We start from the raw sequence: 57,317 nt of genomic DNA, 5'->3' as shown, positions 1-57,317 counted from the left end.
GGCGCACCGGGAATCTGGACGCCGTGAGTGCTGCCAAAGCTATATACAAACCCCTGTCGATGGTCAGCAGCGTCGTGGGCGGGCTCATCGCCGGCAAGATCTTCACCGAGATCTGGCAGCGGATGCACCCCGACGACGAGGAGCCGGATCCAGAGGACCTCAGCCGCGCGACGCGGGAGGTCTTCATCGCCGCCGCGATTCAGGGTCTGCTGATCGGTGTGGTGCGGGCGGCGCTGGCGCGTGGCCAGGCCAAGAGCTTCCAGGCGCTGACGAACGAAGACCCCGAGTAGCACGAGGCGACAGTGACCGGGCTCGTCGCCGACGCGATGGTGGCGCGGCTCCGCGCGTGGGGGACGAAGCGGGTCTTCGGTTACGCCGGTGACGGCGTCAACACCATCCTCGGTGCGCTCGCTCGGGCCGGTGACCCGGAGTTCGTTTCGACGCGCCACGAGGAACTCGCCGCTTTCGCCGCCTGCGGCCACGCCAAGTACACCGGTGGGGTCGGCGTCTGTCTGGCCACGCAGGGCCCCGGCGCGATTCATCTGCTCGCGGGCCTCTACGACGCGAAGCTGGATCGCCGTCCGGTGGTGGCGATCGTCGGTCAGGTGGTGTCGACGGCGCTGGGCAGTGGCTATCTCCAAGAGGTCGACCTGCACGCGTTGTTCAAGGATGTGTGCGCACAGTACGTCCAAACCGTCTTCGCGCCGGAGCAGATGCCGATGGCGGTGGACAACGCCATGCGCACCGCGTTGGCGACATCCACCCCGACATGCTTGATCGTGCCGCACGACGTGCAGAAGGCCGAGATGCCCGACGAACCGCAACACAGCCACGGTGTCGTGTTATCGGCCGCGGTGTACACCAGCGCGCACGTCGTGGCGCGCGATTCCGATCTGGGCCGTGCCGCAGAGCTTTTGAACGAGGGCGAGAAGATCGCCGTACTGGTGGGGCGTGGCGCCATGGGCGCCGCGGCCGAGGTCGACCGGATCGTCGACGTGCTCGGGGCGGGCGTGACGACGTCGCTACTGGGCAAGCCCGTTCTCGACGAGTCGGCGCCGGGGCATACCGGTGTGATGGGGCATCTGGGTACGACGGCGAGCGTCGAACTGATGGCCAATTGCGACACGTTGCTGATCGTCGGCAGCAACGACCCGTGGACGGAGTTCTATCCGGCGCCCGGTCAGGCCCGTGCGGTGCAGATCGACATCGAACCACGGGTCGTGGGTGCGAAATATCCCGTGGAGGTTGCGCTGACCGGCGATGCGGCGGACACGTTGTCGCGACTGGCTTCCCTGATCCGCCGCAAGAACGACCGTCAGTGGCAGCAGCAGGTAGAGAAGTGGACACGCGAGTGGCATCGCGAGGCCGCGCAACGTGCCGAGGTCCAATCGGATTCGGCGAACCCGGAATTCGTCGTGCGGGAGCTGTCCGAGCACCTACCGGGCGATGCCCGCGTCGCCGTCGACGTCGGGTCGGCGACATACTGGTACGCCCGTCACCTCCGGTTGCCGCGAGGTGTCCCTGCCCACGTGTCCGGCTATTTGGCGTCGATGGGATGCGCGTTGCCGTACGGCATCGCCGCCAAGCTGGATGCACCGGAGCACCCGGTTGTCGCGTTGATCGGTGATGGCGCCATGCAGATGAGCGGGCTGCTCGAACTCGTCACGATCGCCGACCGGTGGCGCGATTGGGCCGATCCGCGGTTCGTGATCCTGGTCCTGCACAACCGGGATCTGAACGAGGTCTCGTGGGAGCAGCGGGAAATGGAGGGGGACGCGCGGTTTTCGGCGTCCCAGGACGTCCCGTCGTTCCCCTATGCCAACTACGCCGAACTGCTCGGGCTGAAGGGGTTGCGGGTGGTCGAGTCCGGGCAGGCGTCGGGGGCTTGGCAGGAGGCGTTCGAAGCCGACCGGCCGACCCTGATCGAGGCGGTCGTCGCTCCGAAGACCCCGTTGCTCCCGCCGCTGATGCCGGAAGCCAAGGCGGACAAGGTTTATGCCGCGCTCGGCGGTGAGCCCGACGGTGATGCGGCGCGCGAACGCGTCGAGGCGCAGCGCGAATCGGAGAGCTAGCACTCCAGGGGGTACGGCGGGGCGCCGACGCCCGCCACGCAGTGCGTGCCCCACGGCGTCACCTCGGTCAGCTGGCCCTCGGCCGTGCGGTCGCCGATCGAGATGTGCACGGTCTGGGGCAGTCGCATATCGGAGGCCAGATCGAAAACCATTCCGCGCCAGTGGTATCGGCCGTCGATCGGGTCGAAGTGACCGGTCAGGCGCACCCGTACGCCATGATCCTCCTCGTGCATCCGTACGGCCGCGACGCCGTCGTACACCTCGCTCATCGAGATAGGAACCCGCTGCGCCGCCACATCCGGCGGCCGATCGGTCCCATCAGCCCGACCTCTTCGAAGAAGGCTGCCAGCGGTGCGAAACCGGCAACTTTGACATCGCGATGGTGCTTGTTGGCCCGTGCGATCCGCCGCGCCGCACGGGGGTCGAGCCCGATGCGCTGGTACGGGACGGGAATGGTCAGCAGGTAGCGGTAGAAGGGCCCACCGACCCCGTGCAGGTTGCTCAGCACGAACCGCTGGACACGACCCATGTGTGGCCTCGTCCGGCGCAATCCGTCGCGCGCGTACTGGATGTGGCGTGCCTCCTCCGTCACATGGATGCGCATGAGACGCAACACGATCGGCTGCAGGTCGGGATCCTCCAGAATCTGGCGCTGCAGCGCATCGAAGATCTCCTCGCCGACCAGCGCCGCGCCCCACAGGATCGGTCCGCGAAACAGCAGCGGCAGCGCGTTGATGATCATCCGCTGGTAGCGGCGGGGCTGCACCGGATCTGCGCCGATCCGCTCGATGACCTTGCCGAACATGACCATGTGGCGCGTCTCGTCGCCGAGTTCGGTCAGCGAGTAGTGCGTCGAGGCCGCGGTCACATCCCTGTGCATCAGATCGCGCAACAGCGCCTGATTCAGGATGTTCTCGAACCAGATGCCCGCCGACAGAATGTTCACCAATTCCTGACGGGACAGCTCGATCTGCTGTTCGCGGGTCATGGCGTCCCAGATCGGCGTGCCGTAGAGGGTCACGGTGCGCGGCGGCAGAAAGAACTTGTCGGGGTCCAGCGGCGCATCCCAGTCGATGTCGACGGTGGGTGCATACGACTTCTTGGCCGAGCCCTTGAGCAGGCGGTCGGCGAAGTTTTCGCGCGTCGGACGGGAGCTGCTGACCGGCGTCCTCATGGCTTCAAGGTAAGTAGGCCGCGGAGGTATGTCAATACCGGCGGTACCGCATACTCTCGGTAACGGTTGCGTTTGCCGGACACGGTCCCGGGTATCGGGTGGTATGCGAACCGACGAGGACGACAGGACCGCTGCGGCTCCTGACCCGGATGATCCCCGCAAACCCGAGTCGCCGACCGATCTCACCCGACCGTCCCTGCTGTATTCGATGCGCAAGGCGGTGCGCGAATTCCAGAAGGACGAGTGCACGGACCTGGCCGCGGCGCTGACCTACTACGCGGTGTTGTCGATCTTCCCCGCGCTGGTTGTCATGGTGTCGCTGTTGGGCGTGTTCGGGCAGGGCAGGCGCACGGTCGATGCGCTGCTCGACATCGCCTCGGATGTGGCGCCCGCGTCGGCGCTGGACACCCTGCGGCCGACGATCGAACAACTCGTCAACGCGCCGACAGCCGGATTCGCGCTGGTGGCGGGCATCGTGGGTGCGTTGTGGACAGCGTCGGGTTACATCGGCGCATTCGGCCGCGCGATGAACCGCATCTACGAGATCGACGAGGGCCGACCGGTGTGGAAACTGCGTCCGGTGCAGCTGGTGCTGACGCTGATCGGTCTGGTGATGGCGGCCGCGGTGGTGTTCATGCTGGCGGTCAGCGGACCGGTGGCCCAGGCGCTCGGCGATGCGATCGGGTTGGGCGATGCGGCGGTCACGGCGTGGAACGTGGTTCGGTGGCCGCTGATCCTGCTCTTCGTCGTGATTGCGGTCGCGATCCTGTACTACGTCACACCCAACGTCCAGCAGCCGAAATTCCGATGGATCAGCGGCGGCGCGGCGCTTGCGATCGTCGTGTGGCTGCTCGCGTCGCTGGCATTCGGGCTCTACGTGGCCAACTTCGGCAGCTACAACAAGACGTACGGCGCGTTGGCCGGCGTCATCGTGTTCCTGCTGTGGTTGTGGATCACGAACCTGGCCCTGCTGTTCGGCGCGGAGGTGGACGCCGAGGTCGAGCGAGGCCGCCAACTGCAGGCCGGTCTGCCCGCCGAGCACGAGTTGCAGTTGCCGCCCAAGGACGACCACAACATCCGCAAGGAAGAGGCCGCCGAGAAGAAGGACGCCAAGCGGGCCAGGCGGCTCCGACTTTCGCGCGGCCGCAAATACTGAAGGCATACTCGCGGGCGTGACCCGTCGAATTCACGTCATCGGCATCGGCGCGGGCGACCCCGACCACGTCACGGCCCAAGCGGTGACCGCGCTCAACGACACGCAGGTGTTCTTCGTCATGGACAAGGGGTCCGCGAAAGACGACCTGGTGGCGCTGCGACGGCACATCTGCCATCGCTTCATCCGCGAGCCCGGATACCGGTTCGTCGAACTGCGCGACCCGCCGCGGGTCAGGGAGGCTGCCGACGGGCCGGCGTACCGGAAGGCGGTGGCCGACTGGCACGCCGCTCGGGCGCGGCTGTGGGCCGACGCGATCGAGGCCGAACTCGCACCCGACGGCGTTGGCGGCTTCCTGGCGTGGGGCGATCCGTCGCTGTACGACAGCACACTGCGCATTCTCGACACCGTCGCGACTCACGTCGACATCGACTACGACGTCATCCCCGGCATCACCGCGATCCAGGCGCTCACCGCGCGACATCGCATCCCGCTCAACGACGTCGGCGAACCGGTGCTGATCACCACCGGCAGACAACTGCGCGACCGCGGCCTGACCGGAAGCGCGGTCGTGATGCTCGACGCCGACTGCTCGTTCCTGACGTGTCCGCCCGACACCCGCATCTGGTGGGGGGCGTATCTCGGCACTCCCGACGAGTTGCTGGTGTCGGGCGCCGTCGGTGACGTCGGCGACGAGATCGCCCGGGTGCGCGCCGACGCGCGGGCCCGTCACGGCTGGATCATGGACACCTATCTGCTGCGGTCGGCGACCGGAGGTGCTTAATTGGTTGATCGCACGCATCGGGTGCGTGCAAGAAACCACTTAAGAGCGCTACTGGGCCGAACCAGGGGCGTCCGGCATCGTTGCGCTGCATCCACAACCGGCAGCCGTCGCTGCGCCCAGTTCTTGGCGAACTCGTCGTAGAACGTGTTGAGCTCGAAGTACTTTCGATCGTTCACGTAGTAGCGCGCATAGTCGTCGCGGGTGGTCGGCACATCGGGCAGGGACGGGCGAGAACGAAGATCGTCGCGCCGACCAGATGTCCACCCTGATGAAATTCACGGCTGCGCCTCCGGTGCGTCGGCTGGTTTAGGCTGATGCGATGGCGTTTCTCCTGCGGGCCGCGTTGACCGGTCTGGCGCTGTGGGTGGTGACACTGGTTGTTCCCGGAATCAGGTTCGTGGGGGCCGACTCGCGACTGCAGGAAGTCGGCATCATCTTTGTCGTCGCGGTGATCTTCGGTCTGGTCAACGCGTTCATCAAACCGATCGTGCAGATCATCTCGATCCCGCTCTACATACTCACTCTCGGATTGATCCACGTCGTCATCAACGCGTTGATGTTGTGGATCACGTCATGGATCACCGAGCACACCACGCACTGGGGGCTCTACATAGACGACTTCTGGTGGACGGCGATCTGGGCCGCGATCGTGCTGTCCGTCGTGAGCTGGCTGCTGTCGGTGCTCACCGGCGGTGCCGCGCGACGCGAATGACCGGCACACTGGAACCATGCCCGAACTACCGGAAGTCGAAGCACTCGCCGACCACCTGCGCCGCCATGCCGTCGGCCACACGGTGGCTCGCATCGACGTTTCGGCGTTCTCGGTGCTCAAGACGTTCGACCCGCCGATCTCAGCGCTGCACGGTCGAACCGTCACAGACGCCAATCGGTGGGGCAAATACCTAGGGCTGCAAGCCGGCGATCTGCACCTGATCACCCACCTGTCGCGGGCCGGCTGGCTGCGCTGGTCGGACAAGCTGGCCGCCGCGCCACTGAAGCCGGGCAAGGGGCCGATCGCCTTGCGCGTGCACCTCGGGACTCCGGGCGCCGGGGCAGGCTTCGACCTCACCGAGGCCGGCACCCAGAAGCGGCTCGCGGTGTGGGTCGTCGACGATCCGACCAAGGTGCCCGGCATCGCCACGCTGGGTCCCGACGCGCTGTCGCTCGGACCCGACGACCTCGCAAGCCTGCTCGCGGGCAACAGCGGCCGGATCAAGACGGTGATCACCGACCAGAAGGTGATCGCGGGGATCGGCAATGCCTACAGCGACGAGATCCTGCACGTCGCGCGGATCTCGCCGTTCGCGACGGCGGCCAAGTTGACCGACGCACAACTGTCAGCGCTGCACGACGCGATGGTCGGTGTGCTCTCCGATGCGGTGACCCGCTCGGTCGGGCAGCAGGCCGCGACGCTCAAGGGCGAGAAGCGCTCCGGGCTGCGAGTGCACGCCAGAACCGGCCTGCCGTGCCCGGTGTGCGGGGACACCGTGCGCGAAGTGTCGTTCGCCGACAAGTCTTTCCAGTACTGCCCGACCTGTCAGACAGGCGGCAAGGTGCTCGCCGACCGGCGACTGTCGCGACTGCTGAAGTAAATGTGAGCAGCCGCGCGTCGGTGCAGGCAGACCGGCCCGCTAACGCGAGTTGTCAGCCGATGATCGTCGGCTGACGCTAATAGCCATGGAATACGCCAGATACGCATCGTTCATCCCGGCGCGCCACCGCGCCGATCCGCCGATCGACCCGACGTCGACCTGGTGGACCTGGCGTGGCCGCAGAATCCATGTCGCGCGTGCCAGCGCGCCGGACGCCGCCATGCGGCTGATGGTCATCCATGGCGGTGGCGGTTACTCGGGTGCGCTGTGGCCGATCGCGGCGGCCGCCGCACGTGAGGGGGTCGAAGTGCTCGCCCCGGACATGCCGCTCTACGGCGATACCGTCGAGCCGGATCCAGGATCGGTCCGCTATCCGGACTGGCTGGACATGCTCACCGATCTCGTCACCGCCGAACGCGCCGACGACCGGCGACCGCTCGTCCTGTTGGGCGCCAGCATGGGCGGGATGATGGCCTACGAGGTGGCCTCGCGCACAGGCGAAGTCGCGCACGTCGTGGTGACCTGTCTGCTCGATCCCGCCGATCCCGACGCCCGACGGGCGGCCGCGCGCACGTCGGCAACAGGGTCCATCGCGCCGGCGTTGACGAAGGCGGTCGACCCGTTGTTCGGCGGCATCCGGGTGCCGATCCGATGGCTGGTCGACATGAACCACATGAGCCTCGACCCGGAGTTGACCCGGCTGTGTGCCACCGATCCCAAAGGCGGCGGCGTGCGGGTCCCGCTCGGATTCCTCAGTAGCTGGTTGAACTTCCGGCATGCGGCACCCGAAGCGTTCCGCGCGGCACCCGTCACCCTGGTGCACCCGGCGGCGGACCGCTGGACCCCGCCGCAACTGAGCATCCGGTTCCTGGATCGCATCACCGGGCCGACATCGCTTGTGCTGCTGGAGAACTGCGGACACTACCCGATCGAGGAACCTGGCCTGACCCAGTTGGTGGAGACGTTACGCGCGGTTCGCGACGACGTGCTGTTCGGTTCGGCGGAAAGCGGGCGCTAGGACGGCGGCGCCAGCCGGTCCACCAGCGCCACCAGCTGCTCGACGTCCATTTCGCGGCCGGTCATCACCCGGTGAAGGTGTGCGTCGACCGCGTGAACCACGGTCTGGGCGGTCAATTCGGTGTCAACGCCGCCGCGGCCACACCGGCCCAGGAGGTAGGCCACCTCGCCGGAGATGTCGTCCTCGAACGACCGCAGTGCGTCGAGGTCGGACGGTAGGCGCGGTTCGAGGCGGTGCATGAGCCGGTGCAGACCCGGACGGTCGCGGTGCAGGTCGACGACCGCCTCGAGGATCATGCGCATCGACTCCTCGAACGGCGGCTCCTCGTCACGCAGCCGCTTGAAGACCGCATCCATGCGCGCTCGCGCTTCGTTGACGTGGCGTTCGGCCAACGCGCGGATCAACGCGTGCTTGTTCGGAAAGTACTGGTAAAGGCTGCCGATCGACACGCCGGCGCGATCGGCGATGCGGTTCGTCGTTGCCTTCAGGCCTTCGCGATTGAACACCTGAGCCGCGGCCTCGAGCAGCACCTCCACGGTGTCTCGGGACCGGTTCTGGCGGGGTCGTTTCCGGGGTTCGTCGATGCGTTCATCCTACGTCGGTTCAACCGGCCCGACAGTACGATCGGGTGGCCGCCGACAACGCGTGCCGGTAGAGCGGGTCCAGCCGGCGGGCGTCGGCGACGGCAGCTGTCGCATCCGCCCGCATGGCCGAGCAGTTCGGTGCGCGCAGCGAATTCCACTGCCGCGCAACCTCGTCGACCATGACCTTGTTGAACTCGTCGATCTGCGAACGTGTCTCGGAGAGGTCCGGTGCGGTGCTGGGCGCGGTGGCGGGGTCGAATTTCCACTGGCCGAACCGGGTGTACTGGACGCCCTCGGTGGCATCGATCTGGTCGGCGAAGATCGCGCGCACATACCCTTGGTCGATGCCGCGCGCGGAGGCGTCGGCGGCCACCCCATCCAGAACCGCATCGGCGCGCCGGCGGTCCGTGATCGGCCCGCCGTTGATCCACTTGGCGGCCGCGACCGCGTCGGCCGTGGCCAGGCGCTGCGCGGCGGTATCGACCAACCGGTACAGGTCAGAACCCGGTTGGGCGGCGGCAACCGCCTGGGGAAGCGCGACGCAGAGCGCCGCGAGCAGGAATGTCGCTGTCCGCAGGAGAACCATGGGGCCATTCTGACGGCGATCGCCTCGCTTAGTCTGTCGGGGTGACTCGGCAGAAGATCCTGATCACCGGCGCGAGCTCCGGGTTGGGCGCCGGGATGGCCCGCGCGTTTGCCGCGAAGGGTCGTGACCTGGCGTTGTGCGCCCGGCGCGTCGACCGACTCGATGAGCTCAAGGCCGAGCTGCTCGAGCGGCATCGCGGGATCAACGTCGCTGTCGCCGCCCTCGACGTCAACGATCACGAGCAGGTCCCGAAGGTCTTCTCCGAGCTCTGGAACGAACTCGGCGGGATCGACCGCGTCATCGTCAATGCCGGTGTCGGCAAGGGTGCGCCGCTGGGCTCGGGCAAACTGTGGGCGAACAAGGCCACCATCGAAACGAATCTCGTTGCGGCCCTTGTTCAGATCGAGACCACACTCGAAATGTTCAAGAAGGCCGGCGGCGGACACCTGGTGCTGGTTTCGTCGGTTCTCGGTAACAAGGGCGTGCCCGGCGTCAAGGCCGCCTACGCCGCCAGCAAAGCCGGCGTGTCGTCGCTCGGGGAGTCCCTGCGCGCGGAGTACGCGCGCGGACCCATCAAGGTCACGGTGCTCGAACCGGGTTACATCGAGTCCGAGATGACGGCCAAATCCGAGTCGACGTCGTTGATGGTGGACAACGAAACCGGCGTCCGGGCGATGGTCGCGGTGATCGAACGGGAAAGCGGTCGCGCGGCTGTTCCGTGGTGGCCGTGGGCCCCGCTGGTCCGGGTGCTGCGGGTGCTGCCGCCGCGGCTGACCAAGCCGTTCGCGTAGGCCTCCGTGTAGAGGACGGCGCTTGGGGGAACCCGCAGCGCTAGTTCCTGGAGGAGGTTATCGATGAGGGTGCTGTTGACCGGGGGTACCGGTTTTGTCGGGGCGTGGACGGCGAAGGCCGTGGCCGAAGCGGGTCATCAGGTGAGGTTCCTGGTCCGCGATCCGGCACGGTTGCAGACGAGCGCCGCGCAGATCGGTGTCGCGACCGACGACTACGCCGTCGGCGACATCGCCGACGCTGAGTCGACGGCGGCGGCTATGGACGGCTGTGATGCCGTAATCCACTCCGCGGCAATGGTTTCAGTCGACCCCCGGCAGGCCGACAAGATGCTGCGGACCAACCTCGACGGTGCCCACAACGTGCTCGGTGTGGCTGCCGAGCGTGGTCTGGACCCGATCATCCACGTGTCGAGCTTCACGGCATTGTTCAACCCGAATTGCAGTGTGCTGCATGCCGATCTTCCGGTCGTGGGAGGAACCGACGGCTATGGGAAGTCCAAGGCGGAGGTGGAGAAGTACGCGCGGGGCCTACAGGATGCGGGTGCGCCGGTGAGCATCACGTATCCGGGCATGGTGCTGGGGCCGCCGGCGGGTAACCAGTTCGGTGAAGCGGCAGAAGGTGTTCAAGCAGCGGTCCAGATGCGTGGGGTGCCGGGCCGCGGCGCCGCATGGATCGTGGTCGACGTCCGAGACCTGGCCAAGTTGCATGCGGCGTTGCTCGAACCCGGTAAGGGGCCACGCCGATACATGGCCGGCGGCAAGCGCGTTCCGATCGCCGACTTGGCGTCGATGATCGGGAAGGCGGCGAACAAGTCGCTGCGGGTGTACCCGGTGCCGGACACGGTGTTGCGCAACATCGGGAGGGTGGTCGACGTAGTTGGCCCGTTGTTGCCCTTCGACGCGCCGGTCACCGCCGCTGCGATGCAGTACTACACGCAGATGCCCTCGTCTGACGATTCACCCAGCGAGACCGAGCTGGGCATCTCGTACCGCGATCCGCAGGAAACGCTGGCGGACACCGTTTCCGGGCTGAAACAGGTCGGAAGGCTGTGACCGGAGCCTCATCCGGCGGAATAGTTTGAAGGTTTCAGTAATCCGCTGACGTGGTAGCCGTTACGACATGAACGTAAAACTGACGAAGATGATGCCCCTGATGTTCTCGGGCGCCGCGGCAGTTGCGATCGCCGTCGCGCCGGTGACCGGTGCGCAGCCGGCACCCCCTCCGTGTCTGAATGCCGACGGCACTCCGTGCGCCGTAACCGGCAACATCGACGCCTCTCCCGGCGGCGGCGCGAACGTGAACGTTCCCGGTGGTCCCCAAGGCACCGCTGACGGTGGCGGCGCCTCGGGAGTGATCCCCGGTGGCCCCGGCGGTACGGCCGGACCCGGCGGCGCAAGCGGGTCGCTGGCTCCGAACGGACCCGGTGGGACTGCCGGCCCCGGCGGCGCGAGCGGTTGCCTGCCGAATGTCGGCTGCATCAACATCCCCGCCCCGTAACCACTAGTCAGCCACGCGGCGCACGCTCCTCGCCGAGCGTGCGCCGCGTCGCTTTCTGTGGGGGCACGGCCTCCACGCCGACCGTGCGGTTTACTCCGGCGTCGAGGCGTGTCACGTATGAATCCGCACTACCGCGTGGATAGAGACCAGCCCGACGCCTGAACCGCGTTGAGAAACCCTGCGTCGGTAGAGTCGTCGGCGACAGTCGTAGAAAGGATCCCGATGCTCGCCCTGACCACCTGGACCGGAGGACTGCTCGTCGCGACAGGGGTGATCGCGTACATCGCCAGCGGAGCGGTCAGCATCACCGCGCTGATTCCGGCATTCGTCGGCGTCCTGCTGCTCATCGCCGCGCTCATCGGACGTCGCTCCGACCGCGCACGCCAGCACGCGACGCACGCTGCTCTGGCGATCGCGCTGCTCGCAGCGCTCGGTGCGCTACGCAACGTGTTCGGTCTCGGCGATGTGTTCGCGGGCACGGCCGAGCGACCCGCAGCCGTCATCACCAGCACCATCATGTTCGTTCTGCTGCTGGTGTACCTGATCGTTGGTGTGCGCTCGTTCGTGAAGGCCCGCGCCGCACGCTGAGTCAGGCGGATCGGCCGCGCTCGCTGCGGTATCTGCGCACCAACGCGTCGGTCGACGAGTCCGACTGTTCGGGGGGAGAGCCGTCGGCGGTGATGACCGGAAGCAGCGCCTTGGCCTGCGTCTTGCCGAGTTCGACACCCCACTGATCGAACGAGTCGATACCCCAGATGACTCCCTCGGTGAACACCTGGTGCTCGTACAGTGCGATCAACTGTCCGAGCACCGACGGGGTCAGTTGCGTGGCGAGGATGGACGTGGTGGGCCGGTTCCCCGGCATCACCTTGTGCGGCACCACCTTAGACGGTGTGCCTTCTGCGGCGATCTCCTCGGCGGTCTTGCCGAATGCGAGCACCTGCGTCTGCGCGAAGAAGTTGCTCATCAACAGGTCATGCATGCTGCCTTTGCCATCTGCGGTCGGCAGGTCGTCGGTCGGTTGGGAGAACGCGATGAAGTCGGACGGCACCAGACGCGTGCCCTGATGCAGCAGTTGATAGAACGCGTGCTGGCCGTTCGTTCCCGGCTCGCCCCAGAAGATCTCACCGGTGCTCGTGGTGACCGGCGTACCGTCGGCGCGCACCGACTTGCCGTTGGACTCCATCGTCAGCTGCTGCAGATAAGCGGCGAAGCGGGCCAGGTCATTCGAATAGGGCAGCACCGCACGGGTTTCCGCGCCGAAGAACTCGTTGTACCAGAGCCCGATCAGACCGAGCAGTACCGGCGCATTCGATTCCAGCGGCGCCGTGCGGAAGTGCTCGTCGACGATGTGGAAGCCGGACAGGAATTCGGCGAACCGCTCGCGGCCGATCACGGCCATGACGCTCAAACCGATTGCGCTGTCGACCGAGTACCGTCCGCCGACCCAGTCCCAGAACCCGAACATGTTCTCGGTGTTGATGCCGAAATCGTCGACCAGTTTCTTGTTCGTCGAGACCGCCACGAAGTGCCGCGACACCGCGGCATCGCCGAGCGCATCGGTCAGCCACCGGCGCGCCGCAGTCGCGTTGGTCAACGTCTCGAGCGTCGAAAATGTCTTCGACGCGACGATGAAAAGTGTTGTGGCAGGGTCGAGTCCATCGAGCGTGGCCACCAGGTCCGCCGGGTCGACGTTGGAGACGAACCGCGCCGAGATGCCGGCGTCGGCGTAGTGCCGCAACGCCAGGGTGGCCATCGCCGGTCCGAGGTCCGACCCGCCGATGCCGATGTTGACGACGGTCTTGATGGCCTCGCCCGTCGCGCCGGTCCACTCGCCGCTGCGCAGCCGGTCGGTGAAGTCGCCCATCTTGTCGAGCACCTCGTGCACGTCGGCGACGACATTCTGCCCGTCGACCACCAGGTCGGCACCGCGCGGCAACCGCAAGGCCGTATGCAGGACGGCGCGGTCCTCGGAGGTGTTGATGTGCACGCCGGAGAACATCGCGTCGCGTTTCTGTTCCAGGCGAGCGGCGCGGGCCAGATCCACCAGCAGGTCCAGCGTCTCGCGCGTGACCCGGTGCTTGCTGTAGTCGATGTAGAGGTCGCCGACCGTCGTGGCCAACTCGGTGCCGCGGGCCGGATCCTCGTCGAACAACTCGCGCAGGTGTTTCGCGCCGATCTCGTCGTGATGCCGCTGCAACGCCTGCCACGCCGGAGTCGAGGTGATATCGGGTATCTGGTCGGGGTCGGCATTCATGAACATGACCCTAGTGCGGCGAAAAGACCAAAGGTGTACAGAAGAGTTATGGATACCGCGAAGCTGCTGTCGTCAGTGCCCACCGGACTGTGGATCGGCGGTGAGGAACGCGAGGACTCGTCCACCTTCGATGTGCTCGACCCATCCGACGACTCGGTGATCACCTCCGTTGCCAACGCCACCGCCGACGATGCGATTGCCGCGCTCGACGCCGCCTGCGCAGTGCAGGCCGAGTGGGCCGCCACCGCTCCGCGTGAACGCGGTGAGATTCTGCGCGCGGTGTTCGAGAAGATCACCGAACGCGCCGAGGACATCGCCACGCTGATGACCCTGGAGATGGGCAAGGTGCTGCGCGAGAGCATGGGCGAGGTCACCTACGGCGCCGAGTTCTTTCGCTGGTTCGCCGAGGAGGCGGTGCGCATCGCGGGCCGATACACGCCCAGCCCCGCGGGCAGCGGACGCGTGCTGGTCACCAAACAACCGGTCGGCCCGTGCTATGCGATCACGCCGTGGAACTTCCCGCTGGCGATGGGCACCCGCAAGATCGGGCCCGCGTTCGCCGCCGGGTGCACGATGATCGTCAAGCCCGCGCAGGAAACGCCGCTGACCATGCTGCTGCTGGCCAAGCTGATGGACGAGGCCGGCCTGCCCAAGGGCGTGCTGTCGGTGCTGCCGACGAAGAACCCCGGCGACGTCACCGCCGCGCTGATCGACGACGGCCGGCTGCGCAAGCTGACCTTCACCGGTTCCACCGGCGTCGGGAAGGCGCTGGTCAAACAGTCCGCCGACAAACTGCTGCGCACGTCGATGGAGCTGGGCGGCAACGCCCCGTTCGTGGTGTTCGACGACGCCGACGTCGACGCCGCCGTCGAGGGCGCCGTGCTGGCCAAGATGCGCAACGGCGGGGAGGCCTGCACCGCGGCCAACCGCTTCCACGTCGCGAACTCGGTGCGCGAGGAGTTCACCGAAAAGCTGGTCAAGCGGATGAGCGAGTTCACCCTCGGCAAGGGAATCGACGAGTCGGCCACGCTGGGACCGCTGATCAACGCCAAACAGGTCGCCACGGTCGAGGACCTGGTCTCCGACGCGGTTTCGCGCGGTGCGAAGGTCGCCGTCGGCGGGGTGGCGCCCGGCGGGCCGGGCAACTTCTATCCGGCCACGGTGCTGGCGGACGTGCCCGCCGACGCCCGGATCCTCAAGGAGGAAGTGTTCGGGCCCGTCGCGCCGATCACCGGATTCGACACCGAGGAGGAGGGTCTCGCCGCAGCCAACGACACCGAGTACGGGCTGGCGGCTTACATCTACACGCAGTCGCTGGACCGCGCGCTGCGCGTCGCCGAAGGCATCGAGTCCGGCATTGTCGGCATCAACCGTGGCGTCGTCTCCGACCCGGCGGCGCCGTTCGGCGGCATCAAGGAGTCCGGCTTCGGGCGCGAGGGCGGCTTCGAGGGCATCGAGGAGTACCTCGAGGTGAAATACATCGCACTGACGAAGTAGGTCGACACGCCGCCGCGCCTGCCGCGGCACGTCCGCTCGCACGGGCAAGATTTCGCAAGTGAACGCGCGTCGCTCCGTCGCGCCCGCTGATCGCCGCCCGCTGTCAGTACATCCCTCCTCGCGTGCGCGTCGGCGTGGCGAGATCCCCGCCCTCGACGGCATTCGCGCCGTCGCCGTCGCACTCGTGCTCGCCGATCACGGCGGCATCCCCGGCGTGGACGGCGGCTTCCTCGGCGTCGACGTGTTCTTCGTGCTCAGCGGCTTCCTGATCACCTCGCTGCTGCTCGACGAGCACGCCCGCACCGGGCGAATCCGGCTGCGCGACTTCTGGATACGTCGCGCCCGCAGGCTCCTGCCCGCCCTGCTGGTGATGGTGCTCGCGGTGGTGGCGGCGCGGGAGTTCTTCTCGACGGAGGCGATCGCGAACCTGCGCGACGACGCTGTCGCCTCGTTCTTCTGGGTGGCCAACTGGGCGTTCGTCGCCCAGCGCACCGACTACTTCTCCCAGGGGGCACCACCCTCGGCGCTGCAGCACACCTGGTCGCTGGGGGTCGAGGAGCAGTACTACCTGCTGTGGCCGCTGATGCTGATCGCCGTCGCGTTCGTCTTCTGTCGTCGCGACCCGACCCATCTGCGATGGGCGGTTCTGGGCGTCGCCGGCACTGGGGCGATCGCCTCGGCGGCGGCGGCGATCGTCTTCGTCGACGAGGGGACGCTGAACCGGATCTACTTCGGCACCGACACCCGCGCACAGGCGCTGCTGGTCGGCGCGGCGACGGCGGCCCTGCTGGTGCGGGACTGGACCACGGTGACGCTCGCCGGGCCGGTGATCAGGACGCGGTGGCTGCGCGGGGTCGCCCGCGCGGTGTCCGTCGTCGGTGTCGTCGTCCTGGGATTCGCGGTGCACATGGCGACCGGCAGCGCCGGCGATTTCCGCAAGGGTCTGCTGATCGTCGTCGCGCTCGCCGCCGCCTGCGTGATCGGTGCGGTGGCGATGGATCAGGAAGGGCCGGTCGCGCGCGTGCTGGCGTGGCGGCCGCTGGTCTGGCTCGGCGCGATCTCCTACGGCGTCTACCTGTGGCACTGGCCGATCTTCCTGGCGCTCAACGGCGAACGCACCGGATGGTCCGGCTGGTCGTTGTTCGCACTGCGGTGTGTGACGACGCTGGCGGTCGCGGCGCTGTCGTGGTGGTTGCTCGAGCAGCCCATACGGCGCTGGCGGCCCGTGATCGTGCCGATGCTGCCGTTGGCCGGCGCGACGGCGGCGACCGCCGCGGTGATCACGATGAGCGTGTTGCCCGTCGGCGTGCCGACAGGGCCGCCGATGGAGGACCCGAGCATCGACTCCGCGGCGCTGGTCGCACCGGAGGTGCCGATCCAGGTGCAGCGCCACACCAGCCGCGATCCGAACACCAGGACCGTGGCGGTGTTCGGCGACTCGGTGGCGTGGACGTTGATGCGCTACCTGCCGGAGACACCGGGGCTCAGATTCACCGACTACACGACGATCGGATGCGGCATCGCGCGCGGCGGGCCGTACCGCTACGTCGGTCAGACGCTGAACCAGAAGCCCGCGTGCGATTCGTGGCCGAGCAGGTGGGCGGAGCGGGTCAACCATGACCGGCCCGACGTGGTGCTGCTGATCGTGGGCCGGTGGGAAGTCGTCGACCGGATGAACGAAGGCGTGTGGACCCACATCGGCGAGCCGACGTACGACGCCTATCTGCGCGCCGAACTCAACCGCGCGCTCGACATCCTGTCCTCGACCGGCGCGCGCGTCGTCGTCACCACCGAGCCCTACAACCGCCGCGCCGAGAAGCGCGACGGCAGCCTGTATCCGGAGGACGATCCCGATCGGGTCGACGACTGGAACGCGTTGCTGCGCAGCGCCGTCAAGTACCGCTCGAACGTCACCGTGCTCGACTTGAACCGCAAGCTCGGCCCGAACGGCGGCTACACCAACTGGATCGACGGCATCCGCATCCGCAGCGACGGTGTGCACCCCACGCCCGAAGCGGTCGAGTGGTTGACGCCGTGGCTGACCGACGCGCTGCGCTGAAGCGGCGGTTTCGGTGCTCTAGCAGTCGCTCAGCGACTGTCTGGACACCGAGGTCACTGGTGGCCGAGGCGACCGCGGCCCAACCGCAGCAACAGCATCGCGAGGTCTTTGCCGTCGGGACCTAGTTCGCTGTAGCGCTCGATGACCTTCATCTCGCGGCTGTGCACCAGGCGGGTGCCACCGGAGGCCATCCGAGCCTGACCGATCATCTTGGACACCTCGGTGCGGCGCTTCACGGCCGCCAGAATCTCGGCGTCCAGCCGGTCGATCTCCCGGCGCAGGTCATCGATATCAGGCACAGTCTCGGTTCCGGTCGTCATCGGTTTCACCGCCTCGTCGTGTGTTCAGGTCTCGTCCTCGTCCGGTCCTCGGCCTCACACAGGAGACTCTCGCAGAAGCCGCTAGACCACGGGCACCGCGGATCGGCACCCATAGCTGAAGCGTTGTTTGCTGAGCACGGGACAAAGTGTGCCACCAAACGCTGTGCCGGCGCAAAGCTGTGCGGCGGTTCGACCGCGGGAGTGTCCCTGCACAGCGGTAAGTTCGATACCGACATGAGCGCACCGAACCTGATCGCACCGAACGGGGCCACCGAATCCGACCAACTGCTCGAAGGGCTCAACCCGCAGCAGCGTAAAGCCGTCCTGCACGAGGGCTCGCCGCTGCTCATCGTCGCAGGTGCCGGCTCCGGCAAGACCGCTGTGCTCACCCGCCGGATCGCCTATCTGCTCGCCGCCCGTGACGTCGGAGTCGGGCAGGTGCTGGCCATCACCTTCACCAACAAGGCGGCCGCCGAGATGCGCGAGCGGGTGGTGGGCCTGGTGGGGCCCCGCGCCCGCGCCATGTGGGTGTCGACGTTCCACTCCACCTGCGTGCGGATCCTGCGTAACCAGGCCTCGCTGCTGCCGGGGCTGAACTCGAACTTCTCGATCTACGACGCCGACGACTCGCGGCGCCTGCTGCTGATGATCGGCAAGGACATGGGACTGGACACCAAGCGGTACTCGCCGCGGCTGTTGTCCAACGCCATCTCCAACCACAAGAACGAATTGGTCGGCCCGGAGCAGGCGGCCGCCGAGGCCTCAGAGGCGGGCGAGGAGTTGCCCGGCATCATCGCCGAGGTCTACGCCGAGTACCAGCGCCGGCTGCGCGCGGCCAACGCGCTCGACTTCGACGACCTGATCGGCGAGACGGTCGCCGTCCTGCAGGCCTTCCCGCAGATCGCGCAGTACTACCGGCGTCGGTTCCGGCACATCCTCGTCGACGAGTACCAGGACACCAACCACGCCCAATACGTGCTGGTGCGTGAACTGGTCGGGACGGCGGCCTCGCAAGATGATCCAGCCGCGGTGCCGCCGGCCGAACTGTGCGTGGTGGGCGATGCCGACCAGTCGATCTATGCGTTCCGCGGCGCGACGATCCGCAACATCGAGGATTTCGAGCGCGATTATCCGAACGCGACAACCATTCTGCTGGAACAGAATTACCGTTCCACGCAGAACATACTGAACGCCGCGAACGCGGTGATCTCCCGCAACGCCGGCCGCCGCGAGAAGCGCCTGTGGACCGACGAGGGGGAGGGCGAGCTGATCGTCGGCTACGTCGCCGACAACGAGCACGACGAGGCGCGATTCGTCGCGCAGGAGATCGACGCGCTCGTCGACGGCGGTGGCAGCTATTCAGATGTCGCGGTGTTCTACCGCACAAACAACTCCTCGCGTGCGCTCGAAGAGGTGTTCATCCGCGCGGGCATCCCCTACAAAGTCGTTGGCGGCGTGCGATTCTACGAGCGCCGGGAGATCCGCGACATCGTCGCGTACCTGCGGGTGCTGGACAACCCCGGCGACTCGGTGAGCATGCGCCGGATCCTGAACACTCCGCGCCGCGGCATCGGCGACCGCGCCGAAGCCTGCGTCGCGGTGTACGCCGAGAACGCCGGGTGCAGCTTCAACGACGCCCTGCAGGCGGCCGCCGAGGGCAAGGTGCCGATGCTCAACAGCCGTGCGGAGAAATGCATCTCGGCGTTCGTGGAGATGCTCGACGAACTGCGCGGCCGCCTCGACGATGAACTCGGCGAACTGGTCGAGGCGGTACTCGACCGCACCGGCTACCGCGCCGAACTCGAGTCATCGAGCGATCCGCAGGATCTCGCGCGGCTGGACAACCTCAACGAGTTGGTCAGTGTCGCACACGAATTCAGCACCGACCTGGCCAACGCGCAGGCGCTCGCCGATGACGAGCAGCTCGACGAGGACATCCCCGACACCGGCGTGCTGGCTCAGTTCCTGGAACGGGTCTCACTGGTGGCCGACGCCGACGAGCTTCCCGAGCACGGCGCCGGTGTCGTCACGATGATGACGTTGCACACCGCCAAGGGCCTCGAGTTCCCGGTCGTCTTCGTGACCGGGTGGGAGGACGGCATGTTCCCGCACATGCGGGCGCTGGGCGACCCCGCCGAGCTGTCCGAGGAGCGCCGGCTGGCCTACGTCGGCATCACCCGTGCCCGGCAGCGGCTCTACCTCAGCCGAGCCAAGGTCCGCTCGTCATGGGGCCAACCGATGCTGAACCCGGAATCCCGGTTCCTCAAAGAGATTCCGCAACACCTGATCGACTGGCGGCGCACCGACCCGACACCGGCGTCGTTCAGCGCGCCCGTGAGCGGGGCGGGCCGGTTCGGCACCCCGAGACCGTCGCCGACGCGGTCGGGTGCGGGCAAGCGCCCACTGCTGGTGCTCGAGCCCGGCGACCGGGTCACGCACGACAAGTACGGGCTGGGCCGCGTGGAAGAGGTGAGCGGCGTGGGCGAGTCGGCGATGTCGCTGATCGACTTCGGCAGCTCCGGTCGGGTCAAGCTCATGCACAACCACGCGCCGGTCACCAAGCTCTAACCGGAGCGTTCCCAGCGTCCGGTGGCCGGCAGCGCGGCGAGTACGATGCTCGCCAGTGGCAGCACCGGGATCGCGTACACCACGGCGGGCAGCTTGGCCCCGGCGACGAACAGGCTGGAGAAGATCAGCAGCGCCACCATCGACCCCACCATGACCAGGAGCCGGCTCACCCAGCGGCGCAACAGAAGTCCGATCAGCCCGGCGATGAGAGCGGCCGCCGAGATCGCGGTCAGGAAACCGACCGCGACACAGAACAGTTGATCGGTGCGCCACCAGCCGGTGATCAGGTCGGTGGCGATGACGGCGGTGGCCCATCCGGTCAGGATGCTGGTCACCGCGGTGGCGATCGCGGTCTTCGGGTTGGCCGGCGGCGATCCGGCCGGGGACACGGCCACGGGCCTGGCCCGCGGGATATAACTCGTCTCCGGCGCGGGGCGGTCGGACATCTGTGTCGCGCCTCCGTCGGCCATCTGCGTGGGCGGGCCGGCGACCGGGATCGCGCCGGTCGGGTGGCGGCGGATGATATTCGTCTGGGGGTCCTGGCCGGTCGGAATCTCGCCGGAAGGGTGGCGCCGGATGATGCCCGTTTCCGCGCTCGACGGTGATTGACGCGTCAGATCGGAGTCGTCGTCGCCGGCCACGCAGCCAGACTAGTTGCCGAAAGACAGGCCGCGTTTGGCCAGCCAACCCACAGGGTCGACGCGGTCGGTGCCGTTCAGGTGCACCTCGAAGTGCAGGTGCGGCCCGGTCGAGTTGCCGGTGTTGCCCATCTTCGCGATCTGGTCACCGGCCCAGACCCGCTGACCGACCTCCACCGACCACGAGCTGAGGTGACCGTAGAGCGTCACGGTGCCGTCGGAATGCCGGAGCTTGACCATGTTGCCGTAACCGGCGTAGGGCCCGGCCGAGATGACCACGCCGTCGGAGGCGGCCAGCACCGGCGTGCCGATGGAGTTCGCGATGTCGATGCCACCGTGCAGGGCGCCCCACCGGTAACCGAAACCCGACGTCCATACGCCGGTGGTGGGCGTCACGAACATCGGCCGCTGCAGCCGGGCTTCGCGTTCTGCGCGCTCCTGGGCGAACGCGGCCGCCTTCTGGATCTCCTCGGTGTGCAGCGCCGAACTGGCCGCGGGCGTCACGGCGACCACCTGCATACCGCCCGACGTCTCGGAAAGCGGGTTGGCGATCGCGGACTGGTCGACGGCCAGGACGGTCTCCGAGGACTTCTCGTGCGCCGCATTGGCCATCGAGTACGCGCCCGCGGCGGTGGCGCCGACGGCCATCGCCGCGACCATCAGCCGGCCCTTGACGGGAACGTCCTGCTTGCGATGCGCGGGCGTGCGGCTGCCGATCCGGATGACGTCGGTCGCGTCCATGCCATCGCTGGTGTCGGTGTGGCTGTCGCGGTAGGCATGCGAACGGCGCGCGTGCCTCGCACCGGACTGGGGCCCGGTCTGGAACTCGGAGGGCACGGCGAGACGCAGCGGGACGAGGTTGTCGGTGTCGGTCAGGTCGTCGAGTTCAGGAGCACCGATGACCTGGGCTTCGCGGTCGAAAGCGCTGTTCTCGCGGAAGTCGACGTCATCGAGATCACCGAACTCGTTGAACGGAATGATGTCGGTGACTTCGGCGGGCGATTCGCTTGCACGGCGGCTGATTTGCCGATTCGTCGACGATCTGCGATGAGATCCGGACGAACGGTGCGAAGCCAACCTGGGGTGTCCTTACGTTTCGGATGCCTGTCGAGAAGCCTGTCGTGACCAAAGCGTTATCGAGACCAGAGGCACGTTAACCAACTCGCGACGACGGCTGCAAGCCGAGAGCCTATTCCGCGTGAGATTGTGATTTGTATCACTGGACCGGAGCGGTGAGATCTACCACATGACCGGTGGGCGGTGCCAACGCGTTCCAGGCGTGTGGATAAAGTTCCTCCGAGCCTTCGGCCCAACAACTCCGCAATTCGACGCGCTAGAGACAGGGACGTTCCACAGCCAATGGACCTCTTCGAATACCAGGCGAAAGAGCTCTTCGCCAAGCACAACGTGCCCACCACACCGGGTCGGGTGACCGACACCGCCGAGGACGCCAAGGCGATCGCCGAGGAGATCGGCAAGCCGGTGATGGTCAAGGCGCAGGTCAAGACCGGCGGCCGCGGTAAGGCGGGCGGCGTGAAGTACGCAGCCACCGCCGACGACGCGTTCACCCACGCCCAGAACATCCTCGGCCTCGACATCAAGGGCCACATCGTCAAGAAGCTGCTGGTCTCCGAGGCCAGCGACATCGCCGAGGAGTACTACATCTCCTTCCTGCTCGACCGCGCGAACCGCACCTACCTGGCGATGTGCTCGGTCGAAGGCGGTATGGAGATCGAAGAGGTCGCCGCCACCAAGCCGGACCGGCTGGCCAGGGTGTCCGTCGACGCGACCAAGGGCGTCGACGAAGCGTTCGCCCGCGAGATCGCCAAGAAGGGCCACCTGCCCGAGGAGGTGCTCGACGCCGCCGCGGTGACGATCGCCAAGCTCTGGGAGGTGTTCACCAAGGAGGACGCCACGCTGGTCGAGGTGAACCCGCTGGTGCGGACGCCCTCCCTCGGTGAAAACGACCGAGGTCAGATCCTGGCGCTCGACGGCAAGGTCACGCTCGACGGCAACGCCGACTTCCGCCATCCCGAGCACGCCGAGTTCGAGGACCGCGACGCCACTGATCCGCTGGAGCTCAAGGCCAAGGAGCACGACCTCAACTACGTCAAGCTCGATGGTTCGGTGGGCATCATCGGCAATGGCGCGGGCCTGGTGATGTCGACGCTGGACGTCACCGCCTACGCCGGCGAGAAGCACGGCGGCGTGAAGCCGGCCAACTTCCTCGACATCGGCGGCGGCGCCTCGGCGGAGGTGATGGCCGCGGGTCTGGACGTCATCCTCAATGACGAGCAGGTCAAGAGCGTGTTCGTGAACGTGTTCGGCGGGATCACCTCGTGTGACGCCGTCGCCAACGGCATCGTCAACGCGCTGAAGATCCTCGGTGACGAGGCCAACAAGCCGCTCGTGGTGCGTCTCGACGGCAACAACGTCGAAGAGGGCCGCCGCATCCTGGCCGAGGCCAACCACCCGCTGGTGATCCAGGCCGACACCATGGACGCCGGAGCCGACAAAGCCGCCGAGCTGGCGAACAAGTAAGGGACGCAACCCATGTCGATCTTTCTGAACAAGAACTCCAAGGTCATCGTCCAGGGCATCACCGGCGGCGAGGGCACCAAGCACACCGCGCTGATGCTCAAGGCGGGCACGCAGCTGGTCGGCGGCGTCAACTCCCGCAAGGCCGGAACGACGGTGTCGCACAAGGACTCTGACGGCAACGATGTCGAGCTGCCGGTGTTCGGCACTGTCGCCGAGGCGATGAAGGAAACCGGCGCCGACGTGTCGGTGGTATTCGTGCCGCCGAAGTTCGCCAAGGACGCGATCATCGAGGCCATCGACGCCGAGATTCCGCTGCTGGTCGTCATCACCGAGGGAATCCCGGTGCAGGACACTGCCTATGCGTGGGCGTACAACGTCGAGAAAGGGCAGAAGACCCGCATCATCGGCCCCAACTGCCCCGGCATCATCACCCCCGGCGAGGCACTGGCCGGCATCACCCCGGCCAACATCACCGGTCCGGGTCCGGTCGGCTTGGTGTCCAAGTCCGGGACGCTGACCTATCAGATGATGTTCGAACTGCGCGATTTCGGGTTCTCGACCGCGATCGGCATCGGTGGCGACCCCGTCATCGGCACCACGCACATCGACGCGATCGAGGCGTTCGAGAAGGATCCCGACACCAAGGTCATCGTGATGATCGGTGAGATCGGCGGTGACGCCGAGGAGCGCGCCGCCGATTACATCAAGGAGAACGTCAGCAAGCCGGTCGTCGGCTACGTCGCGGGGTTCACCGCGCCGGAGGGTAAGACGATGGGCCACGCCGGCGCCATCGTGTCGGGTTCCTCGGGCACCGCCGCCGCGAAAAAGGAGGCGCTGGAGGCCGCGGGCGTGAAGGTCGGCAAGACCCCGTCGGAGACCGCGAACCTGGCCCGGGAGATCCTGCAGAGCCTCTAGAGAGCCACTAGGGGAGAGCCTCTCGGGGCCCTTCCCCGTTGCGCGAGCGACCGCGTCTGCACGCCGACACGCCGCTGTTCGCCGTGCAAAAGCGGTCGCTCGCGGCTTGTGGGTGGGCCCACGCGGGACTTGTGGGTGGGCGCTCGCGGGGTGTGAAGCATGCCGCAGGATTAGGAACGCGTTCCAGTCCTCGATTAGCCTGACGAATTAACAGTCGTCAGGAGGTCTGTAATGGTCGATTCCCGGACCCCGGTCATCGTCGGCGTCGGACAATTCACCGAGCGCATCGACGATCCCGGCTATCGGGGCATGTCGGCGGTCGAACTCGCGACCGAGGCGGTGCGGGCCGCGCTTGCCGACACCGGGCTCGACCCCGCTACGGCCGCCAAGGCCATCGAGACCGTCTACGCCCTGCGCCAGTTCGAGATCTCCGGACCGATGCCCGCGACACTGGGCAAGTCCAACAACTACCCGCGCTCGGTGATGGGGCGCGTCGGTGGCGATCCCGCACGGGTCGTGCTCGAACCGGTCGGCGGGCAGGGGCCACAGAAGCTCGTCACCGAGGCGGGCAACGCCATCGCGGCGGGTGAGTTCGACGTGGCGATGGTGATCGGTTCGGAACCGGGTTCGACGGCGCGCTACTGGCGCCGTGCCGCCGAACAGGGACAGCCCACGCCCGACTTCACCGAACACGTCGAGGGCCAGCTCGAGGACCGCGGACACCAGATCCACAGATACTTCACCGAGTACACGGCATCGCACGGACTGACCGGCGCCGCAGTGCAGTACGGACTGCTGGACAATGCGCGCCGCAGCCGGTCGGGACTCGGCGTTGCCGAATATCGCAGGCAGATGGCCGAGCTGTTCGCACCGCTGTCCAAAGTCGCTGCAAAGAACCCGTTTTCGTCATCACCGGTCGAACGGTCGGTGCAGGATATCCTCACCGTCACCGACGACAACCGGATGATCTGTGACCCCTACCCTCGCCTGCTGGTGGCGCGCGATCAGGTCAACCAGGGCGCCGCCGCGATCATGATGTCAGTGGCGGCCGCACGCCGACTCGGTGTTCCCGAGGAGAAATGGGTGTACCAGCACGGGCATTCGGACATCACCGAGCAGGATCTGCTGGACCGCGTCGACCTCGGCGCCAGCCCCGCGACCGTGCACGCCGTGAACGAAGCCCTGCGGGTGGCGCAGATCGGTGTCGACGACATCGCCACCTTCGACCTGTACAGCTGCTTCCCCTTCCCGGTGTTCGTCGCCTGTGAGGCGCTGGGCATCGACGGCGACGACCCGCGGGGCCTGACGGTGACCGGCGGCCTTCCGTATTTCGGCGGCCCCGGTAACAGCTACTCGCTGCACGCCATCGCCGAGACCGTCACCCAAATGCGCGACCAGCCCGGATGTTTCGGCTTCGTGGGCGCCAACGGCGGCACGATGAGCAAATACTCCGTCGGCATCTATTCGACGCTGCCTACCGACTGGCGGACGAACAACAGCGAGAACCTCGACGCGGACGTCGCGGCATTGCCGACGGTCCCGGTGACCGAGCGGCCGGAAGGTCGCGCGACTATCGAGACCTACTCTGTGCGCTACGACTGGCCGGTCCGCACCGGGATCATCGTCGGCAGACTCGATTCAGACAACTCGCGGTTCCTGGCCATCTCCGAGGAGGAGGATCTCGTCGCGTTGATGTCGGACGGCGATCCGCTGGGCGCGGCGATCACAGTGCGTCCGACGGAGAAGATCAACCGCGCCGGCCTGGCCTGACCACAGGGAGGAGCAGTCGTGAGGCCTCTCTCGCTTCTGGCCGCACTGCTGCTGATCCTGGCCACCGGATGCGGACAAGGGCCGCAGCGCGATTCGCTCATGGTGTTCGCCGCGGCGTCATTGAACAGGGTATTCACCGAGATTGGTACGCAGTTCGAGAAAGACCACCCCGGCACTCGGGTGGAGTTCTCCTTCGCCGGTTCTGCCGACCTCGCCACGCAGTTGATGCAGGGGGCGCGGGCCGATGTGTTCGCCTCTGCCGACACGGTGAACATGGACAAGGTCGCAGACGCCGGACTGCTCGCCGGTGACCCGGTGGACTTCGCGTCCAACACCTTGGTCATCGTGGTATCGCCGGGAAATCCCAAGGAGGTCAAGACGATAGGCGATCTCGCCCGACCCGGGATCACCGTCGTGGTGTGTGCCCCTGCGGTCCCGTGCGGGGCGGCGTCACGGAAGGTGGAGCAGGCCGCGGGCGTCGCTCTCAACCCGGTCAGCGAGGAGTCGTCGGTCACCGATGTGCTGAACAAGGTGACCAGCGGTCAGGCCGACGCCGGAATCGTCTATGTGACCGACGCCCGCGACGCCGGGATGCGCGTCACCACGGTGCCCCTAGCTGAAGCCGCCGACGTGGTCAACGTCTATCCGATTGCGACGCTGTCCGATTCGTCGCAGCAGGACCTCGCCCGAGCCTTCGTCGATGCGGTGACCGGCGACGCGGGACAACGGGTGCTCGGCGCCGCGGGCTTCGGTGAACCCTGATCAGACCAGGGCGGCCAGCTTGCCTGCCAGCCGTTCGACGTACGCGGCGACATCGCCGGGGGACTTGTCGGGAAGCCCGAAAAGCACTTCGGTGACACCGAGATCGGCCCAGCGGGCGAGCTTTTCGGGGTCGGGCTTGAAGTCGAGGGCGACGATCTGCGGTGCTCCGTCGCGGCCGGCGGCCGCCCACGTGTCCTGCAGCAGCCTGACCGGTTCGTCGATGTCGAAGTCGCGCGGTGTGGTGATCCAGCCGTCGGCGGACCGGGCGATCCACTTGAAGTTCTTCTCGGTTCCTGCCGCCCCGACGAGGACGGGGATGTGCGGTTGGATCGGTTTGGGCCACGCCCAGCTGGGGCCGAAGTTGACGAACTCGCCCTCGTACGAGGCTTCCTCCTGCGTCCACAACGCCCGCATCGCCTCGAGGTATTCGCGCAGCATCGTGCGTCGCCGACCGGGCGGCACATTGTGGTCGGCGAGCTCGTCGGTGTTCCAGCCGAACCCGACCCCGAGGCTCACTCGCCCACCGGAGAGGTGGTCGAGCGTGGCAATCGACTTCGCCAGCGTGATCGGGTCGTGTTCCACCGGCAGCGCGACGGCCGTAGACAACCGAACCCGCGAAGTCACCGCGGCCGCGGTGCCGAGGCTGACCCAGGGATCGAGCGTGCGCATGTAGCGGTCGTCGGGCAGCGACTCGTCGCCCGTCGTCGGATGGGCCGCTTGGCGCTTGATCGGGATGTGGGTGTGTTCGGGCACGTAGAACGTGGTGAAGTCGTGGTCGTCGGCGAGCTTGGCGGCCGCTGCCGGGGTGATCCCACGATCGCTGGTGAACAGTACGAGCCCGTAATCCATGCCCAGAATTAGAACGTGTTTCAGTCTGGGGGGCAAGCACGGGGATTTCCCTCACCGCGAGCGATACCGGCGACGTGCAAGCCGGTCACTGTTGTCATGTCAGACCATGACGACCGAACGCATCGCCGACCATGTGAAGTTCGCCTACTGGGTGCCCAACGTCAGTGGTGGCTTGGTGACCAGCGACATCGAGCAGCGCACCGACTGGAACTACGACTACAACGCCAAGCTGGCCAGGACCGCCGAGAACAACGGGTTCGAGTACGCGCTGAGCCAGGTGCGCTATGAGGCCAGCTACGGCGCCGAGTATCAGCACGAATCCACCAGCTTCAGCCTGGCGCTGCTGCTGGCCACCCAGAAACTGAAGGTGATCGCCGCGGTGCATCCGGGGCTGTGGCAGCCCGCGGTGCTGGCCAAGCTCGGCGCGACCGCCGACCAGCTGTCCAACGGCCGGTTCGCGGTCAACGTGGTGTCGGGCTGGTTCAAAGACGAGTTCACCCATCTCGGTGAGCCGTGGCTCGAACACGACGAACGCTACCGGCGCAGCGCGGAGTTCCTGCAGGTGCTGCGCAAGATCTGGACCGAGGACGACGTCGATTTCCGGGGCGACTTCTACCGCATCCACGACTTCACGCTCAAACCCAAACCGCTCAACACCCCCGAGCGGCCCAATCCGGAACTGTTCCAGGGCGGTAACTCCACGGCCGCGAGGCGCAACGGCGGCCTCTTTGCGGACTGGTACTTCTCCAACGGCAAGGACTTCGACGGCGTGACCGAGCAGATCGTCGACGTCCGCGAGCACGCCCGCACGGTCGGCCGCGAGGTGCGGTTCGGGCTCAACGGTTTCATCATCGCCCGGGACACCGAGAAGGAAGCGAAGGAGACGCTGCGGGAAATCGTCGCCAAGGCCAACAAACCCGCCGTGGAGGGATTTCGCGCCGCGGTCCAACAGGCCGGCAACTCGACCGCGGACAAGCGTGGCATGTGGGCAGATTCCACGTTCGAGGACCTGGTGCAGTACAACGACGGCTTCCGCACTCAGCTGATCGGCACACCCGAGCAGATCGCCGAACGCATTGCGGCCTATCGCAAACGCGGAGTCGATCTGATCCTCGGAGGCTTTTTGCACTTCCAGGAGGAAATCGAATACTTCGGCGCGAAGGTGTTGCCGCTGGTCCGCGAGATCGAACAGGCCGAACAGGACACTGTGGGCGAACCGGTGCTGGTCTCTGCCTGAGCCGCCGTGCGCTAGCGTGGTTTTTCAAAGCCCGCCCGAGCACAGGAGAGGCCATGTCGTACCCCCAAGGACCACCCGGTAGCCCGGGATACCCGCAAGCGCAGCAGCCGACCACCCAGTTCTCCGCGCCGACGCAGCAGTTCGGCAGGTCGCAGGAGAGCTCATCGTCGGCGTCCGACGTCGCGAGCAAGCTGCCGATGTACCTGGCCGTCGCCGTGGCGCTGCTGGGGCTGGCGGTGTACCTGGCGAGCTTTGCGCCGTTGTTCACCATCTCCGCGTCGGATTTCCCGGGGCTGGGCAGCATCAGCGGAAGCTCGTTCGGTTTGGTGCTCGCCGTCGCGGCGTCACTCGTCGCGGGACTGCTCGCCGCAACGGCGCTCCTGCCCCGGCAGGGCGTCCACACCTCGGTGTACGCGGTGCTGGCGGTCGCGGCGTTCCTCCTCGTCATCGCCGAGGTGATCAACCGGCCCAGCGGGGCCGCGATCGATTGGGGCCTGTACCTGATCATCGCGTTCTCGCTGTTCCAGGCGATCGTCGCGGTGGCGGCGCTGTTGTTCGAGTCGGGCATCATCACACCGCCGGCGCCGCGTCCGAAGTACGACCAGTCCTACGGACATCAGCAGTACGGCGCACCGAGCCCGTACTACGGACAGCAGGGCCAGCCGCAGCACGGCGGACCGCAGCAGCGGCCGGGATATCCGTCGACGTACCCGGGTGGCTATCCGGGCGGCCCGTCGACCGGCGGCTACCCCGGAGCCCCGCAGCAGGGCCACCCACAGGGGCAACACAGTCAGCAGGGTCAACAGGGTCAGCAGGGTCCGCCGACACCGCCGACCGGGTTCCCCGCGTACGGTCAGCCGCCGTCGTCGTCTTCGCAGGCGTCGGAGGCGACGACTCAGGCTCCCCAACAACCGTCGTCTTCCTCGCAGTCGGGTCCGCCGCCTTCCTGAGGTGAGCCAGTAGTCTGAGCCGCGCGTGCGTCACCGCCGCACGGCAGCCTGACACAGGAGCGGCTCAACCAGTGGATCAACGGCCAGTCGGCGCACGCCAGGCGCGTGAGCTGCTTCGGGTCGCGTTCGGGCCGTCGTTGGTGGCGCTTGTCGTCATCGCGGCGATCGTGTTGCTGCAACTGTTGATCGCCAACAGCGACATGACCGGCGCGCTCGGGGCCATCGCGAGCATGTGGCTCGGCGTGCACCTGGTGCCCGTGTCCATCGGCGGCGCCGAGCTCGGTGTGATGCCGCTGATGCCCGCACTGGCGATGGTGTGGGGCACGGCCCGCACGACCGCCGCGGCGACCGGCCCGAACGCCTCGTGGTTCGTGACGCGCTGGGTGGTGGCCTCGGCGTTGGGCGGGCCGCTGCTGATCGCAGCGATCGCGCTGGCCGTCGTGCACGACGCCGCTTCGGTGCTCACCGAACTGCAGACACCGCACGCGTTGCGCGCCTTCGGCGGGGTGCTGGCCGTGCACGCGATCGGTGCGGCGGCGGGCGTCGGGTCCCGGGTCGGCACGCGGCTGATGGCTCCGACCTCGCTGCGGACTTCGCTGCCCGCCTGGCTGCCGGATGCGTTGCGCGCCGCGGTCGCGGGTGTGCTCGCGCTCGTCGGCCTGTCGGGTGTGGTGATGGCCGGTTCGCTGATCGTGCACTGGTCGACGATGGACGAGCTCTACTCGATCACCGACTCGATGTTCGGACAGTTCAGCCTGACCGTGCTGTCGGTGCTGTACATCCCGAACGTGCTGGTCGGGACGGCCGCGGTGGCCGTCGGCTCCAGTGCGCACGTCGGCCTCGCCACCTTCAGCTCCTTCACGGTGTTCGGCGGCGACATTCCGGCGCTTCCGGTGCTGGCGGCGGTGCCCTCGCCGCCGCTGGGCCCGGTGTGGGTGGCGTTGCTCATCGTCGCGGCGGCGTCGGCGGTGGCGGTCGGGCAGCAGTGCGCACGGCGTCCGCTTCCGCTGGGCCCGGCGTTGGGCAAGTTGATCGTCGCGTCGGCGCTGGCGGCGCTCACCATGGCGCTACTCGGCTATGCCGGCGGTGGGCGGCTGGGCAACTTCGGCGACGTCGGCGTCGACCAGACGACGTTCGGGCCCGCGGTGTTCTTGTGGTTCGCCGGAATCGGAGCGTTGACGGTGGTGATGGCCGGCGGTATCGCCCGCAGGCCGCGCGCGCCCAAGGCGGTCGTCGACCCCGACTCCGACGTCGTCCCTGACGCGGAGGCCGAGGCGGAGGCAGATAGGGCACCCGAACCCGAACCCGAACCCGAGCCGGAATCCGACGACGTCGAACCGGAACTCGCCACCGAGGTCGTCGGCGATGAACCCTTCGAAGCCGAAACCACGGATAGCGCGGGCACCGAAGCCGACCAGGTCGAGGCCCCCGCCGACCTGCCGAACGACGCCGCGAACGACGTCGTCGAGGACCCCGAAGAGCACTTCATGGCGGACGACGACGGCCCGCCCGGCACCCATTAGGCTGCCAGGCGTGCAGCAACCCCTCCGCGTACCGCCGAAGGTTCCTGCACGGGTCGTTGTGCTGGCGTCGGGGACCGGGTCGCTGCTGCAGTCGCTGCTGGACGCCACCGCGGGCGACTATCCCGCATCGATCGTCGCCGTCGGTGTGGACCGCGACTGCGCCGCCGTCGACATCGCCGCGGCCGCGTCGGTTCCGTCCTTCACCGTGCGCCTGCGCGACTACCCGGACCGGGCTGCGTGGGACGCCGCGATCACCGAAGCCACTGCCGCTTACGAGCCCGACCTGATCGTCTCGGCTGGCTTCATGAAAATCCTTGGGCCGCACTTTCTTTCGCGTTTCATGGGCCACATCATCAACACGCATCCGGCGCTGCTGCCCGCCTTTCCGGGCGCGCATGCGGTCGCCGATGCGCTTGCGTACGGCGTGAAGGTGACCGGGTGCAGCGTTCATCTGGTCGATGCGGGAACCGACACGGGGCCGGTGTTGGCCCAGGAGGCGGTGCCCATCCTCGAGGACGACGACGAGGCGACGCTGCACGAGCGGATCAAAGTCGTCGAACGACGGCTTCTGGCCGAAGTACTGGCCGCGGTGGCTGTCCGCGGTGTGACCTGGACGGGACGAAAGGCGACATTGGGATGACCGAGGGCAAGCGGCCGATTACGCGGGCGTTGATCAGCGTCTACGACAAGACCGGCCTCGCCGAGCTGGCGCGCGGGCTGCACGAGGCCGGGGTCAGCATCGTCTCCACCGGATCGACCGCGAAAACCATTGCCGCCGCCGGTGTTCCGGTGACACCCGTGGAGGAGGTCACCGGCTTTCCCGAGGTGCTCGACGGTCGAGTCAAAACCCTGCACCCGCGTGTGCACGCCGGACTGCTCGCCGATCAGCGCAAGCCCGAACACGTCTCGGCGCTGAGCGAACTCGGTGTCGAGGCCTTCGAACTCGTCGTGGTCAACCTGTACCCCTTCGCCGAGACCGTCGCCTCCGGCGCGAGCATCGACGAATGCGTCGAGCAGATCGACATCGGCGGTCCGTCGATGGTCCGGGCCGCCGCCAAGAACCACCCCAGCGTCGCGGTGGTGGTCGACCCGCTGGGCTACGACGGTGTGCTCGCCGCGGTGCGGTCCGGCGGGTTCACCCTGGCCGAGCGAAAGATCCTGGCGTCTCTGGCATTTCGGCACACGGCCGAATACGACGTCGCCGTTGCCTCCTGGATGGGTGCCGCCCTCGCGCCGGAGGAGCCGGCTCAGAAGCTGCCCGCGTGGGTGGGTGGCACGTGGCGGCGCAGCGCCGTCTTGCGCTACGGCGAGAACCCCCACCAGCAGGCCGCGCTCTACCGCGACGACGCCGGGTGGCCCGGCCTGGCGCAGGCCGAGCAGCTGCACGGCAAGGAGATGTCCTACAACAACTACACAGACGCCGACGCGGCCTGGCGGGCCGCCTTCGACCACCCCGAGATCTGTGTGGCGATCATCAAGCACGCCAACCCGTGCGGTATCGCGATCTCGTCGCGGTCGGTGGCCGATGCGCACCGCAAGGCCCACGAATGCGATCCGCTGTCGGCGTTCGGCGGAGTGATCGCGGCCAACACCGCGGTGTCGGTCGAGATGGCCGAAACCGTCGCCGACATCTTCACCGAGGTGATCATCGCGCCCGCCTATGAGGCCGGCGCGGTGGAGGTGCTCACCCGGAAGAAGAACATCCGCGTGCTGGTGGCGTCCGAACCGCAGCCGGGGGGTACCGAGTTCCGCCAGGTCAGCGGCGGCCTGCTGGTACAGCAGCGCGACGAGTTCACCGCCGGCGGCGACGACCCGCTCAATTGGACGCTGGCCACCGGCGAGCCCGCCGATCCGGCGACGCTGGCGGACCTGAAGTTCGCATGGCGGGTGTGCCGGGCGGTCAAGTCGAACGCGATCGTCGTCGCCGCGGACGGCGCCACCGTCGGTGTCGGTATGGGCCAGGTGAACCGCGTCGACGCGGCCCGGCTCGCGGTGCAGCGGGCCGGCGACCGGGTGCGCGGCGCGGTCGCCGCCTCCGATGCGTTCTTCCCGTTCCCCGACGGACTGGAGGTCCTGACCGAAGGCGGTGTGAAGGCGATCGTCCACCCGGGCGGTTCCGTTCGCGACGAGCAGGTGACAGAAGCCGCTGCCAGAGCGGGTATCTCGCTCTACCTCACCGGTGCGCGTCACTTCGCGCACTGATGTCCGGTTGATCTCCGCCGCGCACGGCGGGAGGTGATTATGTTGCAGAGAATGGTCACTGCGTCGCGTGCCGCCATCGCCCTGCTGCTGGCGACGGTTGCGCTGGTCTCCTGTACGCGGATCGTCGACGACGCGCGCGCCGTCGCGGGTGACGATCTGTCGGCGGCGGACGATTCCGGCGGGCTCGACTCGTCGCAGTGCGAGGTCGTCGACGACCCTTTGACGACCATCCCGGCCAAGAACGACAACGAGCCCGTGATGAGGATCCCGACGCCGCCGGGATGGGAGCGGACCACGATGATGGATTCGGAGCTGATCCGATTCGCCATGCGCAACGGCGATCTGACGGCGCAGGGGTTCACGCCGAACGTCGTGGTGACGCTCGAGAGCGCGCCGGGCGTGCAGGATGCCGGCCTGATATTCGCCAACATGCGCGACGCGCTCGAATCGGGCATCGGCGCCACGGACGTGCGTGAGAGCGAGCGCGCGCTGTGTGGGGTGCCCGCCAGGACGTTCGACTACCAGATGCCGGCGATGGGGAACGTCGCGCCGCACCCGGCCGTCGCGCTCGGCGCGGTGATGCGTACCGAGGGCCGGACTTTCGCGGTCAGCGTGACCGTCCAGACCCTGGTCCCCGAGGACCCGACATATCAGCGCGACAGCGAGGCGATCCTCGACGGGTTCCAACTTCTGCCTCCTTCGGAGGGCTGAGTGGACGCGGCGAGGCATGGGGAACCCGCGCGCGGGCGAGACAAGTCGTAGCTTGGAGTGGTGACTCAACCCCATGATCTACCCCGCACCGTCGGCGAGCTGAGGGCCTCGGGCCATCGCGAGCGGGGCGTCAAACAAGAAATCCGGGACAACCTGCTGGCCGCGCTGGCGGAGGGCCGTGACGCGTGGCCCGGCATCCTCGGCTTCGAGGACACCGTCATCCCGCAACTCGAGCGGGCACTGATCGCCGGCCACGACGTGGTGCTGCTCGGCGAACGCGGTCAGGGCAAGACGCGACTGCTGCGCGCGCTGACGGGTCTGCTCGACGAGTGGACCCCGGTGATCGCCGGTTCGGAGTTGGGCGAGCACCCGTACGTCCCGATCACCCCCGAGTCCATCCGCCGCGCCGCGGACTCGGGCGACGACCTGCCGATCGCGTGGCGGCACCGCAGCGAGCGCTACACCGAGAAGCTGGCCACCCCCGACACCAGCGTGGCCGACCTCGTCGGCGACATCGACCCGATCAAGGTGGCCGAGGGTCGCAGCCTCGGTGACCCGGAGACCATCGCCTACGGGCTGATTCCCAGGGCGCACCGGGGCATCGTCGCGATCAACGAGCTGCCCGACCTCGCCGAGCGCATTCAGGTGTCGATGCTCAATGTGATGGAGGAGCGCGACATCCAGGTCCGCGGGTACACGCTGCGGCTGCCGTTGGATGTGCTCGTGGTCGCCAGCGCCAACCCGGAGGACTACACCAACCGCGGCCGGATCATAACCCCGCTCAAGGACCGGTTCGGCGCCGAGATCCGCACGCACTACCCACTCGAGCTCGACGCGGAGGTCGGCGTCATCACCCAGGAGGCGCACCTGGCCGCCGAGGTGCCCGAGTACCTGATCCAGGTGCTGGCGCGGTTCGCGCGGTACCTGCGCGAGTCGCGGTCGATCGACCAACGCTCGGGGGTCTCGGCGCGCTTCGCGATCGCCGCGGCCGAAACCGTCGCCGCGGCCGCGCGGCACCGGTCGGCGGTGCTCGGTGAGCAGGAGTCGGTGGCACGAGTGGTCGATCTGGGCTCGGTCGTCGACGTGCTGCGCGGCAAGCTGGAGTTCGAGTCCGGCGAGGAGGGGCGCGAGCAGGCGGTGCTCGAGCACCTGCTGCGGCGCGCCACCGCGGACACCGCGCAGCGGCTGCTCGGCGGCATCGACGTAGGACCGCTGGTGGTCGCGATCGAGAACGGTTCGGCGGTCACCACCGGCGAGCGGGTCTCGGCGCGCGACGTGCTGGCCGCGGTGCCCGAGGTGCCCGCGATCGCCGAGATCCAGAAGCGGCTCGACGCGAAGACCGACGGGCAGCGGGCCGCCGCGGTGGAGCTGGCCCTGGAGGCGCTGTATCTGGCCAAGCGGATAGACAAGGTGTCGGACGAGGGCGAAACGACCTATGGCTGAACACGTCTCGCCGAGGTGGCGCGGCACCGAATGTGAATCTGACGACGGAAATCGCCGGAAAACGTCGTCAGATTCACACGCGAGGCGATTTGGAGTGTGCAGGCATGGCTAAACGGACATCGCGGTATTCGCGGTACACCGGCGGGCCCGATCCGCTGGCGCCCCCGATCGACCTGCGCGAGGCGCTCGAGCAGATCGGTCAGGACGTGATGGAGGGCAGTTCGCCGCGACGGGCGCTGTCGGAGATGCTGCGGCGGGGCACCAAGAACATGCGCGGCGCGGACAAACTCGCGGCCGAAGCCAACCGTCGTCGCCGGGAGTTGTTGGCTCGCAACAATCTCGACGGCACGCTGGCGGAGATCAAGAAGCTCCTCGACGAGGCTGTCCTCGCCGAGCGCAAGGAGCTGGCGCGTGCCCTGGACGACGACGCGCGGTTCAACGAGATGCGCATCGAGTCGCTGCCGCCGTCGCCGGCCAAGGCCGTCCAGGAGTTGTCGGACTACGACTGGCGAAGCCCCGAGGGACGCGAAAAGTACGAGCAGATCAAGGATCTGCTCGGCCGCGAGATGCTCGATCAGCGATTCGCGGGCATGAAGCAGGCGCTGGAGAACGCCACCGACGAAGACCGCCAGCGGGTCAACGAGATGCTCGACGACCTCAACGACCTACTGGACAAGCACGCCAGGGGCGAGGACTCCCAAGAGGACTTCGACAACTTCATGAAGAAGCACGGCGAGTTCTTCCCGGAGAACCCGCGCAACGTCGACGAACTGCTGGATTCGCTGGCCCAGCGCGCCGCGGCCGCCCAACGCTTCCGCAACAGCCTGAGCGCCGAGCAGCGCGCCGAACTGGATGCGTTGGCGCAACAGGCATTCGGCTCGCCGTCGCTGATGAATGCGTTGAACCGCCTGGACTCCCACCTGCAGTCTGCCCGGCCCGGCGAGGACTGGAGCGGTTCGGAGAACTTCTCCGGGGACAACCCGCTCGGCATGGGTGAGGGCGCTCAGGCGATGGCCGACATCGCCGAACTCGAGCAGTTGGCCGAGGCGCTGTCGCAGAGTTATGCCGGCGCCACGATGGAGGACGTCGACCTCGACATGCTGGCCCGCCAGCTGGGCGAGGACGCCGCGGTCGACGCGCGCACACTGGCCGAGCTGGAGCGGGCGCTGATGGACCAGGGGTTCCTGGACCGCGGGTCCGACGGCCAGTGGCGGCTGTCGCCCAAGGCGATGCGCCAGCTCGGGCAGGCGGCGCTGCGCGATGTGGCGCAACAGCTTTCGGGTAGGCACGGTGAGCGTGACACCCGCAGGGCGGGCGCGGCCGGTGAGCTGACCGGCGCGACCCGGCCGTGGGCGTTCGGCGACACCGAGCCGTGGAACGTGACGCGCACCCTGACCAACGCGGTGCTGCGCCAGGCCGGGACGGGCGTGGCCGAGCGGCCGATTCGCATCACGGTCGAGGACGTCGAGGTCTCCGAGACCGAGACCCGCACCCAGGCGGCGGTGGCGCTGCTGGTCGACACCTCGTTCTCCATGGTGATGGAGAACCGGTGGCTGCCGATGAAGCGCACCGCCCTGGCGCTCAACCACCTCGTCAGTACGCGGTTCCGGTCGGACGCGTTGCAGATCATCGCGTTCGGACGTTATGCCCGAACCGTGACGGCCGCCGAACTCACCGGCCTGGAAGGCGTGTACGAGCAGGGCACCAACCTGCACCATGCGCTCGCCCTGGCCGGGCGGCATCTGCGTCGTCACCCCAACGCCCAGCCCGTGGTGCTCGTCGTCACCGATGGGGAGCCGACCGCACACCTCGAGCATCACCCCCGCGACGAGGGCGGGCCGGCAGTGTTTTTTGATTACCCGCCGCATCCACGGACGATCGCCCACACGGTCAAGGGCTTTGACGAGGTCGCCGCACTCGGCGCACAGGTGACGATCTTCCGGCTGGGCAACGATCCGGGGCTGGCGCGGTTCATCGACCAGGTGGCGCGGCGGGTGGAGGGCCGCGTGGTGGTGCCCGACCTCGATGGGCTTGGTGCCGCGGTCGTCGGCGACTATCTGCGGTCGCGGCGACGTCGCTGAGCACCGGTGCGGATCAGGCGGCCTTGCGCTTCTTGCGCTTGACAGCGACGCGTCCCCACAGCGAGAAGCCGCGGATGCACACGCACGGCGCGCCGGGCGAGCCCTCACCCTCAACGGACCGGTCGAAGGTGCCCATGACGCCGACGCCGCGCAGGTCGACGTTGACCTCCGGCGGCACCAGGATCGTCTGGCCGCCGAAGATCGAGTACGAGTGGATCTCCACCTCCGGTGAGGTGAAATCGGCGTACCGCAAGTCGACCACTCCGCCGCCGAAGAGTGCGAACGTGGTCATCCGCCTGGGCACGTTCCAGCGGCCGCGGCGCTCGAAGCCGCTCATGATCGCGAGCAGCATCGTCGACGGCGCCGGCCGGCACGGGCCGCCGCTGCGGCCCCGGGTGATCGCGCCGGGCAGGTCAGCCGACAAACGGTCCAGCTCGTCATACGTCTGCGCGGCATATGCCCTGGTGAGACGGTCCTCATACTCGTTGAGTTGAAGTCGGCCCTGGGCGGCGGCATCAGTGAGCAGCTGTGCCACCTGAATTCGATCGGTGTCAGCAGCACGCATCGAACCGCTCCGCGACGCTGGATTGCTCATCGGATACGAGCGTACGACGAACCGTGGCACATGCAAGCAAGTAGGCCAAACTGTGCCCTGACTCGCTGGGGCGAAGAATCTAGATGGGCAAACTTAATTTCCGGCCGCCAGGAATTCGGCGAACCCGACCGTGCCCACCCGGTTCTGCGGAACCAGGTTGGCGCCCGACCGCAGCTCCTTCCCGATTCGTCCCGGCACGGGCGCTTCCACGACCCGGCGTCGGCTTGCGGTGGCTTCGAGATACATGCGCGCCAACTCCGCGTGGGTGTGCACCGCCGGCCCGCCGACATCCGGCGCCCGCCCCGCGGGTTCGGTGTCGACCAGCTCCACCAGCCGCGTCGCGACGTCGGCGGTGTCGATCGGCTGAGACCGGACCCCGCGAAACGCCCACGTCACGGGGGAGTACCGCTGCAGTGCGAAGATCGTGCGGATCAGGTCGTGGAACTGTGTCGCCCGCAGGACCGTGTGACCGACAGCGGACGCCTCGAGGACCTGTTCGGCGCGCAGCTTCGTGCGGTAGTACGGCAGCGGGATGCGGTCGATGCCGACGATCGACACGTGCACGATGTGGGCGACGCCGGCCCGGCGGGCCGATGCGACGAGATTGCGCATCGCGGTGACGTCCTTGTCGCCGATGGGTTGCGTCGCGCAGTTGATCACGACCTCGATGCCGTCGACCGCCGCGTCCAGGCCGGCGCCTGTCAGCAGGTCGGCCTGGGCCCAGTGCACGCCGGTGTACCCGACATGGCTCTTGCGGCTCAGCGCCCGGACATCGTGGCCGGCGTCGATCGCCTCCGGTACGACGCGGTGGCCCAGTGTGCCCGTCGCCCCGGTGACCAGAACCGTACGTGACATCAGCGGGCCCATCTCGGCTGGCGCTTCTCCAAAAAAGCGAGCATGCCTTCGCGGGCCTCCTCCGAGACGAACAATTCGGCGCTCTGCGCGGTGAGCTCTTCGGCATGCCGATCGAAGGATTCCACGATGGGCGCTGTGACCAACGCCTTCGAGGTCGCCAACCCCTGCGGCGACGCCTTGCCGATCGCGGCGGTCAGCTCGGCGACGGCGGCGTCGACGTCATCGGAGGCGATCGTGATCAGGCCCATCTCCGCCGCCTCCGCGGCCTGGAACTTCTCGCCGGTGACGAAGTAGCGACTCGCCGCGCGGCTGGTCATCCTGGGAAGCAGGGTCAGCGAGATGATCGACGGGGCGACGCCGATGCGGGCCTCGGTCAACGCGAACGTGCTTTGGCGGCCGGCCACCACGATGTCGCATGCGCCGACCAGCCCGAGCCCCCCGGCCCGGACGTGCCCGTCGATCGCGCCGACGACGGGGACCGGCAGCTCGAGGATGCGCCGCAGCAGCCGGGTCATCTCGCGGGCGCGGTCGACGGCAAGGTCACTCGGGTCGCGCCCCGCCGCTTCACTGAGATCGGCTCCCGCGCAGAATGTTCCGCCGGTGTGACCGAGCACGACGACCCGCACGCCGGGGTCGGCGACCGCGTCGGTGAAGCCCTGGTGCAGTTGTTCGACCAGCGCGGTCGACAAGGCGTTGCGATTGGCGGGGGAGTCGAGCGTCAGCCGGGCCACCGGCCCGTCGACGGCGTATCTCACCAGTGCGCTCATCAGTAGGAACGGGGCAGCCCGAGGGAGGTCTGGGCGACGAAGTTGAGGATCATCTCCCGGCTGACGGGCGCGATGCGGGCGAGCTTCGACGCCGTCACCGCGGCGGCGATTCCGTACTCCTTCGTCAGCCCGTTGCCGCCCATCGACTGCACCGCCTGATCGACCGCGCGCACCGACGCCTCGCCCGCGGCGTACTTTGCCATGTTCGCCGCCTCGGCGGCACCGACGTCGTCTCCTGCGTCGTAGAGCGACGCGGCCTTCTGCATCATCAGCTTCGCCAGTTCGATCTCGATGTGGTTCTGCGCCAACGGATGTGACAATCCCTGGTGGGCGCCGATCGGCATCTTCCAGACCTGACGGGTCTTGACGTAGTCGACCGCCTTGTTGATCGCGAACCGGCCCATGCCGACCGCGCTCGCGGCGCCCATGATGCGCTCGGGATTCAAACCGGCGAACAGCTGCGCGATCGCGGCGTCCTCGGAACCGACGAGGGCATCAGCGGGCAGCCTGACCTCGTCGAGGAAGAGCTGGAACTGGTTCTCCGGGCTGACCAGTTCCATCTCGATCTTGGTCGCGCTCAACCCTTTTGTGTCGGTCGGCACGATGAACAGCGCCGGTTTGAGGTTGCCGGTCTTGTGATCTTCGGTGCGGCCGACGACGAGCACGGCCTGGGCCTGATCGACACCGGAGATGTACACCTTCTGTCCGGACAGGATCCAGTCGCCGCCGTCACGACGCGCGGTGGTGGTGATGCGGTGGCTGTTGGAACCGGCGTCGGGTTCGGTGATCGCGAACGCCATCGTGACGGAACCGTCGGCGATACCCGGAAGCCAGCGCCTCTTCTGGTCGTCGGTGCCGAACTTGGCGACGATGGTGCCGTTGATCGCGGGAGAAACCACCATCAGCAACAGCGGGCATCCGGCCGCCGACATCTCCTCCATCACGATGGACAGTTCATACATGCCTGCGCCGCCGCCACCGTACTCCTCGGGCAGGTTCACGCCGATGAATCCGAGTTTGCCTGCCTCCGACCACAACTCGTCGGTGTGCTCGTCGGCGCGTGCCTTTTCCAGATAGTAGTCCTGGCCGAAGTTGGCGGCCATCGCGGCGACCGACTTGCGTAACGCCTGCTGTTCTTCGGTCTCGACGAAACTGCTCACTGTTCTCCTTCGGATCGGGCGACGACTCGGGCGATGACGAAGCCGACATCGACTTGTTGGCCGGGTTCGACGTTGAGTTCGGCGAGCACACCATCGCTGGGTGCTGTGACGGTGTGCTCCATCTTCATGGCTTCCAGCCACACCAGCGGTTGACCGGCGGTGACGGCGTCACCGATCGTGGCTCCGACGCGCAGCACCGACCCGGGCATCGGCGCCAACAGCGAACCGTGTGCGACGTCGTCGTCAGGATCCCCGAACCGTGGTCTCGCAGTGAGATGGACAGGGCCCGAGGGTGAGTCGACGAACACGTCCTGGCCGTAACGTGCCACCTCGAACGGCCGGTCCACCCCGGCCACGGTCAGTACGACCCGCATCGGTGTCGCCGAGACGAGTGACACGTCGTCGTGGTCAGGCAACTCGAGCCCCGCGCGGGTGAACCGGTAACGGATATCGTGTTCGGTCCCCGCGTCGTCCGTGTACCGCTTGATCTGATGGCCCGACGCCAGGTTGCGCCAACCACTGGGGGCAGCCGCGAATGCCGTGGCCCCGCCGCGGTTCTGCGCCGCATCGGCCAGGGCGGCGGCCACCGCCGACAGCGTCACCGTGCGGTCGTCGGTGAGCGGTGCGGACAACGCCCCCAGTCCATGGGTGTCGAAGAACGCGGTGTCGGTGGCACCGTCGAGGAACGCCGAGTGCCGCAGCACGTTGACCAGCAAGTCGCGGTTGGTACGTACTCCGTGAATGCGGCTGCGCGACAGCGCATCGGCGAGGACGGCAGCCGCTTGACGCCGGTTGGGCGCCACCGAGATCACCTTGGCCAGCATCGGGTCGTAGAAGATGGACACCACCGAACCGTCGACAACCCCGGAATCCGCCCGCACGTTGGCGGGGACCTCGAACCGGTGCACGGTGCCTGCCTGCGGCTGCCAGCCCTTCGCCGGGTCCTCGGCGTAGAGACGGGCCTCGATGGCGTGGCCCCGTGAGGGCGGCGGCTCGGCATCGAGCCTGCCCCCGTCGGCCACAAGCAGTTGCAGCTCAACCAGATCCAGGCCCGTGGTCTCCTCGGTGACGGGATGTTCGACCTGCAACCGGGTGTTCATCTCGAGGAAGTAGAAGTCGCCGGAAGCGTCCGCCATGAACTCGACGGTCCCGGCCCCGGTGTAGCCGATCGCGGTCGCGGCCAGCCGCGCGGCATCGAAGAGCTTGGCGCGCATACCCGGTGTGCGCTCAACGAGCGGCGAGGGCGCCTCCTCGATGATCTTCTGGTGGCGTCGCTGGATCGAGCACTCCCGTTCGCCGACGGCCCAGACCGTGCCGTGTTCGTCGGCGAGCACCTGAACCTCGACATGGTGCCCGCTGGCCAGGTAGCGCTCGCAGAACACCGTCGGGTCGCCGAACGCGGACGCCGCCTCCCGGCGCGCGGCCTCGACCTGGCCCGGCAACTCAGAGAGCTCGCGCACCACGCGCATCCCGCGCCCACCGCCGCCCGCCGACGCCTTGATCAGCACGGGCAGCTGGTCGGCGGTCACGCCGTCGGGGTCCAGCTCGTCGAGTACGGGGACGCCCGCGGCGGCCATCATCTTCTTCGCCTCGATCTTGCTGCCCATCGCGGCGACCGCCGCAGGAGGCGGCCCGATCCACGTCAGACCCGCCTCGCCTACCGCGCGTGCGAAATCGGCGTTCTCCGAGAGGAATCCGTATCCCGGGTGAACGGCGTCAGCGCCCGCAGCTCGAGCCGCGGCGATCAATTGATCGGCGTCGAGGTATCCGGTGCGACCGTCCAGGCGCACCCGCGCATCGGCCTCGCCGACATGCGGGGAGTGTTCGTCGGGGTCGGTGTAGACGGCGACCGTTCCGATGCCGAGTCTTCTGCAGGTGTCGAACACGCGACGGGCGATCTCACCGCGGTTGGCGACCAGAACTCGAGTGATCATCACGCTCACATCCGGAAGACGCCGAAGTTCGACGTCCCCTCGATCGGGCCGCTGGCGATGGCGGACAGGCACATGCCGATGACGGTGCGGGTATCGCGGGGATCGATCACCCCGTCGTCGTAGAGCCTGCCCGACAGGAACATCGGAAGCGATTCGGCGTCGATCTGCGCTTCCACGGCGGCCCGCAGCGCGGCGTCGGCGTCCTCGTCGACGGTCTGACTGCGGGCCTCGGCGGCGGCCCGGCTGACTATCGACAGCACTCCGGCCAGCTGAGTTCCGCCCATCACCGCGGATTTCGCGCTGGGCCAGGCGAACAGGAACCGCGGATCGTACGCGCGGCCGCACATCCCGTAGTGACCGGCGCCGTACGAGGCTCCGATCAGCAGCGAGATGTGGGGCACGGTCGAGTTCGAGACCGCGTTGATCATCATCGAGCCGTGTTTGATCATGCCGCCTTCCTCGTACTTGCGGCCGACCATGTATCCGGTCGTGTTGTGCAGGAACAACAGCGGGGTGTTCGAGCGGTTCGCCAGCTGGATGAACTGGGTGGCCTTCTGCGACTCCTCGCTGAACAGGACGCCGCGCGCGTTGGCCAGGATGCCGATCGGGTAGCCGTAGAGCCTCGCCCATCCCGTGACCAGCGACGAGCCGTACATCGGCTTGAACTCGTCGAACTCCGATCCGTCGACGACGCGGGCGACCACGTCACGCGGGTCGAACGGGATGCGCAGATCCGCTGGCACGATGCCGACCAGTTCGTCGGCGTCGTAGAGCGGTTCGACGACCGGTGCGGGCTTCGGGCCTTGTTTGTGCCAGTTCAACCGGGCGACGATGCGGCGTCCGATGCGGATGGCGTCGGCTTCGTCGAGCGCGAAGTAGTCGGCCAGACCCGATGTGCGGGCGTGCATTTCGGCTCCGCCGAGCGACTCGTCGTCGGCTTCCTCGCCGGTGGCCATCTTCACCAGAGGCGGCCCGGCCAAGAACACCTTGGACCGCTCCTTGATCATCACGACGTGGTCGGACATACCGGGGATGTAGGCGCCGCCGGCGGTCGAGTTGCCGAACACCAGCGCGACGGTCGGGATTCCCGCCGCCGACAGCCTGGTCAGGTCGCGGAACATCTGTCCGCCGGGGATGAAGATCTCCTTCTGCGTCGGCAGGTCCGCCCCACCCGACTCCACCAGGGAAATCAGGGGAAGCCGGTTCTGCAGCGCGATCTGGTTGGCACGCAGGATCTTCTTCAGCGTCCAGGGGTTGCTCGTGCCCCCTTTGACGGTGGGATCGTTGGCGACGACCAGGCATTCGACGCCCTCGACCGCACCGATGCCGGTGACCACGCTGGCGCCGACGGTGAAGTCACTGCCCCACGCTGCGAGCGGGCTCAACTCCAGAAACGGTGAGTCCGGGTCGATCAGCAGCTCGATGCGCTCGCGAGCGGTCAGCTTGCCACGGTCGTGGTGTCGTTGCACGTACTTCTCGCCGCCACCTGCGAGCGCTTTGGCGTGCTCGGCGTCGAGTTCGGCGATCTTGGTGGTCATCGCCGCTGCCGCCTCAGCGAACGTGGGCGAAGCGGCGTCGAGTGTGGAGCGAAGAGCGGTCACGACTGGAATCCCAACGTCTTGGCGGCCAGGGAGGTGAGGATTTCGGTTGTGCCTCCGCCGATTCCGAGGATGCGCATATCACGGTACTGACGTTCGACCTCGGACTCGGTCATGTAGCCCATGCCGCCGAACAGCTGGACGGCCTGGTTGGCCACCCATTCGCCGGCCTCGACGGCGGTGTTCTTGGCGAAGCACACCTCGGTGATCAGGTTGGTCTCACCGTGAATCTGCCGTTCGACCACGTGGTGGGTGTACACCCGTGCCACGTCGATCCGGCGCGCCATCTCGGCCAGCGTGTTCTGTACCTGCTGTCGCGAGATCAGCGGTCGGCCAAAGGTTTCGCGGTTGCGACACCATTCGACGGTCAGGTCGAGGCAGCGCTGCGCGCCGGCGTAGGCCTGCGCGGCGAGCCCGACGCGTTCGGAGACGAACGCCGCCGCGATCTGCAGGAAGCCGGAATTCTCAATGCCCACGAGGTTGGCGGCGGGGACCCGAACGTCGGTGTAGGACAGTTCGGCGGTGTCCGATGAGCGCCAGCCCATCTTGTCGAGCTTGCGGGTGACGGCAAAACCCGGTGTTCCCTTGTCCACCACGATCAACGAGATTCCCGCCGCGCCGGGCCCACCGGTACGTACCGCGGTCACCACATAGTCGGCGCGGACCCCGGACGTGATGTAGGTCTTGGCGCCGGTGATGACGTAGTCGTCCCCATCTCTGACTGCCTCCGTCGTCAGGTGCCCGACATCCGAGCCGCCACCCGGTTCGGTGATCGCGAGGCTTCCGATCTTCTCACCGCGCAGGGTGGGGCGCACATAGGTGTCGATCAACCATTCGTCGCCCGAAGCGATCATGTGCGGCACCGCGATACCCGAGGTGAACAGCGAGGCGAACACGCCGCCGGGCGAGCCGGCGTAGTGCATCTCCTCGCAGATCACCACCGCGTCGACCCCGTCGCCGCCGCCCCCGCCGACCGCCTCGGGGAAACCCGCGCCCAACAGCCCGGCCTTGCCGGCCTTGAGGTGCAACTCGCGGGGCAGCTCGCCCTCGCGTTCCCACTCGTCGACGTGGGGGAGCACCTCGCGTTCGGCGAATGTCCGCACGGACTTGCGGAGTTGGTCGCGCTCGGAGGTGTGCCACATGCTCACGGCAGCAACTCCTCTGGAATTTTGACGAGCCTGCTGCGCAGCCATTCGCCGAGCCCCTTCGCCTGCGGATCGAACCGTGCCTGGTAGGCGACGCCCTCGCCGAGGATGTCTTCGATGACGAAGTTGACCGCGCGGAGATTGGGCAGCAGGTGGCGCGAGACGGGCAGATCCGCTGTCTCGGGCAGGAGTTCGCGCAGCTTGTCGATGGTCAGCATGTGTGAGAGCCAACGCCACTGCCGGTCCGTCCGCACCCATACGCCGATGTTCGCGCTGCCGCCCTTGTCCCCGCTGCGGGCGCCGGCGATGAGGCCCAGCGGTGCGCGTTTGGTCTCTCCGAACGCAAGCGGCTCGGGGAGCGTCACCGGCGGCACGGGTGCCAGTTCCAGAGTGTCACCCGCGGGCGGTATCTCGACTCGAGAACCGTCGGCGTGCACGGCGACGTGGGGCACCTCCGCGGCCGGGACGAAGGCCGGTTTGAACACACCGTAAACCTGCCCTTGACCGGGCGGGCTGGTGGCGTGGAAGCCGGGATAGCTCGCCAACGCGAGTTCGACCGCGGCGGAAGAGAATTGGCGGCCCACGTTGGCGGGATCGGGGTCACGGACCACGCAGCGCAACAGTGCGCTCGCGGTCTCTTCTGTGTCGGCGTCGAGGTGGTCGGTGCGCGCCAGGGTCCACTCGAACTGGGCCGGTTTGACGGTCAGGTCCGCCTCGAGCTGGCGCCGCACCAACTCCGCCTTGGCCTCGATGTCGAGGCCCGTCAGGACGAGCGTCATCTCGTTGCGGAATCCGCCGATGCTGTTGAGTGAAACCTTCAGCGCGGGCGGCGGCGGCTCCCCGCGCACGCCGGAGATCCGCACACGGTCCGGCCCGTCATCGGAGAGCTCGATGCTGTCGACACGCAGCGTCGTATCGGGATTGGCGTAGCGCGCCCCGCCTATCTCGTACAGCAGTTGCGCCGTGACGGTGTCGACGGTGACCGCGCCGCCGGTGCCCGGGTGTTTGGTGATGACCGAGGAACCGTCCGAGTGGATCTCGGCGAGCGGAAACCCCGGCCGGAGCAGGGCGCTCAGATCGGGGAAGTCGCGGGCGAAGAACGCGTAGTTGCCGCCGGTCGCCTGGGCGCCGCATTCGATGACGTGGCCGGCCGCGACCGCACCGGCGATCCGGTCGTATTCGGTGCGACTCCAGCCGTGGTGCGCGGCGGCCGGCCCGACGGTCACGGATGCGTCGGTCACGCGGCCGGTCACCACCACGTTGGCGCCGGAGTTGAGGCACTCGACGATGCCCCACCCGCCGAGATAGGCGTTGGCCGCCAGAACCGAATCGAACCCGAACTCCTCCGAGCGCCCGACCAGATCGTCACCCTCGACGTGTGCCACGTCGACCGTCAACCCCAACCGGTCCGCGAGCGTTCGTACCGCATCGGCGAGCCCGGCGGGGTTGAGCCCGCCGGCGTTGGTGACGATGCGCACACCCCGGTCGAGCGCCAGGCCGAGGCATTCTTCGAGCTGGTTCAGGAATGTCTTGGCGTAGCCGCGGTCGGCGGACTTGGCGCGGTCGCGGGCCAGGATCAGCATCGTCAGCTCGGCGAGATAATCGCCGGTCAGGTAGTCGAGATCACCGCCGGTGAGCATTTCGCGCATGGCCGAAAGCCGGTCACCGTAGAACCCCGAACAGTTGCCGATCCGGACCGGACCACGTGCAGAGGTCACGCGGGCTCCCTTCGTCGCGGCCGCTGCCAACCAACCGGTAGGTTAACGATGACCAGCGGTACCGCGTCAAGGTTCGGGCCATCGAATTCCGCTGTTTTGGAGGCTACGCAGGTCGTTGGCTATCCTGAAGGACACTTGCCGGCGCCTACCCGTGCGCGCGGCGCCAGACTTACCCCCTCAAGAGGAGATCTCGACCATGGCTGTGCCCAAGCGCAGGATGTCGCGCGCGAACACCCGTAGCCGGCGTGCGCAGTGGAAGGCCAAGCGCACGGAACTCGTGGGCGTCAACGTCGCCGGTCAGCAGCACAAGGTGCCGCGCCGGTTGCTCAAGGCCGCCCGCCTCGGCCTGATCGACCTCGACCGCCGCTAGCGCGGTGCCGGGCGCACCGGTTCCGGCGCGCCTCTCAGGTCGCTCTCAGACAGGGGGTTGACACTGTGGCTGTGCGCATACTTGTCGTCGATGACGATCGCGCGGTGCGCGAGTCGCTGCGCCGTTCACTCTCGTTCAACGGTTACTCAGTCGAACTGGCCGGGGACGGCGTCGAGGCGCTGGAACGGATCGCCAGCGATCGGCCCGATGCCCTGGTGCTCGATGTGATGATGCCGCGCCTGGACGGCCTCGAGGTGTGCCGTCAGCTCCGCAGCACCGGTGACGACCTGCCGATCCTGGTGCTGACGGCACGCGACTCGGTCTCCGAGCGGGTCGCCGGCCTGGACGCCGGAGCCGACGACTACCTACCCAAGCCGTTCGCGCTCGAAGAACTGTTGGCTCGGATGCGGGCGCTGTTGCGCCGCACGGGCCCCGACGACGGCGCGGACTCGGCGGCGATGACCTTCTCCGATCTGACGCTCGACCCCGTCACCCGCGAGGTCACCAGGGGCGAACGCCAGATCAGCCTGACCCGCACCGAGTTCGCGCTTCTCGAGATGCTGATCGCCAATCCGCGCCGGGTGCTGACGCGCAGTCGCATCCTCGAAGAGGTGTGGGGCTTCGACTTTCCGACGTCCGGTAACGCCCTCGAGGTGTACGTCGGTTACCTGCGCCGCAAGACCGAAGCCGAAGGAGAGCCGCGACTGATCCACACCGTGCGCGGGGTGGGTTATGTGCTTCGCGAAACACCTCCCTGATGTCCGTGCCGAATTACGGGGCTGCGCCCCAAGCCGAAGCGCCTCGACCGCCGTCGAGAACCAGCTCGGTGTCGTTGCGCTGGCGCGTGATGCTGCTGGCGATGTCGATGGTGGCGATGGTCGTGGTTCTGACCACGGTGGCGGTCTGGGCGGTGGTGTCGCGCGCGTTGTACGACGACGTCGACAACCAACTGCGCAACCGGGCACGACTACTCATGGAAAGCGGCTCGCTGCAAGCAGATCCGAGTAAGGCCATCGAGGGCACCGCGTACTCGGACGTCAACGCGATGCTGGTGATCCCCGGCCGGGCCATCTTCACGGCCAATCAACAGGGCCAGACGCTGCCGCTGGGCGACCCCGAAAAGGCCGTCCTGCGTGGAGATCTGATCATGTCGTTGCGCACCGTCGATCATCAGCGGGTGCTCGCGATGCACCTGTCCAACGACAGTTCGCTGTTGATCTCCAAGAGCATGGCGCCCACCACCGCGCTGCTCCGACGGTTGAGCACGGTGCTGATCGTCGTCGGTGGCATTGGGGTCGCGGTCGCCGCGATCGCCGGCGGTGCTGTCGCTAGAGCGGGCCTGCGTCCCGTGGCGCGGTTGACCCAGGCCGCCGAGCGGGTGGCGCGCACCGATGACCTGAGACCCATACCGGTGTTCGGCAGCGACGAACTCGCCCGTCTCACCGAGGCGTTCAACATGATGCTGCGCGCGTTGGCCGAGTCCCGCGAACGCCAGGCCCGCCTGGTGACCGATGCAGGCCATGAGCTACGCACCCCGCTGACGTCGTTGCGCACGAATGTCGAACTGCTGATGGCGTCGATGGCACCCGGCGCGCCGCGGTTGCCGGAGGACGAGATGGCCGAACTGCGGGCCGACGTGATCGCCCAGATCGAGGAATTGTCCACGCTGGTCGGGGATCTGGTCGACCTGACGCGTGACGACGCGGGTGTCACCGTGCACGAGATGGTCGACGTCGCAGAGATCGTGGACCGGTCGCTGGAACGAGTTCGGCGCCGCCGCAACGATATTGAGTTCGAGGCGACGACGACACCATGGCTGGTCTACGGTGACTCGGCCGGCTTGGCGCGCGCCGTGCTGAATCTGCTCGACAACGCCGCGAAATGGAGTCCGCCAGGCGGCCTGGTGACCGTGCGCTTGATGCAGATCGACTCGATGAACGCTGAGTTGGTGGTCTCCGACTACGGTCCCGGCATTCCGCCCCAGGAGCGTCCACTCGTGTTCGAGCGGTTCTACCGGTCCACGACAGCCCGGTCGATGTCGGGCTCGGGCCTCGGACTGGCGATCGTGAAGCAGGTCGTGCTCAAACACGGCGGTTCGCTGCGAATCGAGGACACCGTCCCGGGCGGGCAACCCCCCGGTACGTCAATGCACGTCGTGCTGCCGGGGCGGCCCACGCATGATCACGCCGCCGAGTGGGTCACTCCCCGACACGCCCCCGTCGAGTAGCCAGGCGCGGGGACCCATGTCGACGATGATTGACACCGGCGGGAATGGGGGAACGAAGATTGGGTATCAACCGAACGTCCTCTAAGTGGATTCTCAGCCCGACGGGGCACTGTTGACGCGAGTCGAACGTTGTCCATTTGTTCAGACCACGCAAAGAAACGAAGGAAAAGGAAGAGCCCGAGCGACATGACGAACCACCCGAGGTATTCGCCGCCCCCGCCGCCCGGCCGCCGGCCGATGGGCGCTGAGTACGGGACGCCCGGCTACCCAGGTGGCGCGCAGCGCTCCGGCCCCTACCAGCAGCAGCCCTACGACTGGCGTTACGCGACGCAGCAGCATGTGGCTCACCAGCATCCGACCCAGCAGTTCCGTTCGCCCTACGATCCCTACCGCGGCGCGGCTCAGCCGTTGCCCGGTCAGTCGCAGCAAAGGCGTTCTCGCGCAGGGGCATTGACGGCAGGAGCGCTTGCCGTGGCGGTCGTGTCGGCCGGTATCGGCGGCGGGGTGGCGCTGCTGGCGCAGCCGGACCGCCCCTCGGTATCGTCGTCGATCGACGGCGCGGCGCCCAGTGTGCCCGCGGCCAGCCTGCCGGCGGGCTCGGTGGAACAAGTCGCGGCGAAGGTGGTTCCGAGCGTTGTCAAGCTCGAGACCGATATGGGCCGCGCATCCGAAGAGGGATCGGGCATCATCCTGTCCAGCGACGGCTTGATCCTGACCAACAACCACGTGGTGTCGGCGGCCCAAGGCGGGCCGGCCGGGCCAGGCGGCCCCGGTGGTTCTTCAGCGGGCCCCGCCGGTGCGCAGACCAAGGTCACCTTCTCGAACGGTCGCACCGCCCCGTTCACCGTCATCGGCACCGACCCGAGCAGCGACATCGCCGTGGTGAAAGCTCAGGGCGTCTCCGACCTCACGCCCATCACCATCGGTTCGTCGGCCAACCTGCAGGTGGGTCAGGACGTGGTTGCCGTCGGTTCCCCGCTCGGCCTCGAGGGCACCGTCACGACCGGGATCATCAGCGCGCTGAACCGTCCGGTCGCTGCCAGCGGTGATGCCCGAAATCAGAACACCGTGCTGGATGCGATCCAGACCGATGCCGCCATAAACCCCGGCAACTCCGGCGGCGCGCTGGTCAACATGAACGGTGAGCTGATCGGCGTCAACTCCGCGATCGCCACACTCGGCGCCGACGCCGGACCTGCGGCGCAGAGCGGTTCGATCGGCCTCGGTTTCGCGATCCCCGTGGATCAGGCCAAGAGAATCGCCGACGAGTTGGTCAAGAACGGCACCGCGGCGCACGCGTCGCTGGGTGTGCAGGTCGGTAACGACGCGTCGGTCGACGGTGCTCGGATCGTCGAGGTCACCGACGGTGGCGCTGCCGCCGCGGCGGGTCTGCCCAGCGGAGTGGTGGTCACCAAGGTCGACGACCGGGTGATCAGCAGCGCCGACGCGCTGGTCGCCGCCATCCGGTCCAGGGCGCCGGGGGAGAAGGTCACGCTGTCATACCTCGACCCGTCGGGAAAGCCGAAGACGGTCCAGGTCACCCTGGGTAAGGCCCAGCAGTGATGACGCCGACCGATACGACCACCCTGAGAGTGGCCGCGCCGCTGTCGCGGGCCGCATATACGGTTGCAGTCATGGAGCAGCCAGGGGAGTTGGTGGGTCGAGCACTGGTCGTCGTGGTCGACGACCGCACCGCACACGGCGACGAGGAAGACCACAGCGGTCCGCTGGTCACCGAATTGCTCAGCGAGGCCGGGTTCGTCGTCGACGGAGTCGTGGTCGTGTCGTCCGACGAGGTCGAGATCCGCAACGCCCTCAACACCGCCGTTATCGGCGGGGTGGACCTCGTGGTGTCCGTCGGCGGCACGGGCGTCACCCCCCGCGACGTCACGCCCGAAGCCACCCGAGACATCCTCGACCGTGAACTGCTCGGCATCTCGGAGGCCCTGCGCGCCTCAGGGCTGTCCGCAGGGATGATCGACGCCGGAGTCTCCCGCGGGCTTGCCGGCATCTCGGGCAGCACGCTCGTGGTCAACCTTGCCGGTTCCCGCGCGGCGGTGCGCGACGGCATGGCGACCCTCAATCCCCTCGCGGTTCAGATCATCTCCCAGCTGTCCAGCCTCGACATCTGACCAGATGCGTCGCAAGTACAGAAATGTGATCTTGGTCACAGTCGGACATCAACGTGGGTGAGCGACCTAAGGCCGGCCGGGAATCAATCGACGATGTTTTCGGTGAGGTCATCCCACGAATTCCGAGCGAAGAGCGCGACGCCCCGACGGCCGACGCCGAGGCCGAGCGCGAGCGTTGGATGCGGGAAAATCGTCCGCCGCATCACAATTGACCCATCGCGCCGATACCGCGCGTCCGGCCGCAGCGCCTCTTGAAGCGCCGCGGCGGCGATCTGTGGTGCACCCGCCCCAACCGTCCACGTCAAGCGCAAGTAACCGCCCGACCGCGGGTACCGCGGCTGCCGCCCCGGCAGAACCGGCAGGTCCGGTAACGTCCCGCACTCGTATGGCGATCTCCCGTTGCCGGGTTCCTGCCCGACCGTTATGTTCCTCGTGTCACAACGATGTACAGCACGTAACAGCGACAAGTGAGATCTCTCATCTAGTCGCAGGGGCCTCGTGCCGCTGGGGCTAGAGGTGTGCCAGGTGCAACTGCAGAGCACGGTGAGCCGGGGGCTGACCGCCGACATAGCTAGGGAGATTATGAAGGTTTTCGGTCGGGTGCTGATGGCGCTGGTTTTGGCGGTAGCTGGAGCCTTGACGTCGTTGTTCGTGAGCGCGGGCACCTCTCACGCAGGTTTGGACAATGAGTTGAGTCTGGTCGATGGCAAGGACCGGACGTTGACCATTCAGCAGTGGGACACGTTCCTCAATGGTGTGTTTCCTCTTGACCGCAACCGGCTGACGCGTGAGTGGTTCCACAGTGGCCGGGCGAAGTACATCGTGGCCGGCCCGGGTGCCGATGAGTTCGAGGGCACGTTGGAGTTGGGCTATCAGATCGGCTTCCCGTGGTCGCTGGGTGTGGGGATCAACTTCAGCTACACCACGCCCAACATCCTGTTCGACCAGGCCCCTGTTCCCGGTACCGGTGCGATCGCGGGTGGGGCTGGCTTCATCACCACGCCGAACCTGTTCCCGGGTGTGTCGATCAGCGCCGATCTCGGTAACGGCCCGGGCATCCAAGAGGTCGCGACCTTCTCGGTGGATGTGGCCGGCGCCAATGGTGGTGTGGCGGTGTCCAATGCACACGGCACGGTCACCGGTGCGGCCGGTGGTGTGTTGTTGCGTCCGTTCGCTCGGCTGATCTCGTCGGCCGGTGACAGTGTCACCACCTACGGCGAGCCGTGGAACATGAACTGACAAACGCTCTTCCGAGCAACAGAACAGCCTCCGGAACCCTCCGGGGGCTGTTCTGTTTCCGACCGCCGGTGGAAGGGGACGTTGCTAGTAGGTAAATAACGAAAGTACTTTGCTGGTGATCTTGATCACAGCGCGTTACAGCCACGAAACTGTGATCGCACCGTGCGGAAAGTCCCACTGTGCCGCAGCACACGTCGCGGTGGTCGGCCCAGCGGAAACAAGAGCTCGAAGCCCCGCAATACCCGCGGAATTGGGTTTGAATCCACTCGTGGCAAGCCTTATTCGCGTGATGAACGAAATCTACCCGGATGGGAACGGGTGGGGCTTCGCCGACACTGCTCGCGCTCTCGCGTTGCCGGTTGCCGCCAGCGCCGTTATGTTCCTCGTGTCAACGGATGAGCGAAGCATTAGAGCAGCATGTGAGGTCTCTCATTTGCTCAAATGTCACCCTCATGCGTCGTGCGGCGCTCGCGCCAGCTACGGCTGACACCAGTTGCGGGTCCACAGGGGGTCCGCATCGACTAGCTAGGGAGAACATGAAGGTTTTCGGTCGGGTGCTGATGGCGCTGGTTTTGGCGGTAGCTGGAGCCTTGACGTCGTTGTTCGTGAGCGCGGGCACCTCTCACGCAGGTTTGGACAATGAGTTGAGTCTGGTCGATGGCAAGGACCGGACGTTGACCATTCAGCAGTGGGACACGTTCCTCAATGGTGTGTTTCCTCTTGACCGCAACCGGCTGACGCGTGAGTGGTTCCACAGTGGCCGGGCGAAGTACATCGTGGCCGGCCCGGGTGCCGATGAGTTCGAGGGCACGTTGGAGTTGGGCTATCAGATCGGCTTCCCGTGGTCGCTGGGTGTGGGGATCAACTTCAGCTACACCACGCCCAACATCCTGTTCGACCAGGCCCCTGTTCCCGGTACCGGTGCGATCGCGGGTGGGGCTGGCTTCATCACCACGCCGAACCTGTTCCCGGGTGTGTCGATCAGCGCCGATCTCGGTAACGGCCCGGGCATCCAAGAGGTCGCGACCTTCTCGGTGGATGTGGCCGGCGCCAATGGTGGTGTGGCGGTGTCCAATGCACACGGCACGGTCACCGGTGCGGCCGGTGGTGTGTTGTTGCGTCCGTTCGCTCGGCTGATCTCGTCGGCCGGTGACAGTGTCACCACCTACGGCGAGCCGTGGAACATGAACTGACAAACGCTCTCCCGAGCAACAGAACAGCCTCCGGAACCCTCCGGGGGCTGTTCCGTTTCCATCAGGTTTTGTCGGCGCTCGTGGTCTTTGCGGTGTCGGGGTCGGGACCCGTGCCGGGTGCCGCGCTGTGTGCGCCCGAGGATCCGTTGGTCTCGGCGAGGATGTTGCGGATCTCGGTGAGCAGGGACAGCTCGGTGTCCTGGGCCTGCTCGACCTCGCCCTTCTTGCGCAGCCGGTTGTAGGGCAGCACGACAAGGAAATACACGACGGCCGCGACCAGGATGAAGTTGATCGCCGCGGACAGCAGAACATTCAGGTCGATCGTCTGCCCGCCGCCGATGCCGATGCGCAGAATGCCGTAGTCGGATTCACCGCCCGCGCCGATGCGGCTGATCAGCGGCTGGATGATGCTGTCGGTGAACTTGGTGACCAGGCCGGTGAACGCGGTACCGATGACCACCGCGACCGAGAGGTCGACGATGTTGCCTCTGGCGAGGAATTCCTTGAAGCCCTTCAACATTTGTCTCAGATCCTCCCTGCCGTGATATGTGGTCGACAGTTACGCACGTTAGCTGCGTTGCGACCGGACAGGGCCGGAACGTCCCGAGTCGAACGCTCGTTGTCAGTGCAGGGTGAGCGTCACCGTCTCGACGAGTGTCGCGGCCGCCACCTCGTTGGCGGCGTGCGCGGGTAGTGCCACCAGAACCACGCGGTCGGTCCCCGCGCTTGTCCCCGAGGGCTTTTCGGACACCAACACCACGATCGCATCGCTGGCCACCACGCGCGGTCGGGTGTCGGATTCCCCGCTGGCCGCCAGCACGTCGACCACGTCACCCGGCCGGATCAAATCGAGGACCGCGGTCTCGTCGAGCGACAGCGGCACGATGCGGGCTGTCGGACCGGCCGCCGATTCGGCGAGCCTGGGCGTCAGCAGGCGGACGTCGGTGAGCGCTTCGCCACGGCGGACGGGGCCGGCCAGCGTGGCGCCGACGACCGCGGAGACCTCCGACTGGACGCCCTCGGGAACCGTTGCGGCGTCGAGCTTTTCACGGCGAACGTCGTCGGCGGTCAGTTTGCTTCCCGGGCTCAGGTCGCGCGCCGCGACGACAACGTCGACGTGCTGGTCATCGGGATCGGGACGCACCGCGGCAACGGCTGCGAGCAGCACCAGAGCGCCCGCGGCGATGCGGCGAGCCAGAACCGTGCGTGTCCAATCGGGCCGCAGGATCTCGGTGATCCGGTGCAGCGGCGACGGGTTGAGCAAGTCCCCCATGCGGCCAAGTTAGGCAGCGCATAAAGACAGTGGGCGAGATACTCGCCGTCCTGTGGATAACTCGCAGCGTCAGCTCGAAGCGGCGGCCGCTGCAGGTGAGCTGGACGAGCTCGAGGAGCTGCTCGACGAGCCGGTGCTCGCCGTGTCCGACGACTTCTTTTCCGACGAGGAACTCGACTCCGACGAGCTCGACCCGTTGCTGGAACCGTTCGACGAGCTCTTGCCGGATTCACGGCTGTCGGTGCGGTAGAAGCCGCTGCCCTTGAACACCACGCCCACGTTCCCGAACAGCTTGCGCAGGCGGCCGTTGCACTTCTTGCACGTCGTCAGCGACGCATCACTGAACGCCTGGATTGCGTCGAACTTGTCGCCGCACTCGGTGCACGCATAGGAATACGTAGGCACGGGACCCCTCCCTGGTGGTCAAATCTGTTAGCACTCTACCGGCTCAAGTGCTAGAACCGCTACGTGGCGTGCGTCATTCCCGGCCGGCGTCCGACCGGAGGGCCACCAGCCCACGCCCCGGCGTCAGCGCATGGGTCATCGGCACGTCGTGCGGTTCAGCGGGCAGCCGGTCGACGACTTCGTCGTCGCGGACCACCGCAACGAGCCGCGCCGACCGGGACGCCAAGCGCAGCGACCGGTCGTAGAAGCCGGCACCGCGACCCAGCCGCACACCGCCGCGATCGACCGCGAGCGCGGGGATCAGCAGTGTGGTGGCGACCGCGATGATCTGCGGCGCCAGCCACGGCCCTTTCGGTTCCTGCAGACCGAACCGCCCCTCCACCAAGTCGCCGGGCACGTACTCGCCCCACTGCAGCGGCTGGGGGATACCCGCGGCGTCGTGCCTGGCGACCGGGAGCAGCACCCGCACACCGCGCCGGTGAAGGGAATCGATCATCTCGGAGGAGCCGGGCTCGGAGCCGACCGGAACGTAGGCGCAGACAGTCGTTTCGGCCGGGACGAATGCCGTCACATGGCGGGTCAGGGCGTACGCATTGGCGTCATGGGTGTGCGCGGCCACGGCCCGGCGGGCCCTCAGAATCGAGGCCCGAAGCTCCGCCTTGGTCGCGCTCACGTCAGCCTCCTCTCGGTCCCAACACGCCCGACCTCACCACGTTTCAACCTGCCCCTGGACGTTAGTGTGTGAACGATGACACGGACTTTGGTCCCGATCCCCCATACAGCGGTGGTGCCTGCAGCCGGCCTGGGCACGCGATTCCTGCCTGCCACCAAGACCGTCCCCAAGGAACTGCTGCCGGTCGTCGACACCCCAGGCATCGAGCTCGTCGCCGCGGAAGCCGCCGAAGCCGGCGCGGAACGGCTGATCATCATCACGTCCGAGGGCAAGGACGGGGTCGTCGCACACTTCGTCGAGGACCTCGTCCTCGAGGGCACGTTGGAGGAGCGCGGCAAGAAGTCGATGCTCGAGAAGGTGCGTCGCGCGCCGGCGCTCATCAAGGTCGAGTCGGTGGTGCAGGCAGAGCCGTTGGGCCTTGGCCACGCGGTCAGCTGCGTGGAACCGAAGCTGAGTCC

General features: G+C 67.3%; 55 protein-coding genes and 2 pseudogenes (1 of these 57 cut by a window edge). 35 read left to right on the top strand and 22 right to left on the bottom strand.

The window, feature by feature from the left end:
• Nucleotides 1–23: 23 nt before the first annotated feature.
• Entirely contained in the window at nt 24–290 is a 267-nt protein-coding gene (locus AU198_RS21770; RefSeq protein ID WP_064350631.1) for a DUF4235 domain-containing protein, read from the top strand.
• Nucleotides 291–302: 12 nt separating this feature from the next.
• Nucleotides 303–2,072 (top strand): thiamine pyrophosphate-requiring protein, encoded by a 1,770-nt coding sequence (locus AU198_RS21765; protein ID WP_064350630.1) that lies wholly within the window; start codon nt 303–305, stop codon nt 2,070–2,072.
• Here AU198_RS21765 and AU198_RS21760 read toward each other — a convergent pair.
• Nucleotides 2,069–2,341, bottom strand: coding sequence for a DUF4873 domain-containing protein (locus AU198_RS21760; protein WP_197416187.1), 273 nt, complete (start codon nt 2,339–2,341; stop codon nt 2,069–2,071). The two genes, AU198_RS21765 and AU198_RS21760, sit on opposite strands and share 4 nt — an antisense overlap.
• On the bottom strand, nt 2,338–3,246 hold the full coding sequence (locus AU198_RS21755; protein ID WP_064350628.1) for an AurF N-oxygenase family protein: 909 nt from the start codon (nt 3,244–3,246) through the stop codon (nt 2,338–2,340). The genes AU198_RS21760 and AU198_RS21755 overlap by 4 nt, the downstream gene beginning before the upstream one ends.
• Nucleotides 3,247–3,349: 103 nt before the next feature.
• Between AU198_RS21755 and AU198_RS21750 the strand changes: the two genes are divergently transcribed.
• A complete protein-coding gene (locus tag AU198_RS21750; protein ID WP_064350627.1) occupies nt 3,350–4,402 on the top strand; it encodes a YihY/virulence factor BrkB family protein in 1,053 nt (350 codons plus the stop codon).
• Nucleotides 4,403–4,418: 16 nt separating this feature from the next.
• Nucleotides 4,419–5,183, top strand: a complete 765-nt coding sequence (gene cobF, locus AU198_RS21745; RefSeq protein WP_064350626.1) for a precorrin-6A synthase (deacetylating) — start codon at nt 4,419–4,421, stop codon at nt 5,181–5,183.
• A gap of 95 nt (nt 5,184–5,278) precedes the next feature.
• Here cobF and AU198_RS26750 read toward each other — a convergent pair.
• Nucleotides 5,279–5,442 (bottom strand): annotated as a pseudogene (locus tag AU198_RS26750) (tRNA-specific adenosine deaminase); the annotation flags it as partial.
• A 60-nt stretch (nt 5,443–5,502) separates the two neighbouring features.
• Between AU198_RS26750 and AU198_RS21735 the strand changes: the two are divergent.
• The 4 genes and pseudogenes from AU198_RS21735 (at nt 5,503) to AU198_RS21725 (ending at nt 7,793) form a co-directional block, all read left to right on the top strand.
• Nucleotides 5,503–5,895: a phage holin family protein gene (locus AU198_RS21735; RefSeq protein ID WP_064350624.1), complete on the top strand. Its 393-nt coding sequence runs from the start codon at nt 5,503–5,505 to the stop codon at nt 5,893–5,895.
• A gap of 16 nt (nt 5,896–5,911) precedes the next feature.
• Nucleotides 5,912–6,154 (top strand): annotated as a pseudogene (locus AU198_RS26745) (DNA-formamidopyrimidine glycosylase family protein); the annotation flags it as partial.
• A gap of 153 nt (nt 6,155–6,307) precedes the next feature.
• Nucleotides 6,308–6,775 carry a zinc finger domain-containing protein gene (locus AU198_RS26740; protein WP_231744755.1) on the top strand — a complete coding sequence of 156 codons (468 nt, stop codon included), beginning with the start codon at nt 6,308–6,310 and terminating at the stop codon, nt 6,773–6,775.
• Nucleotides 6,776–6,860: 85 nt separating this feature from the next.
• Entirely contained in the window at nt 6,861–7,793 is a 933-nt protein-coding gene (locus AU198_RS21725; RefSeq protein ID WP_064350623.1) for an alpha/beta hydrolase, read from the top strand.
• Here the strand turns inward: AU198_RS21725 and AU198_RS21720 are convergent.
• The gene (locus AU198_RS21720) at nt 7,790–8,329 is read right to left on the bottom strand and encodes a TetR/AcrR family transcriptional regulator (RefSeq protein WP_082691149.1); all 540 of its coding nucleotides are present in this window, start codon (nt 8,327–8,329) and stop codon (nt 7,790–7,792) included. The two genes, AU198_RS21725 and AU198_RS21720, sit on opposite strands and share 4 nt — an antisense overlap.
• Nucleotides 8,330–8,396: 67 nt before the next feature.
• On the bottom strand, nt 8,397–8,963 hold the full coding sequence (locus tag AU198_RS21715; RefSeq protein ID WP_064350621.1) for a chorismate mutase: 567 nt from the start codon (nt 8,961–8,963) through the stop codon (nt 8,397–8,399).
• A gap of 41 nt (nt 8,964–9,004) precedes the next feature.
• On the opposite strand from AU198_RS21715, the gene AU198_RS21710 reads away from it, so the two are divergent.
• From AU198_RS21710 to AU198_RS21695, 4 genes are all read left to right on the top strand, one after another.
• The gene (locus AU198_RS21710) at nt 9,005–9,754 is read left to right on the top strand and encodes an SDR family oxidoreductase (protein ID WP_064350620.1); all 750 of its coding nucleotides are present in this window, start codon (nt 9,005–9,007) and stop codon (nt 9,752–9,754) included.
• Nucleotides 9,755–9,817: 63 nt separating this feature from the next.
• A complete protein-coding gene (locus AU198_RS21705; protein WP_064350619.1) occupies nt 9,818–10,807 on the top strand; it encodes an SDR family NAD(P)-dependent oxidoreductase in 990 nt (329 codons plus the stop codon).
• Nucleotides 10,808–10,874: 67 nt separating this feature from the next.
• Nucleotides 10,875–11,252, top strand: a complete 378-nt coding sequence (locus AU198_RS21700; RefSeq protein ID WP_064350618.1) for a hypothetical protein — start codon at nt 10,875–10,877, stop codon at nt 11,250–11,252.
• 222 nt (nt 11,253–11,474) lie between these two features.
• On the top strand, nt 11,475–11,840 hold the full coding sequence (locus AU198_RS21695) for a hypothetical protein (protein WP_064350617.1): 366 nt from the start codon (nt 11,475–11,477) through the stop codon (nt 11,838–11,840).
• A 1-nt stretch (nt 11,841) separates the two neighbouring features.
• On the opposite strand, the gene pgi is transcribed toward AU198_RS21695, so the two are convergent.
• Complete coding sequence (gene pgi / locus AU198_RS21690) at nt 11,842–13,509, bottom strand: glucose-6-phosphate isomerase (RefSeq protein WP_064350730.1); 1,668 nt, start codon at nt 13,507–13,509, stop codon at nt 11,842–11,844.
• 48 nt (nt 13,510–13,557) lie between these two features.
• Between pgi and AU198_RS21685 the strand changes: the two genes are divergently transcribed.
• Together AU198_RS21685 and AU198_RS21680 are read left to right on the top strand one after the other, a co-directional pair.
• On the top strand, nt 13,558–15,006 hold the full coding sequence (locus AU198_RS21685; protein WP_064350616.1) for an NAD-dependent succinate-semialdehyde dehydrogenase: 1,449 nt from the start codon (nt 13,558–13,560) through the stop codon (nt 15,004–15,006).
• Nucleotides 15,007–15,064: 58 nt separating this feature from the next.
• Nucleotides 15,065–17,065 carry an acyltransferase family protein gene (locus AU198_RS21680; protein WP_502689314.1) on the top strand — a complete coding sequence of 667 codons (2,001 nt, stop codon included), beginning with the start codon at nt 15,065–15,067 and terminating at the stop codon, nt 17,063–17,065.
• 53 nt (nt 17,066–17,118) lie between these two features.
• Here the strand turns inward: AU198_RS21680 and AU198_RS21675 are convergent, their stop codons facing one another.
• Entirely contained in the window at nt 17,119–17,385 is a 267-nt protein-coding gene (locus AU198_RS21675) for a chorismate mutase (RefSeq protein WP_064350728.1), read from the bottom strand.
• Nucleotides 17,386–17,619: 234 nt separating this feature from the next.
• Between AU198_RS21675 and pcrA the strand changes: the two genes are divergently transcribed.
• Nucleotides 17,620–19,953 (top strand): DNA helicase PcrA, encoded by a 2,334-nt coding sequence (gene pcrA / locus AU198_RS21670; protein WP_064350727.1) that lies wholly within the window; start codon nt 17,620–17,622, stop codon nt 19,951–19,953.
• On the opposite strand, the gene AU198_RS21665 is transcribed toward pcrA, so the two are convergent.
• Entirely contained in the window at nt 19,950–20,594 is a 645-nt protein-coding gene (locus tag AU198_RS21665) for a hypothetical protein (RefSeq protein ID WP_231744747.1), read from the bottom strand. The genes pcrA and AU198_RS21665 overlap by 4 nt on opposite strands.
• Nucleotides 20,595–20,603: 9 nt before the next feature.
• Entirely contained in the window at nt 20,604–21,668 is a 1,065-nt protein-coding gene (locus AU198_RS21660) for a M23 family metallopeptidase (RefSeq protein WP_064350615.1), read from the bottom strand.
• 282 nt (nt 21,669–21,950) lie between these two features.
• Here AU198_RS21660 and sucC point away from each other — a divergent pair, with 282 nt between their 5' ends.
• The 4 genes from sucC (at nt 21,951) to modA (ending at nt 26,579) form a co-directional block, all read left to right on the top strand.
• Nucleotides 21,951–23,132 carry an ADP-forming succinate--CoA ligase subunit beta gene (gene sucC / locus AU198_RS21655; protein WP_064350614.1) on the top strand — a complete coding sequence of 394 codons (1,182 nt, stop codon included), beginning with the start codon at nt 21,951–21,953 and terminating at the stop codon, nt 23,130–23,132.
• Nucleotides 23,133–23,144: 12 nt separating this feature from the next.
• A complete protein-coding gene (sucD, locus tag AU198_RS21650) occupies nt 23,145–24,047 on the top strand; it encodes a succinate--CoA ligase subunit alpha (protein ID WP_064350613.1) in 903 nt (300 codons plus the stop codon).
• Between the two features lie 231 nt (nt 24,048–24,278).
• The gene (locus AU198_RS21645; RefSeq protein WP_064350612.1) at nt 24,279–25,817 is read left to right on the top strand and encodes an acetyl-CoA acetyltransferase; all 1,539 of its coding nucleotides are present in this window, start codon (nt 24,279–24,281) and stop codon (nt 25,815–25,817) included.
• An 18-nt stretch (nt 25,818–25,835) separates the two neighbouring features.
• On the top strand, nt 25,836–26,579 hold the full coding sequence (gene modA, locus AU198_RS21640; protein WP_064350611.1) for a molybdate ABC transporter substrate-binding protein: 744 nt from the start codon (nt 25,836–25,838) through the stop codon (nt 26,577–26,579).
• Here modA and AU198_RS21635 read toward each other — a convergent pair whose 3' ends face one another.
• The gene (locus tag AU198_RS21635; protein WP_064350610.1) at nt 26,580–27,428 is read right to left on the bottom strand and encodes an LLM class F420-dependent oxidoreductase; all 849 of its coding nucleotides are present in this window, start codon (nt 27,426–27,428) and stop codon (nt 26,580–26,582) included.
• A gap of 106 nt (nt 27,429–27,534) precedes the next feature.
• Between AU198_RS21635 and sfnG the strand changes: the two genes are divergently transcribed.
• The 8 genes from sfnG (at nt 27,535) to AU198_RS21595 (ending at nt 37,575) form a co-directional block, all read left to right on the top strand.
• Nucleotides 27,535–28,665 carry a dimethylsulfone monooxygenase SfnG gene (sfnG, locus tag AU198_RS21630; RefSeq protein WP_064350609.1) on the top strand — a complete coding sequence of 377 codons (1,131 nt, stop codon included), beginning with the start codon at nt 27,535–27,537 and terminating at the stop codon, nt 28,663–28,665.
• A gap of 53 nt (nt 28,666–28,718) precedes the next feature.
• Nucleotides 28,719–29,615 carry a DUF5336 domain-containing protein gene (locus tag AU198_RS21625; RefSeq protein ID WP_064350608.1) on the top strand — a complete coding sequence of 299 codons (897 nt, stop codon included), beginning with the start codon at nt 28,719–28,721 and terminating at the stop codon, nt 29,613–29,615.
• Between the two features lie 71 nt (nt 29,616–29,686).
• Entirely contained in the window at nt 29,687–31,138 is a 1,452-nt protein-coding gene (locus tag AU198_RS21620; RefSeq protein ID WP_064350607.1) for a cell division protein PerM, read from the top strand.
• A 10-nt stretch (nt 31,139–31,148) separates the two neighbouring features.
• Nucleotides 31,149–31,778, top strand: coding sequence for a phosphoribosylglycinamide formyltransferase (purN, locus tag AU198_RS21615; protein WP_064350606.1), 630 nt, complete (start codon nt 31,149–31,151; stop codon nt 31,776–31,778).
• Complete coding sequence (purH, locus tag AU198_RS21610; RefSeq protein WP_064350605.1) at nt 31,775–33,340, top strand: bifunctional phosphoribosylaminoimidazolecarboxamide formyltransferase/IMP cyclohydrolase; 1,566 nt, start codon at nt 31,775–31,777, stop codon at nt 33,338–33,340. The genes purN and purH overlap by 4 nt, the downstream gene beginning before the upstream one ends.
• Before the next feature lie 51 nt (nt 33,341–33,391).
• Nucleotides 33,392–34,051, top strand: a complete 660-nt coding sequence (locus AU198_RS21605; protein ID WP_064350725.1) for a hypothetical protein — start codon at nt 33,392–33,394, stop codon at nt 34,049–34,051.
• A 60-nt stretch (nt 34,052–34,111) separates the two neighbouring features.
• Nucleotides 34,112–35,494 carry a sigma 54-interacting transcriptional regulator gene (locus AU198_RS21600; RefSeq protein ID WP_064350724.1) on the top strand — a complete coding sequence of 461 codons (1,383 nt, stop codon included), beginning with the start codon at nt 34,112–34,114 and terminating at the stop codon, nt 35,492–35,494.
• 104 nt (nt 35,495–35,598) lie between these two features.
• Entirely contained in the window at nt 35,599–37,575 is a 1,977-nt protein-coding gene (locus tag AU198_RS21595; RefSeq protein WP_064350604.1) for a VWA domain-containing protein, read from the top strand.
• Between the two features lie 13 nt (nt 37,576–37,588).
• On the opposite strand, the gene AU198_RS21590 is transcribed toward AU198_RS21595, so the two are convergent.
• From AU198_RS21590 to AU198_RS21555, 8 genes are all read right to left on the bottom strand, one after another.
• A complete protein-coding gene (locus AU198_RS21590; RefSeq protein ID WP_064350603.1) occupies nt 37,589–38,170 on the bottom strand; it encodes a DUF1707 SHOCT-like domain-containing protein in 582 nt (193 codons plus the stop codon).
• 93 nt (nt 38,171–38,263) lie between these two features.
• On the bottom strand, nt 38,264–39,025 hold the full coding sequence (locus AU198_RS21585) for an SDR family oxidoreductase (RefSeq protein ID WP_064350723.1): 762 nt from the start codon (nt 39,023–39,025) through the stop codon (nt 38,264–38,266).
• A complete protein-coding gene (locus AU198_RS21580; RefSeq protein ID WP_064350602.1) occupies nt 39,025–39,792 on the bottom strand; it encodes an enoyl-CoA hydratase family protein in 768 nt (255 codons plus the stop codon). The genes AU198_RS21585 and AU198_RS21580 overlap by 1 nt, the downstream gene beginning before the upstream one ends.
• The gene (locus tag AU198_RS21575; RefSeq protein ID WP_197416193.1) at nt 39,792–40,967 is read right to left on the bottom strand and encodes an acyl-CoA dehydrogenase family protein; all 1,176 of its coding nucleotides are present in this window, start codon (nt 40,965–40,967) and stop codon (nt 39,792–39,794) included. The genes AU198_RS21580 and AU198_RS21575 overlap by 1 nt, the downstream gene beginning before the upstream one ends.
• Entirely contained in the window at nt 40,949–42,886 is a 1,938-nt protein-coding gene (locus AU198_RS21570) for an acetyl/propionyl/methylcrotonyl-CoA carboxylase subunit alpha (RefSeq protein WP_064350722.1), read from the bottom strand. The genes AU198_RS21575 and AU198_RS21570 overlap by 19 nt, the downstream gene beginning before the upstream one ends.
• Before the next feature lie 5 nt (nt 42,887–42,891).
• Nucleotides 42,892–44,487: an acyl-CoA carboxylase subunit beta gene (locus AU198_RS21565; protein WP_064350600.1), complete on the bottom strand. Its 1,596-nt coding sequence runs from the start codon at nt 44,485–44,487 to the stop codon at nt 42,892–42,894.
• Nucleotides 44,484–45,626: an acyl-CoA dehydrogenase family protein gene (locus AU198_RS21560; protein WP_502689316.1), complete on the bottom strand. Its 1,143-nt coding sequence runs from the start codon at nt 45,624–45,626 to the stop codon at nt 44,484–44,486. Before AU198_RS21560 ends, AU198_RS21565 begins: the two co-directional genes overlap by 4 nt.
• Nucleotides 45,627–45,628: 2 nt before the next feature.
• On the bottom strand, nt 45,629–47,347 hold the full coding sequence (locus AU198_RS21555) for an acyclic terpene utilization AtuA family protein (protein WP_082691148.1): 1,719 nt from the start codon (nt 47,345–47,347) through the stop codon (nt 45,629–45,631).
• Nucleotides 47,348–47,543: 196 nt separating this feature from the next.
• Between AU198_RS21555 and rpmF the strand changes: the two genes are divergently transcribed.
• From rpmF to mspA (AU198_RS21520), 7 genes are all read left to right on the top strand, one after another.
• Nucleotides 47,544–47,717, top strand: a complete 174-nt coding sequence (rpmF, locus tag AU198_RS21550; RefSeq protein WP_064350598.1) for a 50S ribosomal protein L32 — start codon at nt 47,544–47,546, stop codon at nt 47,715–47,717.
• Between the two features lie 71 nt (nt 47,718–47,788).
• The gene (locus AU198_RS21545; protein ID WP_064350720.1) at nt 47,789–48,475 is read left to right on the top strand and encodes a response regulator transcription factor; all 687 of its coding nucleotides are present in this window, start codon (nt 47,789–47,791) and stop codon (nt 48,473–48,475) included.
• Complete coding sequence (locus AU198_RS21540) at nt 48,475–49,944, top strand: HAMP domain-containing sensor histidine kinase (RefSeq protein WP_064350597.1); 1,470 nt, start codon at nt 48,475–48,477, stop codon at nt 49,942–49,944. Before AU198_RS21545 ends, AU198_RS21540 begins: the two co-directional genes overlap by 1 nt.
• 186 nt (nt 49,945–50,130) lie before the next feature.
• On the top strand, nt 50,131–51,507 hold the full coding sequence (locus AU198_RS21535) for a S1C family serine protease (RefSeq protein ID WP_064350596.1): 1,377 nt from the start codon (nt 50,131–50,133) through the stop codon (nt 51,505–51,507).
• 23 nt (nt 51,508–51,530) lie between these two features.
• The gene (locus AU198_RS21530; RefSeq protein ID WP_197416191.1) at nt 51,531–52,076 is read left to right on the top strand and encodes a MogA/MoaB family molybdenum cofactor biosynthesis protein; all 546 of its coding nucleotides are present in this window, start codon (nt 51,531–51,533) and stop codon (nt 52,074–52,076) included.
• 582 nt (nt 52,077–52,658) lie between these two features.
• Nucleotides 52,659–53,315, top strand: a complete 657-nt coding sequence (mspA, locus tag AU198_RS21525; RefSeq protein ID WP_064350595.1) for a porin MspA — start codon at nt 52,659–52,661, stop codon at nt 53,313–53,315.
• A 536-nt stretch (nt 53,316–53,851) separates the two neighbouring features.
• Nucleotides 53,852–54,508 carry a porin MspA gene (gene mspA, locus AU198_RS21520; RefSeq protein ID WP_064350595.1) on the top strand — a complete coding sequence of 219 codons (657 nt, stop codon included), beginning with the start codon at nt 53,852–53,854 and terminating at the stop codon, nt 54,506–54,508.
• 61 nt (nt 54,509–54,569) lie between these two features.
• Here the strand turns inward: mspA (AU198_RS21520) and mscL are convergent, their stop codons facing one another.
• The 4 genes from mscL to AU198_RS21500 all read right to left on the bottom strand — a co-directional run bounded on the left by mscL (nt 54,570) and on the right by AU198_RS21500 (nt 56,859).
• Nucleotides 54,570–55,028 (bottom strand): large-conductance mechanosensitive channel protein MscL, encoded by a 459-nt coding sequence (gene mscL, locus AU198_RS21515; protein WP_064350594.1) that lies wholly within the window; start codon nt 55,026–55,028, stop codon nt 54,570–54,572.
• A 102-nt stretch (nt 55,029–55,130) separates the two neighbouring features.
• Entirely contained in the window at nt 55,131–55,781 is a 651-nt protein-coding gene (locus tag AU198_RS21510) for an SAF domain-containing protein (RefSeq protein ID WP_064350593.1), read from the bottom strand.
• A 69-nt stretch (nt 55,782–55,850) separates the two neighbouring features.
• Nucleotides 55,851–56,186: an FmdB family zinc ribbon protein gene (locus AU198_RS25955; RefSeq protein ID WP_082691147.1), complete on the bottom strand. Its 336-nt coding sequence runs from the start codon at nt 56,184–56,186 to the stop codon at nt 55,851–55,853.
• Between the two features lie 73 nt (nt 56,187–56,259).
• The gene (locus tag AU198_RS21500) at nt 56,260–56,859 is read right to left on the bottom strand and encodes a 5-formyltetrahydrofolate cyclo-ligase (protein ID WP_064350591.1); all 600 of its coding nucleotides are present in this window, start codon (nt 56,857–56,859) and stop codon (nt 56,260–56,262) included.
• 75 nt (nt 56,860–56,934) lie between these two features.
• Here AU198_RS21500 and AU198_RS21495 point away from each other — a divergent pair, with 75 nt between their 5' ends.
• Nucleotides 56,935–57,317 carry the start of a UTP--glucose-1-phosphate uridylyltransferase gene (locus AU198_RS21495; protein WP_064350590.1) on the top strand. The gene runs 529 nt beyond the window's last position, so 383 of the gene's 912 nt are visible here — the first part of the coding sequence; the start codon lies at nt 56,935–56,937; its stop codon lies off the right edge, out of view.

This window comes from Mycobacterium sp. GA-1199, assembly GCF_001500045.1.
In the GTDB taxonomy this organism is placed as follows: Bacteria; Actinomycetota; Actinomycetes; order Mycobacteriales; family Mycobacteriaceae; genus Mycobacterium.
Note: the sequence above shows the minus strand (reverse complement) of the source record. Positions and strands in the feature narration are given on the sequence as shown.

Coding starts and splice junctions, on each gene's coding strand:
- AU198_RS21585 (WP_064350723.1), bottom strand. CDS start 39,025: ATGTCACGTACGGTTCTGGTCACCGGGGCGACGGGCACACTGGGCCAC.
- AU198_RS21625 (WP_064350608.1), top strand. CDS start 28,719: ATGTCGTACCCCCAAGGACCACCCGGTAGCCCGGGATACCCGCAAGCG.
- purH (WP_064350605.1), top strand. CDS start 31,775: ATGACCGAGGGCAAGCGGCCGATTACGCGGGCGTTGATCAGCGTCTAC.
- AU198_RS21750 (WP_064350627.1), top strand. CDS start 3,350: ATGCGAACCGACGAGGACGACAGGACCGCTGCGGCTCCTGACCCGGAT.
- sucC (WP_064350614.1), top strand. CDS start 21,951: ATGGACCTCTTCGAATACCAGGCGAAAGAGCTCTTCGCCAAGCACAAC.
- AU198_RS21725 (WP_064350623.1), top strand. CDS start 6,861: ATGGAATACGCCAGATACGCATCGTTCATCCCGGCGCGCCACCGCGCC.
- mspA (WP_064350595.1), top strand. CDS start 52,659: ATGAAGGTTTTCGGTCGGGTGCTGATGGCGCTGGTTTTGGCGGTAGCT.
- mspA (WP_064350595.1), top strand. CDS start 53,852: ATGAAGGTTTTCGGTCGGGTGCTGATGGCGCTGGTTTTGGCGGTAGCT.
- AU198_RS21715 (WP_064350621.1), bottom strand. CDS start 8,963: ATGGTTCTCCTGCGGACAGCGACATTCCTGCTCGCGGCGCTCTGCGTC.
- AU198_RS21540 (WP_064350597.1), top strand. CDS start 48,475: ATGTCCGTGCCGAATTACGGGGCTGCGCCCCAAGCCGAAGCGCCTCGA.
- sfnG (WP_064350609.1), top strand. CDS start 27,535: ATGACGACCGAACGCATCGCCGACCATGTGAAGTTCGCCTACTGGGTG.
- AU198_RS21510 (WP_064350593.1), bottom strand. CDS start 55,781: ATGGGGGACTTGCTCAACCCGTCGCCGCTGCACCGGATCACCGAGATC.
- AU198_RS21560 (WP_502689316.1), bottom strand. CDS start 45,626: ATGTGGCACACCTCCGAGCGCGACCAACTCCGCAAGTCCGTGCGGACA.
- AU198_RS21755 (WP_064350628.1), bottom strand. CDS start 3,246: ATGAGGACGCCGGTCAGCAGCTCCCGTCCGACGCGCGAAAACTTCGCC.
- AU198_RS21590 (WP_064350603.1), bottom strand. CDS start 38,170: ATGAGCAATCCAGCGTCGCGGAGCGGTTCGATGCGTGCTGCTGACACC.
- pgi (WP_064350730.1), bottom strand. CDS start 13,509: ATGAATGCCGACCCCGACCAGATACCCGATATCACCTCGACTCCGGCG.
- AU198_RS21695 (WP_064350617.1), top strand. CDS start 11,475: ATGCTCGCCCTGACCACCTGGACCGGAGGACTGCTCGTCGCGACAGGG.
- AU198_RS21535 (WP_064350596.1), top strand. CDS start 50,131: ATGACGAACCACCCGAGGTATTCGCCGCCCCCGCCGCCCGGCCGCCGG.
- AU198_RS21735 (WP_064350624.1), top strand. CDS start 5,503: ATGGCGTTTCTCCTGCGGGCCGCGTTGACCGGTCTGGCGCTGTGGGTG.
- AU198_RS21760 (WP_197416187.1), bottom strand. CDS start 2,341: ATGAGCGAGGTGTACGACGGCGTCGCGGCCGTACGGATGCACGAGGAG.
- AU198_RS21705 (WP_064350619.1), top strand. CDS start 9,818: ATGAGGGTGCTGTTGACCGGGGGTACCGGTTTTGTCGGGGCGTGGACG.
- AU198_RS21580 (WP_064350602.1), bottom strand. CDS start 39,792: ATGAGCGCACTGGTGAGATACGCCGTCGACGGGCCGGTGGCCCGGCTG.
- AU198_RS21605 (WP_064350725.1), top strand. CDS start 33,392: ATGGTCACTGCGTCGCGTGCCGCCATCGCCCTGCTGCTGGCGACGGTT.
- AU198_RS21635 (WP_064350610.1), bottom strand. CDS start 27,428: ATGGATTACGGGCTCGTACTGTTCACCAGCGATCGTGGGATCACCCCG.
- sucD (WP_064350613.1), top strand. CDS start 23,145: ATGTCGATCTTTCTGAACAAGAACTCCAAGGTCATCGTCCAGGGCATC.
- AU198_RS21675 (WP_064350728.1), bottom strand. CDS start 17,385: ATGACGACCGGAACCGAGACTGTGCCTGATATCGATGACCTGCGCCGG.
- AU198_RS21685 (WP_064350616.1), top strand. CDS start 13,558: ATGGATACCGCGAAGCTGCTGTCGTCAGTGCCCACCGGACTGTGGATC.
- mscL (WP_064350594.1), bottom strand. CDS start 55,028: ATGTTGAAGGGCTTCAAGGAATTCCTCGCCAGAGGCAACATCGTCGAC.
- AU198_RS21570 (WP_064350722.1), bottom strand. CDS start 42,886: ATGATCACTCGAGTTCTGGTCGCCAACCGCGGTGAGATCGCCCGTCGC.
- AU198_RS21700 (WP_064350618.1), top strand. CDS start 10,875: ATGAACGTAAAACTGACGAAGATGATGCCCCTGATGTTCTCGGGCGCC.
- pcrA (WP_064350727.1), top strand. CDS start 17,620: ATGAGCGCACCGAACCTGATCGCACCGAACGGGGCCACCGAATCCGAC.
- AU198_RS21645 (WP_064350612.1), top strand. CDS start 24,279: ATGGTCGATTCCCGGACCCCGGTCATCGTCGGCGTCGGACAATTCACC.
- AU198_RS21595 (WP_064350604.1), top strand. CDS start 35,599: ATGGCTAAACGGACATCGCGGTATTCGCGGTACACCGGCGGGCCCGAT.
- rpmF (WP_064350598.1), top strand. CDS start 47,544: ATGGCTGTGCCCAAGCGCAGGATGTCGCGCGCGAACACCCGTAGCCGG.